The sequence below is a fragment of the Peribacillus cavernae genome, assembly GCF_003989135.1.
Classification (GTDB): domain Bacteria; phylum Bacillota; class Bacilli; order Bacillales; family DSM-1321; genus Peribacillus; species Peribacillus cavernae.
In genome coordinates, this window is the sequence record NZ_RYZZ01000020.1 from 1 (window position 1) to 57671 (window position 57671).

The 57671-nt window shown below is 43.3% G+C and carries 44 protein-coding genes, 1 tRNA gene, 3 pseudogenes and 2 other annotated features (1 of these 50 running past the window's edge); of the genes and pseudogenes, 45 read left to right on the forward strand and 3 right to left on the reverse strand.

The features are described 5' to 3' along the window. Nucleotides 1–636: 636 nt before the first annotated feature. The 25 genes from ELQ35_RS14330 (at nt 637) to ysxE (ending at nt 33647) form a co-directional block, all read left to right on the forward strand. Nucleotides 637–710, forward strand: a tRNA-Arg gene (locus ELQ35_RS14330). 1237 nt (nt 711–1947) lie between these two features. Next, nucleotides 1948–2511: a biotin transporter BioY gene (locus ELQ35_RS14335; RefSeq protein ID WP_126865509.1), complete on the forward strand. Its 564-nt coding sequence runs from the start codon at nt 1948–1950 to the stop codon at nt 2509–2511. A 36-nt stretch (nt 2512–2547) separates the two neighbouring features. Then, entirely contained in the window at nt 2548–4014 is a 1467-nt protein-coding gene (locus tag ELQ35_RS14340; protein WP_126865510.1) for an AMP-binding protein, read from the forward strand. Beyond that, nucleotides 4010–5107, forward strand: coding sequence for an acetyl-CoA C-acyltransferase (locus tag ELQ35_RS14345; protein ID WP_185861785.1), 1098 nt, complete (start codon nt 4010–4012; stop codon nt 5105–5107). The genes ELQ35_RS14340 and ELQ35_RS14345 overlap by 5 nt, the downstream gene beginning before the upstream one ends. A gap of 525 nt (nt 5108–5632) precedes the next feature. Then, nucleotides 5633–5893 (forward strand) — a binding site (T-box leader). A 94-nt stretch (nt 5894–5987) separates the two neighbouring features. Next, on the forward strand, nt 5988–7706 hold the full coding sequence (gene ilvB, locus ELQ35_RS14350) for an acetolactate synthase large subunit (protein WP_126865511.1): 1719 nt from the start codon (nt 5988–5990) through the stop codon (nt 7704–7706). Then, nucleotides 7703–8218: an acetolactate synthase small subunit gene (gene ilvN / locus ELQ35_RS14355; protein WP_126865512.1), complete on the forward strand. Its 516-nt coding sequence runs from the start codon at nt 7703–7705 to the stop codon at nt 8216–8218. The genes ilvB and ilvN overlap by 4 nt, the downstream gene beginning before the upstream one ends. Nucleotides 8219–8254: 36 nt before the next feature. Beyond that, nucleotides 8255–9280, forward strand: coding sequence for a ketol-acid reductoisomerase (gene ilvC, locus ELQ35_RS14360; protein ID WP_126865513.1), 1026 nt, complete (start codon nt 8255–8257; stop codon nt 9278–9280). After that, on the forward strand, nt 9267–10799 hold the full coding sequence (locus ELQ35_RS14365) for a 2-isopropylmalate synthase (RefSeq protein ID WP_126865514.1): 1533 nt from the start codon (nt 9267–9269) through the stop codon (nt 10797–10799). The genes ilvC and ELQ35_RS14365 overlap by 14 nt, the downstream gene beginning before the upstream one ends. Before the next feature lie 25 nt (nt 10800–10824). Further along, nucleotides 10825–11937 carry a 3-isopropylmalate dehydrogenase gene (leuB, locus tag ELQ35_RS14370; RefSeq protein WP_126865515.1) on the forward strand — a complete coding sequence of 371 codons (1113 nt, stop codon included), beginning with the start codon at nt 10825–10827 and terminating at the stop codon, nt 11935–11937. Between the two features lie 78 nt (nt 11938–12015). Further along, complete coding sequence (leuC, locus tag ELQ35_RS14375; protein ID WP_126865676.1) at nt 12016–13440, forward strand: 3-isopropylmalate dehydratase large subunit; 1425 nt, start codon at nt 12016–12018, stop codon at nt 13438–13440. A 44-nt stretch (nt 13441–13484) separates the two neighbouring features. Continuing rightward, nucleotides 13485–14078 carry a 3-isopropylmalate dehydratase small subunit gene (gene leuD / locus ELQ35_RS14380; RefSeq protein ID WP_126865516.1) on the forward strand — a complete coding sequence of 198 codons (594 nt, stop codon included), beginning with the start codon at nt 13485–13487 and terminating at the stop codon, nt 14076–14078. A 336-nt stretch (nt 14079–14414) separates the two neighbouring features. Further along, a complete protein-coding gene (locus ELQ35_RS14385; RefSeq protein ID WP_126865517.1) occupies nt 14415–15443 on the forward strand; it encodes a tetratricopeptide repeat protein in 1029 nt (342 codons plus the stop codon). A 184-nt stretch (nt 15444–15627) separates the two neighbouring features. Then, on the forward strand, nt 15628–16926 hold the full coding sequence (gene tig / locus ELQ35_RS14390; protein WP_126865518.1) for a trigger factor: 1299 nt from the start codon (nt 15628–15630) through the stop codon (nt 16924–16926). A 442-nt stretch (nt 16927–17368) separates the two neighbouring features. Continuing rightward, complete coding sequence (gene clpX / locus ELQ35_RS14395) at nt 17369–18637, forward strand: ATP-dependent protease ATP-binding subunit ClpX (protein WP_126865519.1); 1269 nt, start codon at nt 17369–17371, stop codon at nt 18635–18637. 443 nt (nt 18638–19080) lie between these two features. Then, nucleotides 19081–20742 carry an ATP-dependent protease LonB gene (gene lonB / locus ELQ35_RS14400; protein WP_126865520.1) on the forward strand — a complete coding sequence of 554 codons (1662 nt, stop codon included), beginning with the start codon at nt 19081–19083 and terminating at the stop codon, nt 20740–20742. A 237-nt stretch (nt 20743–20979) separates the two neighbouring features. Further along, nucleotides 20980–23301, forward strand: coding sequence for an endopeptidase La (gene lon / locus ELQ35_RS14405; RefSeq protein ID WP_126865521.1), 2322 nt, complete (start codon nt 20980–20982; stop codon nt 23299–23301). Continuing rightward, nucleotides 23298–23879 (forward strand): ribosome biogenesis GTP-binding protein YihA/YsxC, encoded by a 582-nt coding sequence (yihA, locus tag ELQ35_RS14410; protein ID WP_126865522.1) that lies wholly within the window; start codon nt 23298–23300, stop codon nt 23877–23879. Before lon ends, yihA begins: the two co-directional genes overlap by 4 nt. 433 nt (nt 23880–24312) lie before the next feature. After that, nucleotides 24313–25659 (forward strand): glutamyl-tRNA reductase, encoded by a 1347-nt coding sequence (gene hemA / locus ELQ35_RS14415; protein ID WP_126865523.1) that lies wholly within the window; start codon nt 24313–24315, stop codon nt 25657–25659. An 8-nt stretch (nt 25660–25667) separates the two neighbouring features. Next, nucleotides 25668–26501, forward strand: coding sequence for a cytochrome C assembly family protein (locus tag ELQ35_RS14420; protein WP_126865524.1), 834 nt, complete (start codon nt 25668–25670; stop codon nt 26499–26501). A gap of 9 nt (nt 26502–26510) precedes the next feature. Then, nucleotides 26511–27443: a hydroxymethylbilane synthase gene (gene hemC, locus ELQ35_RS14425; protein ID WP_126865525.1), complete on the forward strand. Its 933-nt coding sequence runs from the start codon at nt 26511–26513 to the stop codon at nt 27441–27443. Then, nucleotides 27443–28246: a uroporphyrinogen-III synthase gene (locus ELQ35_RS14430; RefSeq protein WP_126865526.1), complete on the forward strand. Its 804-nt coding sequence runs from the start codon at nt 27443–27445 to the stop codon at nt 28244–28246. Before hemC ends, ELQ35_RS14430 begins: the two co-directional genes overlap by 1 nt. Then, entirely contained in the window at nt 28243–29232 is a 990-nt protein-coding gene (gene hemB, locus ELQ35_RS14435) for a porphobilinogen synthase (RefSeq protein WP_126865527.1), read from the forward strand. Before ELQ35_RS14430 ends, hemB begins: the two co-directional genes overlap by 4 nt. Before the next feature lie 36 nt (nt 29233–29268). Further along, nucleotides 29269–30555, forward strand: coding sequence for a glutamate-1-semialdehyde 2,1-aminomutase (hemL, locus tag ELQ35_RS14440; protein ID WP_126865528.1), 1287 nt, complete (start codon nt 29269–29271; stop codon nt 30553–30555). Between the two features lie 306 nt (nt 30556–30861). Continuing rightward, nucleotides 30862–32478, forward strand: coding sequence for a stage VI sporulation protein D (gene spoVID / locus ELQ35_RS14445; RefSeq protein ID WP_185861777.1), 1617 nt, complete (start codon nt 30862–30864; stop codon nt 32476–32478). Between the two features lie 125 nt (nt 32479–32603). After that, nucleotides 32604–33647 (forward strand): spore coat protein YsxE, encoded by a 1044-nt coding sequence (gene ysxE, locus ELQ35_RS14450; RefSeq protein ID WP_246026082.1) that lies wholly within the window; start codon nt 32604–32606, stop codon nt 33645–33647. Between the two features lie 33 nt (nt 33648–33680). Here ysxE and ELQ35_RS14455 read toward each other — a convergent pair whose 3' ends face one another. Beyond that, nucleotides 33681–33872 carry a hypothetical protein gene (locus ELQ35_RS14455; RefSeq protein ID WP_126865530.1) on the reverse strand — a complete coding sequence of 64 codons (192 nt, stop codon included), beginning with the start codon at nt 33870–33872 and terminating at the stop codon, nt 33681–33683. A 278-nt stretch (nt 33873–34150) separates the two neighbouring features. Further along, nucleotides 34151–34394, forward strand: a binding site (T-box leader). A gap of 54 nt (nt 34395–34448) precedes the next feature. Between ELQ35_RS14455 and ELQ35_RS14460 the strand changes: the two genes are divergently transcribed. Further along, nucleotides 34449–37100, forward strand: a complete 2652-nt coding sequence (locus ELQ35_RS14460) for a valine--tRNA ligase (protein WP_126865531.1) — start codon at nt 34449–34451, stop codon at nt 37098–37100. Between the two features lie 862 nt (nt 37101–37962). Here the strand turns inward: ELQ35_RS14460 and ELQ35_RS14465 are convergent. Then, a complete protein-coding gene (locus ELQ35_RS14465) occupies nt 37963–38811 on the reverse strand; it encodes an ATP-grasp domain-containing protein (RefSeq protein ID WP_126865532.1) in 849 nt (282 codons plus the stop codon). Then, nucleotides 38808–39716 carry an ATP-grasp domain-containing protein gene (locus tag ELQ35_RS14470; RefSeq protein WP_126865533.1) on the reverse strand — a complete coding sequence of 303 codons (909 nt, stop codon included), beginning with the start codon at nt 39714–39716 and terminating at the stop codon, nt 38808–38810. Before ELQ35_RS14470 ends, ELQ35_RS14465 begins: the two co-directional genes overlap by 4 nt. A gap of 112 nt (nt 39717–39828) precedes the next feature. Here ELQ35_RS14470 and ELQ35_RS14475 point away from each other — a divergent pair, with 112 nt between their 5' ends. The 19 genes and pseudogenes from ELQ35_RS14475 to ELQ35_RS14565 all read left to right on the forward strand — a co-directional run. Beyond that, complete coding sequence (locus ELQ35_RS14475; RefSeq protein ID WP_126865534.1) at nt 39829–41142, forward strand: bifunctional folylpolyglutamate synthase/dihydrofolate synthase; 1314 nt, start codon at nt 39829–39831, stop codon at nt 41140–41142. Nucleotides 41143–41449: 307 nt separating this feature from the next. After that, entirely contained in the window at nt 41450–43171 is a 1722-nt protein-coding gene (locus tag ELQ35_RS14480; RefSeq protein WP_126865535.1) for a sensor domain-containing diguanylate cyclase, read from the forward strand. A 95-nt stretch (nt 43172–43266) separates the two neighbouring features. Further along, nucleotides 43267–43743: pseudogene (locus ELQ35_RS14485) on the forward strand (type II secretion system F family protein); the annotation flags it as partial. A 239-nt stretch (nt 43744–43982) separates the two neighbouring features. Then, a complete protein-coding gene (locus ELQ35_RS14490; protein ID WP_126865537.1) occupies nt 43983–44738 on the forward strand; it encodes a prepilin peptidase in 756 nt (251 codons plus the stop codon). Nucleotides 44739–44750: 12 nt separating this feature from the next. Next, the gene (locus ELQ35_RS14495) at nt 44751–45059 is read left to right on the forward strand and encodes a type IV pilus biogenesis protein PilM (RefSeq protein ID WP_126865538.1); all 309 of its coding nucleotides are present in this window, start codon (nt 44751–44753) and stop codon (nt 45057–45059) included. A gap of 183 nt (nt 45060–45242) precedes the next feature. Beyond that, nucleotides 45243–45632 (forward strand): hypothetical protein, encoded by a 390-nt coding sequence (locus tag ELQ35_RS14500; protein ID WP_126865539.1) that lies wholly within the window; start codon nt 45243–45245, stop codon nt 45630–45632. A 68-nt stretch (nt 45633–45700) separates the two neighbouring features. Then, nucleotides 45701–46276, forward strand: coding sequence for a LysM peptidoglycan-binding domain-containing protein (locus tag ELQ35_RS14505; RefSeq protein WP_126865540.1), 576 nt, complete (start codon nt 45701–45703; stop codon nt 46274–46276). 70 nt (nt 46277–46346) lie between these two features. Further along, nucleotides 46347–47378: a hypothetical protein gene (locus ELQ35_RS14510; RefSeq protein ID WP_126865541.1), complete on the forward strand. Its 1032-nt coding sequence runs from the start codon at nt 46347–46349 to the stop codon at nt 47376–47378. Nucleotides 47379–47736: 358 nt separating this feature from the next. After that, nucleotides 47737–48306: a Maf family protein gene (locus ELQ35_RS14515; RefSeq protein ID WP_126865542.1), complete on the forward strand. Its 570-nt coding sequence runs from the start codon at nt 47737–47739 to the stop codon at nt 48304–48306. An 83-nt stretch (nt 48307–48389) separates the two neighbouring features. Further along, a pseudogene (gene radC, locus ELQ35_RS14520) lies at nt 48390–48923 on the forward strand (RadC family protein); the annotation flags it as partial. A 575-nt stretch (nt 48924–49498) separates the two neighbouring features. Then, a complete protein-coding gene (locus tag ELQ35_RS14525; RefSeq protein ID WP_126865544.1) occupies nt 49499–51382 on the forward strand; it encodes a reverse transcriptase/maturase family protein in 1884 nt (627 codons plus the stop codon). Between the two features lie 79 nt (nt 51383–51461). Then, a pseudogene (locus ELQ35_RS14530) lies at nt 51462–51602 on the forward strand (JAB domain-containing protein); the annotation flags it as partial. Between the two features lie 150 nt (nt 51603–51752). After that, on the forward strand, nt 51753–52763 hold the full coding sequence (locus ELQ35_RS14535) for a rod shape-determining protein (RefSeq protein ID WP_126865545.1): 1011 nt from the start codon (nt 51753–51755) through the stop codon (nt 52761–52763). 309 nt (nt 52764–53072) lie between these two features. Further along, a complete protein-coding gene (gene mreC, locus ELQ35_RS14540; protein WP_126865546.1) occupies nt 53073–53960 on the forward strand; it encodes a rod shape-determining protein MreC in 888 nt (295 codons plus the stop codon). Further along, nucleotides 53957–54475, forward strand: a complete 519-nt coding sequence (gene mreD / locus ELQ35_RS14545; protein WP_126865547.1) for a rod shape-determining protein MreD — start codon at nt 53957–53959, stop codon at nt 54473–54475. The genes mreC and mreD overlap by 4 nt, the downstream gene beginning before the upstream one ends. 156 nt (nt 54476–54631) lie before the next feature. Then, entirely contained in the window at nt 54632–55315 is a 684-nt protein-coding gene (gene minC, locus ELQ35_RS14550; RefSeq protein WP_126865548.1) for a septum site-determining protein MinC, read from the forward strand. Nucleotides 55316–55317: 2 nt separating this feature from the next. After that, the gene (gene minD, locus ELQ35_RS14555) at nt 55318–56121 is read left to right on the forward strand and encodes a septum site-determining protein MinD (RefSeq protein ID WP_126865549.1); all 804 of its coding nucleotides are present in this window, start codon (nt 55318–55320) and stop codon (nt 56119–56121) included. A 143-nt stretch (nt 56122–56264) separates the two neighbouring features. Next, on the forward strand, nt 56265–57023 hold the full coding sequence (locus ELQ35_RS14560) for a M23 family metallopeptidase (protein ID WP_126865550.1): 759 nt from the start codon (nt 56265–56267) through the stop codon (nt 57021–57023). After that, nucleotides 57016–57671 carry the 5' portion of a M50 family metallopeptidase gene (locus ELQ35_RS14565; RefSeq protein WP_126865551.1) on the forward strand. The gene runs 211 nt beyond the window's last position, so the window shows 656 of its 867 coding nt (coding positions 1–656); the start codon lies at nt 57016–57018; its stop codon lies beyond the right edge, outside the window. Before ELQ35_RS14560 ends, ELQ35_RS14565 begins: the two co-directional genes overlap by 8 nt.

A 57671-nucleotide genomic window follows, 5' to 3' on the forward strand; every position in this document is an offset into this window, starting at 1 on the left:
TTAATGCTTTTTGAAACACAGTATAATCCTCGTTGAAGTCTCTCATCTATAAGCCACCTCGGATAATATTTTTAAAGTTATTATCCAGTATGGACAGCCCTATGAATCTTTAAACAAATACTATTTAGCGAGGAAGCAAAATGATTTAGGTTATTTTTATCATATTCAAAATTATTTGAATGAGTATGATAATGTGCAGTTCTCAGCGCTAGGTGAAATATGAAAAAATAAAAATTCAAATAGATTTGAGGTGGTAGTTTATGATAGTGAAAGCATTAAAATAAACAGTATGATATTGCTTTCTCTAGCTGCCTTTTATATAACATGGGTAGGTCATCATGAATTAATGAGTTTTATATGATAAAAGAAGAGAACGCTTATAACAAAGTGTCCTCCTTTTGTTGATTGTTATGATAACTTCGAATTGTTCGACAGAGTGTATTCTGCATTTTTTTATTGCAAGCTTCATTCAAATGCCATGATAAATTTGAATTAATGGTAGGGGTGTTCTAAAATCTTCAAAATTTAATATTACTAGTATTGCAATGAGTATTTATACTAAGTTATAATGAAAATCACGATTACGGTCTGTTCGAAAAGTGACCGTTATACTGAACTGAAGAAAAACAGCGATATGTCCCAGTAGCTCAGCTGGATAGAGCAACGCCCTTCTAAGGCGTCGGTCGGGAGTTCGAATCTCTCCTGGGACGTCAGAAAAAGAAAAGACTGATATATCAAGGTTATCAAGATTAGAAATAATCTGGAGGATCCGAGGTATATCAGTCTTTTTATATTGTTTTTTCATTCACTTTATTGGCTGATGAAAAAGTTATGTTGTTTATGTTATCTTAATATCGAAAAAGTCGGTCTGGGTTGAAATTTAAATTAATCTGTCATGTACATAGCGGAAACCAGACCATCGCTCATATATTCTGAAAACCGCTCATATATTTTGAAAATCGCTCATATCAGCAAAGATGCGGGCAATCTTTTGAAACAATTTCCAGAACTCCACACGAATTTTCCTGAAATATGTCATGTATTCAGAGAAAAACTCCCCATCGCTCATAAAATTGTCTAATGGCTCATAAATCCTGAATATCGCTCATATATTCAAAAAACCGCTCATAAATCCTGATAATCGCTCATATATTCTGAAAACCGCTCATATCAGCAAAGATGCGGGCAATCTTTTGAAACAATTTCCAGAACTCCACACGAATTTTCCTGAAATATGTCATGTATTCAGAGAAAAACTCCCCATCGCTCATAAAATTGTCTAATGGCTCATAAATCCTGAATATCGCTCATATATTCAAAAAATCGCTCATAAATCTGAATAATCGCTCATATATTTTGAGAATCGCTCATATCAGCAAAGATGCGGGCAATCTCTGAAACAACTTCCAGAACTCCACACGAATTTTCCTGAAATATGTCATGTATTTAGAGAAAAACTCCCCATCGCTCATAAAATTGTCTAATGGCTCATAAATTTCAATAATCGCTCATATATTTTGTTAATCAATAACATACCTGTGACAAAATGAGCCGCTAATGTCATTTTCAATAAAGTCAAGCATCCACTCCTTATCCCCAATGATAGAATAACAGATGCCTAAGCTGTTGTTCAGAGTTTGAATTTCTCCTGAGACACTAACTAAAAAAGCTGATATATCATGCCTCAAGATTAGAGATAATCAAGAAGTGTCCTGTGAATATCGGCCTTTTCGCTGTTGCTTTTTTAGCTAGCTTGTCCAATTTTTTTGTCATTTTGAGCAAATAAACATCTCCTGCCTATATTGGCTGTTTTGATTTTGATACGCAACTGCAGCGAAAAGCGTAAACTGGATTTTATTTATAGTTGACATATATTTTGATACATTTTAAAATTATAAAATAATTTAAACTTTTATAAAAAGCATCCGTACTTTTTGGAGGAATATGATGAAAGTTAAAGAAATGACTTATATAGCTTTATTTGCGGCTATCATGGGTGCGCTGGGATTGGTTCCGCCGATTATGTTGTCGTTTACACCTGTCCCTATTACGCTTCAGACATTGGGAGTCCTGCTTGCAGGCGGTTTATTGGGTGCTAGGCTCGGGGGATTAAGCCAAATCGTTTTCTTGTTGATTGTCGCTGCTGGGATGCCGTTATTATCTGGCGGCCGTGGCGGATTGAGTGTATTCGTAGGACCAAGTGCGGGTTACTTGTTCGCTTATCCTATCACTGCCTATTGTATCGGATATATTCTATCCCGAATTCGTACTCTCTCATTGGGGAATATCTTGCTTATAAATCTAACAATCGGGATTTTCTTAATATACTTATTTGGTATACCTGTTCAAGCTTTTATGATGGATATATCTCTTTTGCAAGCTGTAAAATTAAGTCTCGTCTATATTCCTGGAGACGTTCTGAAGGCAACGCTAGCCTCGTTTTTAGTTTTCAGGCTGCTAAAATCACCGGTGTTTCACCTGCAAATATCGAAGACTTCTAAGACACATTAATGGATGTGTCTCTTTTTAATAGAAAGGAGAATACATATGACTGCGATCATTTCTGCGTACCGGAATAACGCCGAGCAATACCCTGAAAAATTGGCCATTAAAACGCGCGACCAGGAACTTAATTATCGGGAATGGCATGAACTGATTAGCAAAACGGCAAACTGGATCGATTCTCTTGGCAGCACAAATAAAACCGTAGGAATGTTATTGCCGAATGGCATCCCTTTTCTGCAGTTCTTTGCAGCTGCATCGGCGGCTGGCTGGGTTGCAGTTCCCTTGGATTTAAAGTGGAAGGAAACCGAACTGAAAAAGCGGCTGGCCCTTTGCAGCCCATCTATTGTGATCACGACGAGAGATTTATATGACAAGCTAAAACCAATATACTCAAATGTGATGATATTTGAGGAATGCTTGGAGGAAATTAATCAGACTTTATTTACACAAATAAAAGATCCAGAAGGAGATCGTCCATTTTATATGGGTTTCACCTCGGGCTCAACAGGAGAACCAAAAGCGTTTATCCGCTCCCAAGAATCATGGGTTGAAAGCTTCAATTGCACTCGTTTTGATTTCCACATTGATGAAGCAGAGCATGTACTCATTCCAGGTGCGCTCATCCATTCCCACTTTTTATATGGAGCAATCAGCACTTTCTATTTGGGAGGAACGGTATATCTGCTGGAAAAGTTCTCTCCAAATCAGACCCTGTCCTGGCTGCTCTCACAGCCTATTTCAGTTGTATATGTGGTTCCAACTATGGTAGAAGCCTTGCTAAAGGAGAAATCTACAGTTGAAAAGTCTGTAAAAATGATCTCTTCCGGTGCCAAGTGGGAGGAGAATTCGAAGCTAAGGATACGAGAGATGTTCCTTAACTTATCCATGTATGAATTCTATGGTGCAAGCGAATTAAGCTTTGTAACAGCATTATCAGATCAGGAAAACAAACGGAAGCCCGGGTCTGTCGGCAGGCCATGCCACAACGTAGAAATTCAAATTCGTCTATCTAACGGTGATATAGCAAAAACTAATGAAGTTGGTAAAATTTATGTAAGAAGCAGGATGGTATTTATCGGGTATCTCCATGCTAATGATCTTACTATCCACTCTCTCGAGGACAAAAACGGCTGGAGTACGGTCGACGATATCGGCTACATGGATGAAGATGGCTTTTTGTATATCGCAGGACGTGAAAAGAATATGATCTTATATGGAGGAATCAATATTTTTCCGGAAGAGATTGAGACAGTCTTATCCTTACATCCTGATGTGGAGGCAGTATCTATTGTAGGCGTGCCTGATCCCTATTGGGGGCAAATTGCAGCAGCAGTTGTGAAAGGAAAGGCTTCTAAAGGGGAGCTAAGAAGGTTCTGCAAGATGAAACTTGCATCATACAAAGTGCCTCGCAAATGGTATTTCGTAGATGAGCTGCCGCTTACAACAGGCGGTAAGATCGCCCGTGCGCAAATTAAGGAATTCGTAGAAAGTAAGGTGAATGTCCATTAACAGAGCGGTGATCGTACAAGCTAAACGAACCCCGATTGGAAAGCAAAAGGGGATGCTTCATGCCTTTCAGCCTCATGAACTGGCTGCACCACTCCTCGGGCATCTGGCTGGCGGCCTCGATTATAAGATTGACGACGTGATACTGGGAAATATAGTAGGTCCTGGAGGTAACGTTGCCCGGTTATCTGTCTTAGAAGCTGGTCTTCCTCTTACTGTACCTGGATTAACTCTCGATCGCCAATGCAGTGCCGGACTTGAAGCTATCCGGATGGCTTGCTACCTTATTCAAGGTGGAGCTGGCCAATGCTACATAGCAGGCGGTGTGGAAAGTACGAGCACCTCGCCTCAGGAAACCAGAGCCCGCTTCTCTCCAGAAAAGATAGGAGACCCCGATATGGGAGTCGCAGCTGAGTACGTAGCCCAAAAATACGGAATCACAAAAGATATGCAGGATCAATATGCGCTGTTAAGCTTTGAACGTAGTTGGGCTGCTTATAATGATGGGTCATATGAGCAGGAAATTCTTCCGTTCCAAACATTTGATAGAGATGAAGAATTCCTCAGGGAACGAAACATGAAAAAGCTTTTGAAACGAGCCAAGCCGATTTTTATGAATGAAAATGGAACAGTCACCGCTGCAAACAGTTGTGGCATCAATGATGGTGCCTGTGCAGCATTGGTGATGGAAGAAACAATAGCTAAGCAACTCAGTTTTCAACCTGTATTACGTTTTGTCGATAGCCTTGTGTCCGGTGTGCACCCCTTTTTTCCCGGAATTGCACCTGTACCGGCGATTCAGGACTTATTAAAAAGAAACAAGTTGACCATAGAAGATATTGATCTCATCGAAGTAAATGAAGCATTTGCTTCCAAGGTCGTGGCATGCGCCGGGGAATTATCGATTCCGTATAAAAAATTGAATGTAAGCGGCGGGGCCTTAACCATCGGACATCCTTATGGTGCATCTGGTGCAATTCTGGTCACAAGATTGTTCTATGAAGTGCAACGAAGAAATCAGGTGAAATATGTTCTTGCTGCAATAGGCAGTGGTGGAGGGATCGGAGCAGCTGTTTTATTTGAGGTACTGGTCTAAAAAATACGTATGTCATAACCAAGAAGGCCCGGAAACAAAAAGAAACCTTAAAGAAACACGGGTTAATGAAAAAGTAAAATTTGAAAGGATATTGATATTCCTATATCTGAAATACGATCGCTTTTCTTAACATGGAGGCCAAAACTTATGGCGTCCATTTTTCTTTTCAAAAAAGTTATAAAAACTTCACCATTTGTAAACCTTATAACCATGCCGTTGTAAGCGGATACAATGTTAATGACTAATTTGAATAGTCGAATAATTCGAAAAAGGCTATTGACGTGCTTATAAAATGAGCGTAATATAATCCACAAATAACAGGACAACAAAGTTTTAGGAGGCCTCCCAGTCAGGGGGTAAGAATCCTGGATTTATACTACGATGTGCGGTAGTGACGTCGATTATGACTTTAGTCTTTTAAAGCTTTTTACCATTAAAAAGGAGTGTCCTCTTGTCGGAGCAATGGATTTTCCTAAACGGTGAATTTGTGACTATCCAAAAGCTGCACCGAACGTAAGTTAATATACAAAAGCATTGATGAGGATAAGTAGTTTTTTTGTCAAGGCATTTACAGAGAGCCGGGTTGCTGAGAGCCGGCAAGTGCCCCAAAAGATGAACTCCCCTCTGAGCTTCAGCTTGAACGTGTAACCAGTAAAGCTGAACGGGTGCCTACCAGTACCCGTTATCAAACACAGAATGGCGACAGTCATTCAAAGTGCGTACAGAAGGTTTGTACGAAAAAGGGTGGTACCGTGGATAGGCTGATAAAACCTCTTCACCCCTTTAGCTTGCTGAGAGCGGGCTTATTTGGGTGGAGAGGTTTTTTGTTGTTTTGTTTTAAAACCATGAGCTCGGGATATGAGAGGAGGAGATTAACATTATGACGCAAAAGGCAGTAATAGCTGAAAAAAAAGGTGAAAAGACCACGAAAAGCGGTGCTAATTTTTTAATTGATGCCCTAAAAAAGCAAAACGTCGAAGTCGTTTTTGGTTATCCGGGAGGTGCTGTACTGCCTATTTATGACGCATTGTATGATTCTGGTGTCTTTCATGTATTGACAAGGCATGAGCAGGGCTCTATCCACGCAGCCGAAGGGTATGCGAGGATAACTGGTAAGCCCGGAGTTGTAATTGCCACCTCTGGACCGGGAGCAACCAACATCGTAACCGGATTGGCGGATGCAATGATAGATTCAATACCGCTCGTCGTTTTTACCGGCCAGGTTGCCACAAGTGTTATTGGTTCGGATGCTTTTCAGGAAGCTGATGTGCTTGGTATCACGACACCGATTACAAAGCATAATTATCAGGTGAGAAAGCCTGGAGACCTCCCAAGGATTGTGAAGGAAGCATTCTATATTGCATCAAGCGGCCGTCCAGGACCGGTTTTGATTGATATTCCAAAGGACGTGGCCATTCTGCAAGCGGAAGCGGAGGAAGATCCGGAAATGGATTTACCGGGCTACCAGCCGACATTGCAGCCAAATTACCTCCAGATCAGAAAGCTGATTGAAGCGGTGAGCGGGGCCAAAAAGCCGGTGATTCTGGCAGGAGCCGGTGTCCTTCATGCCAGAGCCTCAGAGGAATTAAAGAAATATGCTGAACAGCAGGGAATTCCGGTTGTGCACACCCTCCTTGGGATTGGCGGTTTTCCGGCAGACCATTCATTATTTGTCGGGATGGGAGGCATGCATGGGGTTTATGCAGCAAATATGGCGCTATATGAATGTGATTTACTGATAAATGTCGGTGCGAGATTTGACGATCGGCTTACTGGCAATCTTGCTGCATTTGCCCCGCAGGCGACTGTTGCCCATATCGATATTGACCCTGCTGAAATAGGAAAAAATGTGCCGACAAAGATTCCTGTAGTCGGCGATGCGAAAGAAGCGCTCGCTCAATTGATTGCCCAAAATGGCAAACTGCCGGAAGCCTCCGAATGGGTGCAGAAGATTACCGAGTGGAAAGAGAAATTTCCATTATTCTATGAAGGTGACAGCAGTGAGCTGAAACCGCAGAAAGTTATTGAACTGCTCCATAAAAAAACAAATGGCGATGCGATCGTCGTAACGGATGTCGGCCAGCATCAAATGTGGGCAGCCCAATATTACACATTTAACAAACCACATGCCTGGGTAACATCGGGCGGGCTTGGGACGATGGGCTTCTGCGTACCGGCGGCAATCGGTGCCCAGCTTGCCGAACCTGATGCGACAGTTGCAGCCGTAGTCGGGGATGCCGGATTTCAAATGACCAACCAGGAGTTGGCTGTCATTGCAGAATTAAATCTACCTATTAAAATTATCATTGTTAATAACCACTCGCTTGGAATGGTTAGGCAATGGCAGGAACTTTTTTATCAAGAACGGTATTCACACAGCCTGCTTCAGAATCAGCCGTCCTTTGTAAAATTAGCCGATGCTTATGGAATCAAAGCATACAAAGTCACAACAATCGAGGAAGCAGAAGAACGAATGAGTGAGGCTTTAACGACAGATGGACCGATTTTGCTCGATATCCATGTAGCGCCTGGGGAAAATGTTTATCCGATGATCGCACCAGGTAAAGGGCATCACGAAATGGAAGGGGTAAAAAAATGAAAGGAATCCTAACACTGATGGTAAACAACAGGCCTGGTGTTCTTAACAGGATTACCAACCTGTTTTCGAAAAGAAATTATAATATCGAAAGCATTACAGTCGGGCATTCCGAACAAGAAGGGATTTCGAGGATCACTGTCGTCGTACAGGTGGATGATGAAAAAGTGATCGAACAAATGACAAAGCAGTTAAACAAGCAAATTGATGTATTAAAGGTCATGGATATCAGCAATCAATCGATTGTCTCCCGTGAGCTTGCACTTATTAAGGTGCTTGCTACATCACAGAACCGATCTGAAATCTACGCTTTAATCGAACCTTTTCGGGCCTCGGCGATTGATGTCAGCAAGGATAGTCTAACCGTTCAGATTACTGGAGAATCAGGCAAAATCGAAGCCTTTATCGAATTGTTAAAACCATATGGTATCAAGGAACTGGCGAGGACCGGTACCACTGCGTTCCCGCGCGGCACCCAGCGCACCAATAGCAATAAAAGTCTTTCAATTGTTTAAGAAATTCAAATTTATGTAAATAAGGAGAGGTTTATTATGACAAAGGTTTATTACAATGCAGAGGGAAATGAAGCTTATTTTGAAAACAAGAGGGTTGCGGTAATCGGTTATGGTTCACAGGGCCACGCTCATGCGCAAAACCTGCGTGACAGCGGTGTAGAAGTTATTATCGGTTTAAGACAAGGGAAATCATGGGATAAAGCTGAAGAGGATGGCTTCAAAGTATATCCGGTCGGCGATGCCGCTGACCTTGCGGATGTGATCATGATTTTACTTCCGGATGAGCAGCAGCCTAAAGTATATAAGGATGAAATTGCACCTGTTTTAAGATCAGGCCATTCATTGATGTTTGCCCATGGTTTCAATGTCCATTTCCATCAGATCGTTGCTCCCGCAGACGTAGATGTTCTGCTTGTTGCGCCAAAGGGTCCCGGCCATCTTGTGCGGAGAACTTATGAGCAGGGAGCAGGCGTACCAGCATTGTTTGCTATCCACCAGGATGTATCGGGTGAGACAAAAGAATTGGCCCTTGCTTATGCGAAAGGAATTGGCGCTTTGCGAGCAGGTGCGTTGGAGACTTCATTTAAAGAAGAAACAGAAACTGACTTATTCGGAGAACAGGCGGTTCTGTGCGGTGGAGTAACTTCTCTTGTGAAAGCAGGTTTTGAAACACTGACAGAAGCAGGATATAAACCGGAAGTCGCTTACTTTGAATGTTTGCATGAATTGAAATTAATCGTTGACCTTATGTATGAAGGCGGGCTGGAAGGTATGCGATACTCCATTTCTGATACGGCTCAGTGGGGAGATTTCGTATCTGGACCGCGCATTGTAAATGAAAATGTAAAGGCTGAAATGCAAAAAGTGCTTAAAGATATCCAGGATGGCGAATTTGCTAAAGGATGGATCCTTGAAAACCAGGCAAATCGTCCCGTATTCAATGCGATTAACGAAAGAGAAAAAGAACATCCAATCGAGAAGGTGGGCCGTGAGTTACGAAAAATGATGCCTTTCGTCCAACAACAAAAGAAGAAAGAAGTGGTTTCCGTTGCGAAAGATTAATATTTTCGATACGACGTTGAGAGATGGTGAGCAATCGGCCGGAATCAATCTCAATTTTTCTGAAAAGCTAGAAATCGCTTATCAATTGGAAAGGCTGGGCGTCGATATTATCGAAGCTGGTTTCCCTGCAGCATCAAAAGGAGATTTTAATTCCGTACAGGAAATAGCCTCCAAGATTAAGGATAGTTCGGTTACAGGCCTGGCCCGATGCATCCAAAAAGACATGGATGCTGCCTGGGAAGCGTTGAAGGTAGGTGCAGAGCCAAGGATTCATATATTCCTGGCGACATCTCCTATCCACCGGGAATATAAGCTTAAGCTTTCAAAGGAAGAGGTGCTCAGGCAAGCAGTCGAGTCCGTGAAGTATGCAGCAGCGCGCTTCCCGATTGTACAATGGTCAGCAGAAGATGCCAGCCGGACTGAACTTGACTATCTCGCAGAAATTGTAGAAGCAGTGATCCAAGCAGGAGCTAAAGTGATCAATATTCCGGACACGGTAGGTTACGCCGCGCCGGTTGAATACGGCAATATTTTTAAATATTTGAGAGAACATGTTCCTTCTATTGATAAAGTCAGCCTATCTGCGCATTGCCACGATGACCTCGGAATGGCAACAGCAAATTCCCTGGCGGCGGTGGAAGCTGGGGCAACACAAGTCGAAGGGACCATTAATGGAATTGGCGAGAGGGCAGGAAATGTCGGTCTTGAGGAAGTTGCCGTTGCCCTTCATATCCGGAAGGATTATTACAATGCTCAAACCAACATGCAATTACATGAGATTAAGAGAACTAGTGACTTGATCAGTAAATTGACAGGAGTTTCTATCCCGCCAAATAAAGCGGTCGTCGGCCAAAATGCTTTTGCCCATGAATCTGGGATTCATCAGGATGGGGTATTGAAGGAAAAGACGACTTATGAAATCATTTCCCCTGATTTAGTCGGCCTATCTTCCAACGCAATGGTACTTGGTAAACATTCCGGCCGGCATGCTTTTAAGAGCAGGCTTGAACAGTTACATCTGGACGTAACCGATGAAGAAATGAACCGGTTGTTCGTACAATTCAAAGAATTGGCAGATAAGAAAAAAGAAATGACGGATGAAGATTTGGCTGCACTTGTCCTTGAAGAAAAGCTTTCCAAGGATAACCGCTTTTTCGAATTGGTATCCTTACAGATTTCCTATGGAACGAATCAGGTTCCGACGGCAACCGTTACTTTAAGGGACCCCGATAACGAGACGATTCAGGAAGCGTCAACTGGTGCTGGCAGTATCGAAGCTCTTTATAACACGCTTGAAAGATGTGTCGGTGATAAGGTGAATCTATTGGATTACCGGATTCAATCTGTCGGTGCCGGTAGAGACGCATTGGCCCAGGTTTACGTGAAAATGAGGTACCGCGATACGGAAACAAGCGGACGCGGCCTTGCACAGGATGTACTTGAAGCTTCAGCGAAAGCATATCTAAATGCGATAAACCGAGTAGTCTATCTAAGTGCTAAATCTCCCATTTTACAATAACTATACATGAAAGGAGAACATTCAAATGAGAAGGAAAATTACTGTACTGCCCGGAGATGGCATCGGAAAAGAAGTTACAAGGGGTGCTGTTGAGATTCTCGAAACCGTTGCAGAAAGATACGGACATGAATTCGAATTTCAATATGGAGAAATCGGCGGCCAGGCCATCGACAATACAGGCTCGCCTCTCCCTGAACAAACAATCGAAACCTGTAAAAACAGCGATGCGGTCCTGCTCGGTGCAGTGGGGGGTCCAAAATGGGATAACCAGCCTTCTCATTTAAGGCCGGAACGGGGGTTGCTGAAGATTCGTAAAGAATTGAATCTCTATGCCAATCTGCGGCCGATCAGCTATTACTCCAGCCTTTCAGAATCTTCTCCATTACGAAAGGAAATCATTGAAGAAGTTGATTTTGTTATTGTGAGAGAATTGACTGGCGGGCTGTATTTTGGCAAGCCAAGTGAAAGGACGACTCACGATGGAAAAGAAGCAGTAGTAGATACATTGTTTTACCAAAAAGATGAAATGCAAAGAATTATTGAGCTGGCCTTTGAATTAGCCAGTAAACGACGAAAAAAAGTCACTTCCGTTGATAAGGCGAATGTTTTAGAATCAAGCAGGTTATGGCGTGAAACAGCGGAAGAAATAGCGGAACGCTATCCTGAAGTTGAACTTGAGCACATGCTTGTAGATAATGCAGCGATGCAGTTGATCCGCAATCCAAGGCAGTTCGACGTAGTGGTCACGGAAAATATGTTCGGCGATATTTTAAGCGATGAAGCATCCGTGTTAACGGGATCGCTTGGAATGCTGCCATCAGCCTCCATTTCAACGCAAGGCCCGAACCTATATGAACCGATCCATGGGTCGGCACCGGATATTGCCGGAAAAAACATTGCCAACCCAATTGCCGCGATTCTATCAGCAGCTTCCATGCTTCGTCTATCCTTTGGCATGGAAGTGGAAGCGGAAGCGATTGAAAAGGCTGTGGGAGAAACACTGGACTCCGGCTCAAGAACAGGTGATATTGCCGAAGGACAGGTGCGTACCTTAACGACAACAGAAATGGTTGCTGAGATAAAAGGGGCAATTCTTGATCAGGAGGCAATCACCCATATTATGGGAGCATATACTTGAAGGTCGATCTACAGTCAGGGGCTGACTCAGCAAGCAATCTGAGTCACCCTTTTTTTAAAAAAAGTGAGGGGTGGGAGGATCATGAAGAAGTCAATCATTGAAAAAGTATGGGACCGCCATGTGGTGTACCAGGAAGAAAATAAACCGGACCTATTGTATATTGATTTACATTATATCCATGAAGTAACGTCACCACAGGCTTTCGAGGGATTGCGGGAAAAAGGCCGCAAAGTGAGAAGGCCGGAAAAAACCTTTGCCACCATGGATCACAATGTACCGACGGTTAACCGATATCAGATTACAGACGAAATTGCCAGAAAGCAATTAACTGCACTTGAAAAAAACTGCACAGAGTTTTCGATTCCGCTTGCTGACCTCGATAGCCCAGAACAAGGGATTGTCCATGTCATTGGTCCTGAACTCGGCCTGACAAAGCCGGGAATGACCATAGTCTGCGGTGACAGCCATACATCCACCCATGGTGCCTTTGGTACCATCGCCTTTGGGATTGGAACAAGTGAAGTCGAACACGTTTTCGCTACACAGACGCTGTGGCAAACAAAACCAAAAACACTTAAGCTGGAGATAAATGGAGAGCTTGGCAGCGGCGTGACCGCTAAAGACGTTATCCTATATGTGATTTCGAAATATGGCATCAATTTTGGTACTGGCCATATTATCGAATATTGCGGTAATGTGATTCGGAATATGTCAATGGAAGAAAGAATGACAGTCTGCAATATGTCGATCGAAGGCGGAGCAAGAGCAGGGCTTGTCAGTCCGGATGAAACAACTTTTTCCTATTTAAAAGGAAGGAAGCATGTGTCAACCGGAGTTGATTTTGAAAAGGATACGAAAGAATGGAGCGCGCTGGCGAGTGATGAAGGTGCGGTGTATGATACTGAGATTGTCATCGACGGCAGTGAGATTTCCCCAATGGTAAGCTGGGGCACCAATCCGGGAATGGCCAGTCCTATTGATGGAAATGTCCCGAAAGCTGGCAACGACGAAGCCGGTGAAAAGTCATTGCAGCGGGCCCTTGATTACATGGGCTTGACAGCAGGGATGTCCATTTCGGATATCCCGGTCCAGCATGTATTCATTGGTTCCTGTACCAATTCACGCATCGAAGATCTCAGGCAGGCTGCTGAGTTCGTAAAAGGAAACAGGGTAATAGATGGAGTAAGGGCCCTGGTCGTTCCCGGCTCGCAAAGTGTTAAGAAGCAAGCGGAGGAAGAGGGGCTGGATAAGATTTTTACAGAAGCGGGGTTCGAATGGAGAGAATCAGGCTGCAGTATGTGTCTTGGCATGAATCCCGATGTAGTGCCGGCAGGTGAACATTGCGCTTCCACCTCAAACCGGAACTTCGAAGGAAGGCAGGGCACAGGTGCACGCACACACCTTGTAAGTCCGGCAATGGCAGCAGCTGCTGCCATACACGGCCGATTTGTTGATATCCGCAAAGCTGGCGGAAGCACGGAAACAGCCGAACTAGCCTTTTGAAAAAGTCAATTTAAATGAAACATAATACAGGAGGTGCACTGCGGGTGAAGCCGATTACCGTCTATAAAGGGAAAGCAGCAGTTTTGGACAGGGCTAATGTGGACACAGACCAAATTATTCCGAAACAATTTTTAAAACGAATTGAACGAACTGGATTTGGTGAGTTTTTATTTTATGATTGGCGTTTTGATGAGGATGGGAATGAACGGGAAGATTTCGAATTGAACCAGCCGCAAAATAAAAATGCTGGAATCCTGATCGCAGGTGAAAACTTTGGCTGTGGTTCATCAAGGGAGCATGCGCCGTGGTCGCTTCAGGATTATGGGTTTGATATTGTCATCGCGCCGTCATTCGCTGATATTTTTCAGAATAATTGCCTGAAAAACGGGATGCTGCCGATAACGCTAACTAAAGATAAAGTCTCTTATTTAATGAATAATGCCGGAAATGATCAGTTAACGATAGACCTACGAGAGCAAACCGTTATTGATAATAAAGGGCTTTCGACTTCTTTCGACATACATCCTTATTGGAAAGAAATGCTCCTTAATGGCTGGGATGAAATCTCGATTACGCTGCAATACAGCCCCCAAATTGATGAATTTGAAAAAAGTGAGAGACCGATTTCTACTATATAAACCGAAACTTCCATCAGTGGGGATCTTACTGTCCGCTAATGCACGATAAAACATAATCCCGAAAAAGAGTTGTTTCTTCCGACTTTTTCAGGGTGAGAAAAACCAGGCCGCACATATGTTTTATGTGCGGCCTGGTTTTATTTAGCGTTTCCCTAAACGGATACCAGGGACCCGGGTATATTTTGTATTTGCCCCGATTACGTGCTAAACTGATTTTCATTAAAGGAACAAAAGCGGAAGGTCCATGTACGTCGGAGCTGGATGACCAAAATTAAGTGATCGACATAAAAATCAATTTAAAGTTTCCTATGTAGGAAACATGAGGCGGAGTTGTGGATGAACGGAAAAGAAAAACATTCGAAAAAAGATAATATCATCCTGTTTCCGGATCTTGCGGGGCGATTGGTGGATAAAGGATTGGATCAGCTTGCAAAAAAGGATTTCAGGGAAGCTGCTGCATTGTTTACTCAGGCAAGAGAACTCGATCCTGAAAATCCAGATTTAAATGTTGGGCTAGTCGTTTCCCTGGTAGAGCTTGGGTTATATCCAGAAGCTAAGGACTTATGCAGAGAGCTGCTGAACAAGGGAATCGGCGACTACTTTCAGGTCGTCAACATTTACTTGATGGTGCTTCTGCAATTGAATGAACATGAAGAAATGTCATCGACGATCAAAGCTTTGCTTGAGGATGATCATATCCCGCCTGATAAGATCGAACATTTTGAAAAGATGCTTCAGTTCAGCCAGCGCGTTAAGGAGGAAAAACAACATCAGGAAATCATAAAAGAAGAAAAAATCCACCATGAAATTGAAACAGACGGCTTGTTCGCTGATAAAACGGAAAGTGAAATCCTTTTAACGATTACGAGGCTTGCTGAAGTTAATATACGGCCATATGTACCGGAAATCAGGCAGTTTTTACTTGATGAACAGGCTAATCCGTTTTATAAAACAGTGCTGATTAATATAATGAAAGAACAGGAATACGACAAGGAAATAGACGTATCAAAGTTTAATGAGACGGTAACCATCATCCCGGCAGGCCTCGGGGATGTACTGGAAAGCGAATTTATCGTTGAAGTCACGAAGATTGCCGAGAAGCGTCTTGGTCAGGAAAATCCAACTTTGCTTGATATGGTGAAAAGTTTAATCGAAAGGCATAACTTCATTTTCTACCCAAATGACCCTTCGGAAAACCGTTTCGAGGAATGGGCAGCTGCTTATCAGGTGCTTGCAGAAGAATATCAAGGGATGAAACCGGATGCTGAAGAGATTGCAGATCTTTATCGAATTAATGCCGCTTCTATCATGCATCTTGTTTCCCATTTAAAAGAAATTGAGGAGATTTCTTACCCGACAATTTGACGTATAGCTGTTGTAACGCTTGAAACCTGTGTTATAATGTAGTGGTTGTAATATATATATCGTACAAAAAACGACGGATTCCCAATTGATTTGGGTATAATCGAAGGATGACTTGTTAAGACTTACAAAGCATTTTCATCCACCCGCTTATTCATGAAGTTTATAGATTTCTGGAGGGAAACACATGTCTGCAAAATGGGAAAAGTTAGAAGGGAACCAGGGGGTTCTTACAGTTGAGTTAGAGGCAGCTAAAGTGAACGAAGGTTTGGACGCTGCATTCAAAAAAGTTGTTAAACAGGTAAACGTACCTGGTTTCCGTAAAGGCAAAATACCGCGTCAGATGTTCGAAAAAAAATTCGGAGTAGAGTCTTTATACCAGGATGCTCTTGATATCATTCTTCCAGACGCATATACAAATGCTGTCGAAGAAGCAGGAATCAGCCCGGTTGACCAGCCGGAAATTGATATCGAACAAATGGAAAAAGGACAAAACTTAATCTTCAAAGCGACTATTACTGTTAAACCTGAAGTTAAATTAGGTGATTACAAAGGCATCGAAGTGGAAAAGTTCGATGCCGAAGTTACTGATGAAGACGTTGAAAACGAATTGAAAGCGCAGCAGGAGAAGCTGGCAGAGCTTGTCATTAGAGAAGAAGGAGCTGCCGAAAACGGAGACACACTAGTCGTCGATTTCGAAGGATTTGTAGATGGAGAGCCATTCGAAGGCGGGACTTCTGAAAACTATTCTTTAGAACTTGGTTCAAACTCTTTCATTCCTGGCTTTGAGGAAAAATTAGTCGGTGTCGAAACTGGTGCGGAAAAAGATGTCGAAGTGACATTCCCTGAAGAATACCATGCCGCCGAGCTTGCTGGGAAACCAGCAGTATTCAAAGTGAAAGTTCATGAAATCAAAACAAAACAGCTTCCTGAATTAGATGACGAGTTCGCGAAAGATGTCGATGAAGAAGTCGAAACACTGGCTGATCTTAAAGAAAAAACAAAGAAAAAACTTGAGCATGATAAGAAACATGAGCAAGAGCACTTTGTTCAGGATACAGTCGTAGAAAAGGCAGCTGCGAACTCAGAAATTGATATTCCGGAAGTGATGATTACCAACGAAGTCGGACGCATGATGGAAGAATTCGAACAGCGTCTTCAGGCCCAAAGCATGAATCTTGAGTTATACTATCAATTCTCCGGCCAGGATGAGGATGCATTAAAAGGCCAAATGAAGGAAGAAGCAGAAGGCCGTGTACGGACAAGCCTAACTTTAGAAGCAATTGCTGATGCTGAAAATATTGAAGCCGGCGAAGAAGATGTGAATGCAGAAGTGGAAAACATGGCTGGAATGTACAACATGGATGCGGAGATGATCAAGAATGCTCTTGGAAGTTTAGAAGGAGTAAAATCCGACCTAAAAATCCGCAAAGCGATTGAATTCCTTGTTGAAAACAGCAAAACAGTTGAATCACAACAATCATAAATATCATATATGACAAGGCGCGAGTTATCGTGCCTTGTTTTATACATAACAAGGTTTTTACCTCAGGTACTGTTTCTTAAAAGAGGGATCCAGCCGAATGTACGCATCAAAGAAGACAATTTCCTGATTGATTTTTTCCGGATTTCAGTGTAGATTATTTTTATTACAGCATATACATACTTTATATCTCTTTCCTTTTTTATTTCTAAGGTTTGGGAATCCCGGTGAAGGGCAAAATACATATTAATGATTTTTTTCTTATGATTTTTGGACAACTTACATGGATACAAGCATTTTTGTTACAAAATTTCCTGGAACATGCTACAATGCAATTCATACCTTCAAAATTAAAAATGCTTGCTTGGAAGGATAACTTTTTCTTTTAGCGAATTATTACCTTCACTATGTATAGATGGAAGAGTTTAAAAGGGGTGAAAAGTTCATGTTTAAATTTAATGACGAGAAAGGGCAGCTGAAATGCTCTTTTTGCGGTAAAACCCAGGAACAAGTCCGTAAATTGGTAGCAGGTCCGGGTGTATATATTTGCGACGAGTGTATTGAACTTTGCACGGAAATCGTGGAAGAGGAACTTGGTACCGAAGAAGAAGTTGAATTTAAGGATGTACCGAAACCGAAGGAAATTCGTGAAATCCTTGATGAGTATGTAATCGGCCAGGAACAGGCCAAGAAATCCCTGGCGGTTGCTGTTTACAATCACTATAAACGTATCAACTCCAATAGCAAAGTCGATGATGTAGAGCTTGCCAAGAGTAATATTAGTTTAATCGGACCTACGGGAAGCGGTAAAACACTTCTTGCCCAGACACTTGCACGTTTATTGAATGTTCCGTTTGCGATTGCAGATGCAACTTCTTTAACGGAGGCTGGATATGTAGGAGAAGATGTGGAGAACATCCTGTTGAAATTGATTCAGGCTGCCGACTATGATGTAGAGAAGGCTGAAAAGGGAATTATCTACATCGATGAAATCGATAAAGTGGCGCGTAAATCTGAAAACCCTTCGATCACACGTGATGTATCCGGGGAAGGAGTACAGCAGGCATTATTGAAAATCCTTGAGGGGACAGTAGCGAGTGTTCCGCCTCAGGGAGGGCGCAAACATCCGCATCAGGAATTTATCCAAATCGACACGACCAATATCCTGTTCATTTGTGGAGGGGCTTTCGATGGGATTGAGCCGATCATCAAACGCCGTTTAGGGCAAAAGGTCATCGGTTTCGGCTCTAACGCAAAAAAAGGTGATGTAAAGGAGAATGAACTGCTTTCAAAGGTTCTTCCTGAAGATTTGCTGCGTTATGGCTTAATTCCCGAATTCATCGGCCGTATTCCAGTAATTTCTACACTTGAGCAATTAGATGAGTCCGCTTTGATTGAAATTTTGACAAAGCCAAAAAATGCGCTTGTCAAACAATATAAAAAAATGCTTGAGCTTGATCACGTAGAGCTTGAATTTGAAAAAGACGCACTAAACGAAATCGCGAAGAAGGCAATCGAACGCAAGACAGGTGCGCGCGGGCTGCGCTCCATTATCGAAGGCATCATGCTGGAAGTGATGTTTGACCTGCCTTCACGGGATGATATTGAAAAATGCATCATCACCGCGGAAACAGTAGCAGACAATAAGCCGCCGAAATTAGTCTTGGCTGACGGCACGACCGTTAAAGGTGAAGAAAAGAAAACCTCAGCATAACAAGAAAAGCGTAAACGCCCTGTTCAGCCCTGACAAGCATAAGACAGATCCCGAAAGAAGGCGCTTTTTGCCTTCTGTAGGGAGATGGCTTATGACTCGAAGGGTTGGGCGTTGGAGCTGGACAACAAGAAAAGCGTAAACGCCCTGTTCAGCCCTGACAAGCATAAGACAGATCCTGAAAGAAGGCGCTTTTTGCCTATAGAGAGATGGCTTATGACTTGAGGTGCTAGGTGTCGGGGCTTGACAACTTCTAAGTTCGAAAATGCTGAACCAGACAAATATTCGAAAAAAGCTGCCGATAATTATCGGCGGCTTTTTTCAGTTATATTCGATTAAAGAGGAAAATGAATTGGCTAACACAATCCGAAAAAGTTGGATTAATTCCACTCATCCAAGGAGATACTAGCACTAATTACATACAAGGGAATGCAGGAGGGACTAAGATGAGCTGGACAAGTATAGCATTGTTTATCCAATTGTTTTTTGGGATTGTGATTGGTTTGTATTTTTTGAACTTGTTAAAGGGTCAGAGAACTCAAAAAGTGACGATTGACCGCGAATCAAAAAAGGAAATGGAAGTCTTAAGAAAAATGCGCTCTATTTCATTGACAGAACCGCTTTCAGAGAAGGTAAGGCCTGCAGCTTTTTCTGACATTGTCGGACAGGAAGATGGAATTAAGGCATTAAAAGCGGCCCTATGCGGCCCGAATCCGCAGCATGTTCTGATCTATGGGCCTCCTGGTGTTGGAAAGACAGCAGCAGCCCGGCTTGTGCTCGAGGAAGCCAAGAAAAATCCAAAATCGCCTTTCAGGCATTCTGCGATCTTTGTGGAGCTTGATGCCACGACAGCGAGATTTGATGAACGAGGGATTGCAGATCCGTTGATTGGTTCTGTTCATGATCCGATTTATCAGGGTGCAGGGGCAATGGGCCAGGCGGGCATCCCGCAGCCTAAACAGGGAGCAGTCAGCAACGCCCATGGCGGAGTGTTATTTATTGACGAAATTGGTGAGCTGCATATGATACAAATGAATAAACTTCTAAAGGTGCTTGAGGATCGTAAGGTTTTCATGGAAAGTGCGTATTATCAGGAAGACAATTCGAATATCCCAACGCATATACATGATATTTTTAAAAATGGATTTCCTGCCGATTTCAGGTTGATTGGCGCAACAACGAGAATGCCAAGTGAAATCCCCCCGGCTATCAGATCGCGCTGTATGGAAGTGTTTTTCCGTGAATTGGATCGGAAAGAAATTATCCAAGTTGCAAATGGTGCGGCGGAAAAGGTGAAGGTGACGATAAGTGATAAGGGGCTGGATACGATTGCGGAATATGCCCGCAACGGCAGGGAAGCAGTCAATATGGTCCAAATATTGGCAGGGATTGCAATCACTGAGGAAAGGCCCTTTATTAAGAATGAAGACATCGAATGGATTGCTCACAGCAGCCAATTATCACCAAGGATGGACCGGAAAATTGCCGATAAGCCAAAGGTCGGTTTGATTAACGGTTTGGCTGTACACGGACCGAATAGCGGATCCTTGCTTGAAATTGAAGTAACCGTGATACCAGCTGGTGAAAAAGGGAGCATTAATATTACCGGAATCGTCGAAGAAGAAAGCATAGGCAGCAGCGGGAAATCAGTTCGCAGAAAAAGCATGGCAAAGGGATCTATTGAAAATGTGATCACTGTTCTCCGTTCGATGGGGGTGCCTGCCGACCAGTTTGACATTCATGTGAACTTCCCGGGAGGAATACCCATTGATGGCCCGTCAGCGGGAATTGCGATGGCAACAGGAATCTATTCGGCGATTTATAAAATACCCGTGGACCATAGGGTGGCGATGACCGGAGAAATCAGCATTCACGGTAATGTTAAGCCGATAGGCGGGGTTGTCCCCAAGGTGAGGGCCGCCAAGCTTGCCGGTGCAAAGGCCGTAATTATCCCCCTGGAAAATATGCAGTCCATTCTTCAGGAGATAGATGGAATTGAAATCATTCCGGTAACTAACGTAAAAGAAGTATTTGAAAAAGCTTTGAAAAAGGATATTATTCCAGAACAAATTCTGCCTGAGTTAAACGCCAAGAAAGAAAGTGTATAAGAGATACCTCGGTTTCCTTTTGAACCGAGGGTTTCTTATGAAATTATCAAGCAGATGGGAATTCTTATTGCGTGCTTTCACCCGGGATATTGTACATAATAAAGGAGAATACAGGTGTCATATCAAACAGATAGACACTTCATAACAAATAGGATAGAATTGTGAAAAGGCTGGAAGAGCTGGCAAAAAAACACGATAATGATAAGACGATGCGATAAATTAATGGAGGTGTCAGGCATGGCTGATAACGAAATCATCGTCCCCCTCCTGCCGCTTAGAGGACTGCTTGTATATCCGACTATGGTACTGCACTTGGATGTCGGACGTGATAAATCTGTACAGGCTCTTGAAAAAGCAATGGTGGAAGACCATCTTATCTTTTTAACGACACAAAAAGATATATCCCTGGATGAACCAGGTGAAGATGATATATATAAAATGGGTACCCTTACGAAGGTTAAGCAGATGTTAAAGCTTCCAAACGGAACAATACGTGTATTGGTGGAAGGTTTGAACCGCGCTGAAATCAATGCCTTTTATGATAATGACACACACTTTTCCGCGAAGCTTGAAGTATATGAAGACAGCCCGGAAAAAGAAATCGAACATCAGGCACTGATGAGAACGCTGCTTGAATATTTCGAACAGTACATAAAGATGTCCAAGAAAATTTCCTCTGAGACTTTTTCATCGACGTCCGATATCGAAGAACCGGGCAGATTAGCTGATATTATTGCTTCACATCTACCGCTGAAGCTTAAGGAGAAGCAGGAGATCCTTGAGACAATTGACGTGAAAAAGCGCTTAAGCCGGGTCATTGAAATTATCAATAATGAAAAAGAAGTGCTTAATTTAGAGAAGAAAATTGGGCAGCGAGTAAAGCGTTCCATGGAAAGGACCCAGAAAGAATATTACTTGCGCGAACAAATGAAGGCAATCCAAAAAGAACTGGGTGATAAGGAAGGAAAGACCGGCGAAATTGCCCAGCTTACCGAGAAAATTGATGACACAGGAATGCCTGAGCATGTGAAAGAAACGGCTTTCAAAGAATTGGACCGTTACGAGAAGGTACCTTCAAGTTCTGCGGAAAGTGCCGTCATCCGCAATTATATTGATTGGCTTGTCTCCATTCCCTGGTCCAAGGCGACAAAGGATGATTTAAATATCCATAAAGCCGAAAAGATTTTAGACCGGGAACATCACGGGTTGGAAAAAGTCAAGGAACGTGTGCTCGAATATTTGGCCGTTCAACAGCTGACCAACTCATTAAAAGGGCCGATACTTTGCCTAGCCGGGCCACCAGGCGTCGGGAAAACAAGTCTTGCGAAATCAATCGCATCTTCTATGAACCGTAACTTTGTGAGAGTCTCCCTTGGCGGTGTCCGCGATGAATCTGAAATTCGCGGGCATAGACGGACATATGTCGGTGCAATGCCAGGCAGGATCATCCAGGGCATGAAAAAAGCGGCCACTGTAAACCCGGTCTTTCTTATCGATGAAATAGACAAAATGTCCAACGATTTCAGAGGAGATCCATCTTCGGCCATGCTTGAGGTGCTTGATCCGGAGCAAAACCACAATTTTAGTGATCACTACATTGAAGAAGCTTATGATTTATCAAAGGTGATGTTCATTGCAACGGCAAATAACCTGGCGACAATCCCGGGACCTCTTCGCGACCGGATGGAGATTATTTCAATTGCCGGCTATACGGAGATTGAAAAGCTGCATATCGCAAAGGACCATTTGCTTATTCGCCAGTTGAATGAACATGGTCTGCAGAAATCGCAGCTCCAGATCCGTGATGATGCGTTAATGAGCATTATTCGTCTCTATACCAGGGAATCAGGTGTCAGGAGCTTGGAGCGTCAGCTCGCGAGCATCTGCCGCAAAACAGCTAAAATCATTGTCTCCGGTGAGAAAAAGCGGGTGATCGTCAATGAGAAAAATATCGTGGACTTCCTGGGCAAGCCAATCTTCCATTACGGCCAGGCGGAGCTTGAGGACCAAGTCGGTGTTGCGACAGGACTTGCATATACGACAGTCGGCGGTGATACTCTGCAAATCGAAGTATCACTGTCTCCGGGCAAGGGTAAACTGGTGCTGACTGGAAAGCTGGGCGATGTCATGAAGGAATCGGCCCAGGCTGCTTTCAGTTATGTACGCTCAAAAACCGAGGAATTGAACATTGATGCTAACTTTCATGAAAAGCATGATATTCACATTCATGTTCCGGAAGGCGCTGTTCCAAAGGATGGTCCTTCTGCGGGGATTACGATTGCCACTGCCCTCATTTCGGCCCTGACAGGACGCCCGATCCGGAAAGAGGTAGGCATGACCGGGGAAATCACTCTTCGGGGGCGCGTGCTTCCTATTGGCGGCTTGAAGGAAAAGTCATTAAGCGCTCACCGGGCCGGCTTAACGAAGATTATCCTTCCGAAGGATAATGAAAAGGATATTGATGATATTCCAGAAAGCGTTCGAAATGAATTAGAATTTGTTCTTGTTTCACATGTTGATGAAGTTCTCGAGCATGCATTGGCAGGTGACAAAGCTTGAAGGTAACAAGTGCGGATATTGTCATCAGTGCAGTCAAGCCTGAACAATATCCTACAGAGCCCATCCCTGAATTTGCCCTCGCAGGACGGTCGAACGTTGGGAAATCCAGTTTTATCAATAAAATGATCAATCGGAAAAGCCTTGCCAGAACCTCATCCAAACCGGGCAAGACACAGACGCTTAATTTTTACATCATAAATGATCAGCTGCATTTCGTTGACGTTCCAGGTTACGGGTACGCAAAGGTATCGAAAACAGAGCGCGAAGCATGGGGAAGAATGCTTGAAACGTATTTTACTTCCCGGAAGCAGCTCCGGGCAGCGCTTTTGATTGTTGATTTGCGCCACCCCCCTACTAAAGATGACATTGCGATGTATAACTTTTTGAAGCACTATGAGCTTCCTTGTATCGTGGTAGCCACAAAAGCCGATAAGATTCCGAAAGGCAAATGGCAAAAGCATTTAAAAGTGACCCGGGAAACGCTTAATTTAGATCAGGATGACCAATTGATCTTGTTTTCAGGCGAAACCGGACAGGGCAAAGAGCAAGCGTGGGGCACCTTGAAATCATTTATGTAAGAAAGGTACCAGCGTGATTAAAGATCGGGTTAGACACCTAAATATGATGAAAGACTATACAAAATGAGGCCCGGAGTGATCCCCGGTCCTCATTTCTTTTTTTTTATAAAAAGCCTGATGCAATCAATACAAACGCCCAAAATTTCAAGCCATTCTCCAAAAGCCCGAGCCAGGAAATGACCCTGTGATAAAATAAAGTGATAATGGCAATAACTAATAATAGAATACTTCTTTTAGCCGGTTCGAATACTTGAAGTTATTCATCACTTTTGATATGGTAATTTTGTATGAATTGTCGAAATATGTACGGACAGTGTGATGATTATGTTAACACAGTTCAAGAACTGTTCATATTTTATTCAGTTCAAATAAGTCGTACGTGTTATAATAATTTAAGTGTATATTCAATTACTTGTGGGGGTGCGAAAAAGGGATGCATATTCTAGCAGTTGGACTAAATTATAAAACTGCCCCTGTAGAAATACGTGAAAAACTTTCATTTAATGAAGCCGAACTTGCCGAGGCAATGAAGGCACTTGAAAATAAAAAAAGTATCCTCGAGAATGTTATTGTTTCTACTTGCAACCGGACGGAAATATATGCTGTGGCAGACCAGCTGCATACGGCAAGATATTATATTAAAGAATTCCTTTCGGAGTGGTTCAATATTGATAAAGAAGAGTTCACTCCCTATCTTTTCATTTATGAAGGGGATGGCGTAATTGAACATTTGTTCCAGGTTTCCTGCGGCTTGAACTCCATGGTTCTCGGGGAGACCCAGATTCTTGGACAAGTCCGGTCAAGCTATATGCTTGCACAGAACGAAGGAACCATTGGTACAGTGTTTAACCACCTGTTCAAGCAGGCGCTTACGGTCGCAAAAAGAGCGCATGCTGAAACCGAAATCAATACGAATGCCGTTTCCATAAGCTATGCTGCAGTCGAACTCGCTAAAAAGATTTTCGGCAGCTTGAATGGCAAGAACGTCTTGATTATCGGTGCTGGAAAGATGGGAGAGCTTGCGATCCAGAACCTTCACAGCAATGGGGCAGACAGGATTACCGTGATAAACCGGACCTACGAAAAAGCGGTAGCCCTCGCTGGCCGCTTTTCGGGCTATGCAAAGCAGCTTCAGGAGCTGCAATGCGCCCTGGTGGAGGCAGATATTTTACTTACATCAACGGGTGCCAAGGACTTTGTCATCACCAAAGAAATGATGGATTCCGTAAATAAGCTTAGAAAAGGACGTCCTATCTTCATGGTTGACATCGCGGTGCCCCGTGATCTAGACCCTGCGCTTGCCGAAAATGAAAATGTGTTCCTTTATGATATTGACGATCTCGAAGGAATTGTTCAGGCGAATATGCAGGAGCGCAAACAAGCTGCCGAAAAAATTCTGCTTATGATCGAAGCTGAAATCGTCGAATTCAATCAGTGGATGAATTTGCTTGGCGTCGTACCAGTCATTTCCGCTCTGCGTGAAAAAGCACTTGGCATTCAGGCAGAGACGATGAACAGCATTGAAAGAAAGCTTCCGCATCTAAGTGACCGCGATAAAAAGGTGTTAAACAAGCATACAAAGAGCATCATCAATCAAATGCTCAAGGATCCGGTTCTTTATGCGAAAGAATTGGCGGGTGATCCGGATGCTAAGGAAGCATTGGATAGTTTTGTGAAAATTTTTCATATAGAGGAATTGGTTGAAGGCCAGGAGCCGGCTTCTGTGAAAGTTCAGGCGGAAGTTCCTGCTAAACTCAAGTCAATTCCTGTTAAGGCCTAGAGGTTTGTATGCTTGAACTATTTATGACAAGACTGCACGAAACAACGGTAATTTTGTATTCTTTGAGTGTGCTCTTATATTTCATTGATTTTCTTCATAATAACCGGAAGGCAAATCGGTTTGCCTTCTGGCTGCTGGCGATTGTTTGGTTTCTTCAAACAATTTTTTTATTTCTCTATGTGTTGGAGACAGGACGGTTTCCGGTCCTGACGATATTTGAAGGGCTCTATTTTTATGCCTGGATATTAATCACTCTGTCGTTAGTGATTAACAGGCTGCTCCGGGTAGATTTCATCGTGTTTTTTACCAACGTTATCGGTTTTATCGTGATGGCGGTTCACACCTTTGCACCGGTTCAGATCGAATCGGCTGTGCTTGCACAAAAGCTGGTATCTGAGCTGCTGCTTATCCATATTACTATGGCGATATTTTCATACGGAGCCTTTTCACTATCATTTGTTTTTTCCCTGCTCTATTTAATTCAATACGACCTGCTCAAACGAAAGAAGTGGGGGAAACGGCTAATGAGACTTGGGGATCTTGCGAAGCTTGAGCACATGTCCTATATCCTTGCGGTAATAGGAGTACCAATGCTTGTTTTTTCGCTTATCTTAGGCTTGCAGTGGGCTTATATAAAAGTCCCTGATCTATTCTGGTACGACCCGAAAATTATCGGTTCATTCATTGTATTAACAGCTTATAGCGTGTATTTATATGTAAAGCTTCGGAAACAAATGTATGGGAAGATTCTTGCTTATTGGAATATTGGTTCTTTTTTGATTGTGATCATTAATTTCTCCCTGTTTGGGAGTCTTTCAACATTCCACTTTTGGTATACATAGGAGGAAATCATGAGAAAAATTATTGTCGGTTCACGGCGGAGCAGATTAGCGATCACCCAAACAAATTGGGTCATTAATCAATTGAAACAGCTTGGAGCTCCTTTTGAATTTGAGGTAAAGGAGATCGTGACAAAAGGTGACCGGATTCAAGACGTGACCCTTTCCAAAGTGGGCGGCAAGGGGCTTTTTGTCAAAGAAATCGAACAGGCGATGCTTGATAAGGAAATCGATATGGCGGTTCACAGTATGAAGGATATGCCCGCCGTGCTGCCGATCGGCTTGACAATTGGCTGTATACCTCCTAGGGAAGACCATCGCGATGCCTTAATTTCAAAGAATCATATTCCTTTTAAAGAGCTGAAAGAAGGAGCTGTCATCGGGACAAGCAGTCTGCGCCGCAGTGCACAGCTGCTTGCGAGAAGGCCGGACCTTGAAATTAAGTGGATCCGCGGCAATGTGGATACACGCCTGGAAAAACTCGCTAACGAAGGGTATGATGCAATCATTCTCGCTGCTGCCGGCCTGTCCCGCCTGGGCTGGAAGCAGGAAGTCGTTACACAATTTTTAGAAACAGATCTATGTTTGCCTGCAGTTGGCCAGGGAGCTCTTTCAATCGAGTGCCGTGAAGCCGATGATGAGCTTCTTGCAGAACTTGAAAAGCTGACATGCGAAGAAACGAAACGGGCTGTCAGGGCCGAACGGGCATTTCTTGATAAAATGGAAGGCGGCTGCCAAGTGCCAATCGCGGGATATGCAACGGTAAAAGAAAATGGTACAGTTACCCTGGCCGCTCTGGTCGCATCTCCGGACGGCAAAACGATTTATAAAGAAGTACTCGAAGGAAATGAACCGGAGGATCTAGGGCATGCAGCCGCCCGTATCTTAACGGACAATGGTGCCAAAGAACTGATCGACCGTGTGAAAGCGGAGTTAGGTCAGTAATGAACGCGATCAAACCGCTAAAAGGATATAATGTCCTGGTTACCAGAGGAAAAGAGCAGGCAGCAGACCTGATTCAGACAATTGCTGCAAACGGAGGGATTCCGCACGCGGTCCCCCTTATTGACTTTGTCCTGCCAAAGGATGCGGACAGGGTGAAACAACAGCTTACCCGTCTCGAAGAATATGACTGGCTGGTCTTCACGAGCCAAAATGGTGTGGACTTTTTCTTTAAGCAATTACAACAGGTGAAAACACCGCTAAACATGCCTAAAATAGGGGTAATAGGGAATAAAACGAAGAAAGCACTTGCCAGAAACGGGCATGATGCTGATTTTATGCCTGATCAATTTATAGCTGAGGTGTTTGCGGCACAATTCCCCGCGCATCTTACACAAAATGATAAGGTGTTAATCGTGAAAGGAAATCTCGCACGTTCTACTATATATGACGAAATTAAAAAGTTCAGCCAGAACTGTGAGGAAATGATTATCTATGAAACAATATTTCCGGAAACTAGTCTAAAACAATTGACTGAACTGCTGCAGACCGCAAAGATAAATATCGTTACATTTACCAGTTCGTCAACGGTTGATCATTTTATGGGAGCCGTGAACAGGATTGCAATGCAGAAGGAAGCATCGAAACCGATCATTGTTTGCATCGGGCCGATCACGAGAAAAACAGCGGAAAGCTATGGCTTGAACGTTGATGTATGCCCTGATCATGAATATACAACCCATGCAATGATAGAGTGCTTGGTACGGTACTTACAAGATCATAATCAGAAGGAGGAATTATCATGAAAGAGCTTCAATTTAACCGTCACCGCCGCTTGCGTTCAAATGCCAGCATGAGAGCTTTGGTGCGGGAAACGCATCTCCATAAAGAAGATCTGATTTATCCGATTTTTATCATTGATGGGGAGCAAGTAAAAAATGAAGTCTCCTCGATGCCGGGTGTTTTTCAGATTTCGATGGATAACCTGAGGACTGAAATGGAAGAAGTTACAGGCCTGGGCATTAAATCTGTCATTCTATTCGGAGTCCCGCATGAACATGATAAGGACGAGCAGGGGACAGGTGCCTTCGACCATAACGGACTAGTTCAGCAGGCGACCCGATTCATCAAGAAAGAGTTCCCGGAAGTCATTGTTATTGCCGATACTTGTCTTTGTGAATACACAAGCCATGGACACTGCGGCATTGTCGAAGACGGCAAAATTTTAAATGATGCTTCGCTTGACCTTCTTGCCAAAACAGCCATCAGCCAGGCTGAAGCAGGCGCAGATATTATCGCTCCTTCAAACATGATGGACGGTTTCGTCACAGCCATCCGCGCCGGATTGGATGAAGCGGGTTACGTTGATATCCCGATTATGTCCTATGCTGTCAAATATTCATCTGCCTTTTACGGTCCTTTCCGTGAGGCTGCCAACGGCGCACCACAGTTCGGGGACCGCAAAACTTACCAAATGGATCCGGGCAACCGTATCGAGGCGTTCCGTGAAGCGGAGTCCGATGTCGTCGAAGGTGCCGATTTCCTGATTGTCAAACCAGCCCTTTCTTATATGGATATCATCCGTGATCTAAAAAATAATTTTACCCTGCCGGTGGTTGCCTATAACGTAAGCGGTGAATATTCGATGATTAAAGGCGCAGCCCTTAATGGCTGGATTGATGAAAAAGCAATCGTCATCGAAATGTTGACTGGCTTCAAACGTGCCGGTGCTGATTTGATCATCACCTATCATGCCAAGGATGTTGCCCGCTGGATCAACGAAGAGAAGTAATTTGAGAATACATTCACATGAAAAGGGGATGGATTTATGCGCTCTTATGAAAAATCAAAGCAGGCCTTTGCGGAAGCTGTCGGCCTCATGCCTGGCGGTGTAAATAGTCCGGTTCGTGCTTTTAAATCAGTCGATATGGAGCCGATCTTTATGGAACGCGGCAAAGGCTCGAAAATCTACGATATCGATGGCAATGAATACATTGATTATGTCCTTTCGTGGGGACCGTTAATCTTAGGGCACACCAATGACAGAGTCGTTGAAGCGCTAAAGAAAGTAGCCGAAACAGGGACAAGCTTCGGCGCGTCCACTTTAATCGAAAATAAACTGGCGCAGCTTGTCATCGACAGAGTCCCTTCTGTTGAAATGATCCGGATGGTATCTTCAGGCACGGAAGCGACAATGAGTGCGCTCCGTCTGGCCCGCGGCTATACAGGCCGCAATAAAATCCTTAAATTCGAAGGCTGTTACCACGGCCATGGAGACTCGCTGCTGATCAAAGCTGGCTCAGGGGTGGCTACATTGGGATTGCCCGACAGCCCCGGTGTTCCAGAGGGAACTGCCAAGAATACAATTACTGTGCCTTACAATGACCTCGAAAGCGTCAAATATGCATTTGAACAATTTGGCGTTGACATAGCCTGTATCATTGTCGAACCGGTCGCCGGAAACATGGGCGTCGTACCGCCTCAGCCAGGATTCCTCGAGGGACTTCGGGAAATCACGAAAACGAACGGTTCGCTGCTGATCTTTGATGAGGTCATGACCGGTTTTCGCGTCGGGTTCAATTGTGCGCAAGGGTACTTTGGCATCGATCCGGATCTTACCTGTCTTGGGAAGGTAATCGGCGGCGGTCTTCCAGTAGGCGCTTTCGGCGGCAAAAAAGAAATCATGGAACAAATCGCGCCAAGCGGGACAATCTATCAGGCGGGAACATTGTCCGGGAATCCACTCGCGATGACTGCCGGATTCGAAACGTTGAACCAATTAACGCCTCAAGTTTATGAAGAATTTAAGCGTAAAGGCGATATGCTCGAAAAAGGCATCGGCGAGGCCGCGAAGAAATATGACATTCCGTATACCTTTAACCGTGCCGGTTCGATGATTGGCCTGTTCTTTACCAATGAAGCTGTTATCAATTATGAAAAAGCAAAAACTTCTGATTTGAATTTTTTCGGCAGCTATTATCGTGAAATGGCCGAACAGGGTGTTTACCTGCCGCCATCGCAATTCGAAGGCCTGTTCCTATCCACTGCCCATTCAGACGAAGACATCGAAAGAACGATTGCAGCGGCAGAACAGGCGTTTTCGAAGCTAAGATAAGAAAAGCGCAAGTACCTTGTAATAAGGAACGTCATCTAAGACCGCCACATTCTTATGTCTTCGTCGGCACTAGCATGTCCTGTGCGTCGGGGCTAGGCAGCTTGCGCTAGACATCAGTTCACATTGAAAAAATTATACTTTCTTATCTCTAAATATAACAAGGGTCTTTCTTTTATCAACGAATAGAAGAAAGGCCCTTATTTGTCTCCTCTTTTCCTTAACCGGATTATGGCATAAATGATTTTGTTGCTTCATAGATTGTTAATGGCATAGTCATTGTTTTTCTCTAAGGGAGGAGGAGTTGTTTTGTCGAAAGAAAATCAATCGTATTTACGATTTTCATTAGAAGAGTCGATTTGGTTTCAGAAGGGACAGGAAGTCGCTGAACTATACTCCATTTCGCTGGAACCGAATGTGACAATCCAGGAAAATGACCAATATGTAGTGATTAAAGGAACGCTTGATTTAAGCGGGGAATACAAAGAAGAAGAGCGCAATGGTGAATCTGAAATTAAGAATTACATTCAAAATTATCATCCAAAGACCATTCAGGAAGTGGATAGAGGGGAAGATGGCTTAAACGAATTCTTTCACCGTTTCCCGGTGGATATTACCATTCCCTATAATCGGATCAATTCGCTTCAGGATGTTGATGTAGAGATCCAGACCTTCGATTATGTACTTCCTGAAAAAAATTGCCTGAAGCTTCAGGCTGACCTGCTGATCACAGGTATATACAGGGAGAAACAAGCAGAAACAGCAGAACACGAGGAAGAGAACGACCTGGAATATGAATATAAACAGTCTGAAGAATATTCCTATGAGAATTACGTAGGCGAATATCCCAGACACGAAGATCATGTGCCTCACCGTTTCGAATATGAAGAAAGTCTGGCTGATAGCGATGCAGAATTAATTTCACGCCAAGAGGAGCCTGTCGGGGAATCTGCGGCCCCTGAAGATCTGGAGAGTGGAAGGGAATATCTGCAGGTTGATGAACCGTATCAAGCGGGGATTGAACGTCCGGCATCGAAAGAAAGCCCCGCTGGTGAACGGGATGATGAAGAACTGTACAGCCCGTTTTTTGCTGAAGCAAAGAAGTTCCCAGAAGAGGAGAGAGAAGAAGAAACAGAACCGACTTTAGTAAGCAAGCAACCGGAAATCCCTGTATTTGAAATTCCGTTGGAGCCACTTTATCAAGAATTGAAAACAAAAATGCCAGAATGGCAAAAAGAGCCTGAGACAGCTCATCCCAAGGCTGATACCAAACCTGGAAGCTTCTATATAGAGGAAGATCCCGAGTCTGGAGCAGCGAAGGTTGTCCAGGAGGAACAGAAACCTGATGAGATAGACCGGGAACCTGTCCAGGCCGAACATCAGCCGGTCAAGGAAGAGCCAATCTATGATCCTGTCCAGGCAGGCCAGGAGGCTGTTCAAGAGGAGCCTATACAAGTTTCCAACCGGACAGAACAGGAGGCTGTTCAGGAGAAACCAGTTCATAATTCCAGCTGGGCAGAACAAAAGCCTATCAAGGAAGAGCCCGTCCAAGCATCTGTCCAGGCAGAACAGGAACAGATCCAAGATGATTATTCACCTATTTTAAACCTTGTGAAAAAAGTTGACAGACCATCTGTTCAGAATAAATCCCGCAAAGGGAATTCTTCTGCGAATAAGGAAAAAGAAAGACCGGATGAGAAAGACGATGAACAGCTTTCACTTATGGATTTCTTTGGCAGGAAGCAGGAAGAGGAACTGACAAAGGTGAAGGTTTGCATTGTCCAGCATGGGGATACGCTGACTACATTAGCGGAACGTTATGAAGTAAACGTTCAATCCCTGCTGATCCGCAATGGGTTTGATCAGAGCCACGATGTCTTCGAAGGCCAGGTACTTTACATTCCAAAAGCTATGTCATTTAAATGATAGGCTAAAAAAAGATAGCAGAGACGACGTACGCCGTGCTCTGCTATTTTTTCATAAAAGTGCAAATGTACCGAGAAAAGGAATATATCAAAAATTTCCCAATCACATGAAGGTGAGTGGATCTCGTGAACAGGAACGAGAATCAGGTTATGGAAGCAGAAGCCATTCTGCAGTACTATTCATTACATGTCAATTATGTCGAAAACTACGGCAAAGTAAAAAAAATCTATAGCGATAAAGGCGTATTTGCGCTGAAGACGATATCGCCCCATGCGGGAATGGATTTTTTCAGGAATATTCAGCACTTATATCAACGCGGCTATAACCGGATTGTTCCGATTTATCCAGCGGTTGACGGAAGATATGCTGTTCTCGACAACGGCAAGTTATATTATTTGATGCCTTGGCTGCTTGACAAAGAAACAGAAGAACGGGATGAACGCCATATGCGTTTATTTCGTGAACTTGCGAGAATGCACGCTCTTTCTGTAAAGGAAATCCCGGTCAATAAAGAGAATAGAGAAGAACATTATCAACAGACCACAGAACAGTGGAAAAAACAGCGTGAGTTTATCGAAGAATTCGTCCATAGTTGTGAAAAGAAATGGTATATGTCACCGTTTGAGCTGCTGTTTTGTATGTACTTTACTGATATTTTGCAGGCTTTGAAATATGCGGAGAAAAAGCTTGAAGAGTGGTATGAGAAGACAAAGGATGATGAGAAAGTCAGAACCGTAGTCACGCATGGTAAACTATCGATCCAGCACTTTATTTACGATGACAGAGGGTATGGACATTTTATTAATCTTGAAGACTCAAAGATAGTCCCGCCTCATTTTGATTTGCTGCCATTTTTGGTTACATCGGCAAGAACGTATCCGACTCAGGGTGATGAATACGTTAATTGGCTCTACAATTACCTTACGTATTTTCCGCTGAGAGAAGAAGAAATGTTATTGTTTCAAAGTTATCTGGCCTATCCGGGATCCTCCATCCAGAGCGTCAGGAATTACTTTGAAAAAAAAGGAGGAAAAAGTGAATTAGCTTATGTCAGCCAGCTTCAGCGGCAATACTGGCTTTTGAAAAATATTGAATATGTCGTCACGAAAATCGAGGAAATGGAGCAGAAAAAGAAAGAGGCTGCCCAGGATGAGCAACCGCAGGAGTAAAGAAAATCAAACGCCCAAATGCGGCCGGTCCATCTAAATCCATTCAAGATGGAAGGCTACAGCTATTAATATAAATACTGCCAGCAACAGGACATCCACTGCAGTCGGAAGCAATAAAGTCCTGATCGCCTGGAAAATCGTAAAAGGAATGATGAATTGGCCGCAAACGCCGCGAATTGTTCTGAGCCATGGAGGCAATGCATAAGGAGAGTATCTTCGTTTCATGATCGTATCCATCCTTTTTTTAAAAGATAAAAATATAGTTCTGGACTTTGAAAGTTGTCTGGGGCAAGCAGCCTCGCGAGTATTCATGTTTACAAGGCGCTTGCGCTTTTCTTAGTAGTAGCATCTTATGCCTCCCTGAGAAAATTGTGCCTTTCACCTAACAAACGCTTTCACATATGGGTATAGAATAATAAAAAAACGGAAAAGATTATTGACTATAGACCATATAACAAGTTATTCTGTACTATATAATTGAACTTCTAACAGCATTTTAATATTTTAAAACCATGAACAGGAATAGTAAGATACCCTTACTGCTTTACAGAGAAGGAAACCGTCAGCTGCGAGGTTTCCAAGCGGTACGATCTGAAGTCGCCTGTGAGTTGTTTCCGTGAACCAAATTTGTAGCGGAAACCGGCAAAGAGCCGTTATCTCATTTGAGAGCCGAACAAGAGTAATCTGTATGCAGGATTCTTATTCGGAAAAAAGGTGGCACCGCGAACAACTCCCTTCGTCCTTTTGTGATGAAGGGGGTTTTTTTATTTTCTAAAGAGGCCGATGAAGGAGGAGTTATCAATGGAAGAGCAAAAGCAGTCAATGCCGACTAAATATGATCCGCAAACAATTGAAAAAGGCCGTTACGAATGGTGGCTGAAAGAAAAGTTTTTTGAAGCGAAAAACGAAGGCGAAAAACAGCCATACACAATCGTTATTCCTCCTCCAAACGTGACAGGGAAACTGCATTTAGGTCATGCCTGGGATACCACATTACAGGATATTTTAACCCGCATGAAGCGGATGCAGGGGTACGATGTATTATGGCTTCCCGGGATGGACCATGCCGGAATTGCAACACAGGCTAAGGTGGAAGAAAAACTGCGCTCAGAAGGCAAAAGCCGTTATGATCTGGGCCGGGAGAAATTTCTGGAAGAGACATGGAAATGGAAAGGTGAATATGCAAACCATATTCGAAAGCAATGGTCTAAATTGGGGCTTGGCCTTGATTATTCAAGAGAGCGTTTCACGCTGGATGAAGGACTTTCAAAGGCGGTTCGCGAAGTATTCGTATCCCTGTACAATAAAGGATTGATCTATCGCGGCGAATACATCATCAACTGGGATCCATCGACCAAAACGGCCCTTTCTGATATCGAGGTTATTTACAAGGATGTGCAAGGTGCCTTTTATCATATGAGATATCCGTTGGCAGACGGTTCAGGACATATTGAGATAGCTACGACACGTCCGGAGACCATGCTAGGCGACACGGCCGTAGCTGTCCATCCTGAAGATGACCGCTACAAGCACTTAATCGGAAAAACCGTCATCCTTCCGATTATCGGAAGAGAGATTCCGATAATCGGCGACGACTATGTAGATATGGACTTCGGTTCAGGTGCGGTAAAAATCACACCAGCCCACGATCCGAACGATTTTGAAATCGGCAACCGCCACAACCTGGAGCGAATCCTGGTGATGAATGAAGACGGTACAATGAATGGCAAAGCAGGAAAATACGAAGGCATGGATCGTTTCGAATGCCGCAAACAAATCGTGAAGGATCTACAGGATCAGGGTATCCTCTTCAAGATTGAGGACCATCTTCACTCGGTCGGCCATTCAGAACGCAGCGGAGCAGTGGTTGAACCCTATCTCTCGACTCAATGGTTTGTAAAAATGCAGCCCCTGGCTGATGAAGCAGTTGCACTTCAACAAAAACCCGAAAGCGAAAAGGTTCATTTCATTCCAGACCGGTTTGAGAAGACCTATCTTCATTGGATGGAAAATATCCGCGATTGGTGTATTTCACGGCAGCTATGGTGGGGACATCGCATCCCGGCCTGGTATCACAAAGAAACAGGCGAAATATTCGTAGGGCAAGAAGCACCCGCGGATCTTGAAAACTGGGAACAGGATAACGACGTTCTTGATACATGGTTCAGCTCGGCGCTATGGCCTTTCTCGACAATGGGTTGGCCTGATGCAGAATCTGCTGATTACAAACGGTACTATCCAACGGCGGCGCTTGTAACCGGCTATGATATCATTTTCTTCTGGGTATCGCGGATGATTTTCCAGGGACTTGAGTTCACTGGGGAAAGACCGTTCAAAGATGTATTGATCCACGGTTTGGTCCGTGACTCGCAGGGACGCAAGATGAGCAAATCACTTGGCAATGGTGTCGATCCTATGGAAGTAATCGATCAATACGGCGCCGACTCTCTGCGGTATTTCTTGTCAACCGGAAGTTCTCCGGGACAGGATTTGCGCTACAGCAACGAAAAGGTAGAAGCTGTTTGGAACTTCGCCAATAAGATCTGGAATGCCTCCCGCTTCGCTTTGATGAATATGGAAGGTTTAACATATGAAGAAATCGACATAAACAGTGAAAAATCGGTAGCTGACAAGTGGATTCTGACCCGCCTGAATGAAACGATTGAAACAGTAACAAGGCTTGCCGACAAGTATGAGTTTGGAGAAGTAGGTCGTGTACTTTATAACTTTATCTGGGATGATTTCTGTGACTGGTACATTGAAATGGCCAAGCTTCCGCTTTACGGAGAGGAAGAGGATTCCAAGAAGACAACCCGCTCCATCCTTGCCTATGTACTAGATAATACGATGAGATTGCTCCACCCATTCATGCCGTTTATTACCGAGGAAATATGGCAGAACCTGCCGCATCATGGCGAATCGATCACGGTAGCTGCTTGGCCGAAAGCAAATGGAGAGCTTACAGATACAGAAGCTTCTGAAGAAATGAAGCTGCTCGTAGAAATAATCCGTTCTGTACGCAACATCCGTGCCGAGGTAAATACGCCGATGAGCAAGAAGATCAAGCTGATCCTGAAAGCGAAGGACGAAACGATAGCAAACACTTTGAACAAAAACAGCGCCTATATCGAGCGTTTCTGTAACCCTGAGGAATTAACGATCGGTACAGAGGTTGAAGAACCTGGCCAGGCGATGACAGCCGTCGTTACCGGTGTCGAATTGATTCTTCCGCTGCAGGGCTTAATCAATATCGAGGAAGAAATCAAACGTCTCGAAAAAGAACTCGATAAACTGAACAAAGAAGTCGATCGTGTTCAGAAGAAATTAAGCAATGAAGGCTTTGTAAAAAAAGCGCCGGAGAACGTAATTGAAGAAGAACGTGCGAAGGAACAGGACTACAGCGAAAAACGGGATGCTGTCATTTACAGGATTAATGAACTGAAGCAGCTGTAAGAGAAAAGCAAAAGCGCCCTGTAACAAGGAATGAATATCGACTAACATCCGGGATATCCTCGAAAAGCTAACACTTTCCTTACGAAGAATGTAACGCCGCCAAAGCGTTCCTTGTCCTGTACAAGTCCGGTAAATATAAGACCGATCCTTCGCTTTTTGCCTCGGGAAGATGGCTTATGACCCTGAGGGGGCTTGGGAGCTAGAGCTAGACACTTTTCAAAATAGGAAAGATCTCATTTTAGGATGAACCCATTGGCGGTTCATCCTTTTTTTATCCGAAAATGGCGTTTAATTTCCCAACCTTGAGGTAATTAGCCAGGTTTTGATGAGTGAATTTTCATTATATGAGCCATTAATGAAAATGAAGAGCTATTGCAGAATTTTATGATCGATGACTTGATTTTTTGAGCTATCAGCAATATTATGATGGATTATTCGATTTTTCAGGAAGTAGTTTCCTGTATCTATGGCCTATTATAGGATTTAAAGTGCTGCTTTCTGATTTATGAGCCATTAATGAAAATTAAGAGCTATTATCGGATTTTATGATCGATTATTAGATTTTATGAGCTATCAGCAATTTTATGATGGATTACCCGGTTTCTTTATCCATATTATACCAAATTTATAGCCTATTATGGGGTTTCAAGTGCGACTTTCAAGATTTAAGAGCCATTAATAAAAGTTAAGAGCCATTAATGAAAATTAAGAGCTATTATCGGATTTTATGATCGATTATTAGATTTTATGAGCTATCAGCAATTTTAAGATGGATCCTCTGATTTTATGACCAACCACCAATTTTATGTTCTGTCATCGAATTTTATGACCGAACGATTCCACCACAACCTAAACCCTTTCATTACAATTCGCTCTTTATATGCAATAAATAGTCCCTAACAATATTGATATCTGACAGGGCACTTAACGTCCTGCTTCCGACAACGTCCTCAATTTCATTCAATAAAAAGCTGCCATCTTCGGAAAAGACAAAATCAATCCCTGCCATGCCAAAATCGATAGTATTGATAATTTTTTCAACTATGTCCCTCTCTCTTTCTGACAGCTCATAAAGCGAAGCGCTGCCGCCAAGGGTAAAATTAGCTTTGAAATCGGTTTCCGATTGTCTTAAAACCGCAGCTATGATTTTCTTTCCGACAATAAATACCCGGAGATCCTTTCCGTATACAGCTGGCTTTTGTATAATCCATCCTCCTGCGGCGCCTTTCAATCCATGTTCGCCATTTTCGTTTTTAATAAGGAAAACCTGTTTTCCTCCCCGTCCGGAGATTTCTTTGGCGATATAAGGATAGTCGAACGGGACATCACTGCCATCGAAACTATCACCATTTCCGTAAATTGTGTCCGCCATCGGAATGCCAAGCATAGCCATATACTGATGGGTTTTTGCCTTATTGTTGCATATTTCTGAAACCAGCGATGAATTATAGCATTTGATCCCCAGCAGCTCTAATTGCTTGGTAAATAGTGAATCGATCGTACGGACGATCGCAAAAGAGGGAAGCTCGATCGCTTTTCTTTGATGCAGAATAGCCAATTTCGAATTGACATGCCCAATCGAGAAATCCTCACGATATAAGAGTTGTATATTCATATCAAGATGCCTTGCTTCCTGAAGCACCCAATCAATATAAGCCTGATTCCGTACAGCGTCTTCAGAAGAATAAATCAGCCAGCCATTTGGATTCATCGTTTTGTTTCCGCCTGTCTTTCTAAGATATAGTCGATCATATAATCGGCAATATTAACCCCGGTGCATTCGTAGATATTCAATAGATGGGAATTGGAATTGACTTCACAAAGCAAGGGGCCACTTTCTCCAAATAATAAGTCGATCCCTGCAAAATCAGTTCCGAGAATGCCGGCACACTTTACGGCTAACTCGATTTCTTCCGGGGTCGGAGAATAGGCTTCCGTTTTGCCGCCATTCGTGACATTTGCCCGAAAGTCGGTTTCAGACGTCCTGAGCATCGATGCGACAACCTTTTCGCCGACAACGTTCAGGCGGATATCCTTACCCTTGCTGCTTTGCACAAATTCCTGAAGAATAAATGGCTTGTGTGCAATTTTTTTTACCATCTCAATTAATTCTGTTTCGCTCTCAACCAGGTAAACCTCCTGGCCAAAGGAGCCATAAGCTTCTTTTACCACCAACGGATAACCGAGGTATTTTCCGATCTCCTTGAATGGCTCAAAATGCTCCCGCTCTATCCCTTCATATGTAAATGGCGGAAAGACGGTCCTCGGCATCGGTATTCCTTGGTTGGCGAGAGCCTGATGTGTTTTCGCCTTGCTGTCGCATACTTCAATCGCCGCGCTGCTGTTATATACAGGCACGCCGATCCTCTCTAAATGGCGGGCCAGGTGAATATCCTTGTCCATGAAAATAATAAAATCGGGAAGCGATCCGGAGAGGCTGCCTTTTAATTCCGCCATTCCATCCTTTAGCACGGGGGTTAATTCGGTATTGCGGACAATCCTTGCCCTAACCTTTTTTCTATCTGCAGCTTCCTTCATAAATAGAGCCAGGTCGGAAAACTTTTTTTGCTGCAAGTAACCGTTTACGATGATCCAACAGCTTATTTTTTCACTCATACAGGCATCCCTCCTTTTTTTGCTAGGTAAATCGATTATGTATTGATAAAATAAATTGTAAATTATTTTTTACAATAAAGTAAACTGCAGGTACAGTAAGGAGAAATATCAAATGAAAAACGCTACCATGGAAGAAATAAACGAGTTCCTTCACAACAGGCAAATCAAACTGGGAATGGATTTCGGCCTTTCCCGGATGGAAACTCTCCTTGGCTATTTCGGCGACCCCCACCTTCAAATGAAAGCGATACATATTGCAGGATCGAATGGAAAAGGCTCTACACTGAATTATCTAAAAGAAATGTTGCTGGCTGAAGGGCTGCTGGTTGGCGCGTTCACTTCCCCATATTTAGAATGTGTGAATGAACAGTTTTCGATAAACAACTCGATCATCAGTGACGAGGAATTCATTATGCTATTCGATGAAATAGATACGGCCGTTCAGGCCATGGATCTGGACGGAAATGGGCCAACTCAGTTCGAAATCCTCACAGCGTTAGCCATTTTATATTTTAAACGGAGCGGTGTCGATCTCGTTTTGCTTGAAACAGGCCTCGGCGGCAGGCTTGACTCAACGAACGTCGTAAACCCGATTCTGTCAATTATAACATCGATATCGCTGGAGCATACCGATATTCTCGGGAATTCGATTGAAGAGATAGCCGGTGAGAAAGCCGGGATCATTAAGAAAAAAATACCGGTGATCAGCGGAGTGGGGGATAAGGCAGCTGCCGAAGTCATCCAGGGCAAGGCCGTGGCTGAAGATGCCCGGCTATATCAGCTGGATAAGGATTTTTTCATGGACAAGCTTGACAGCAAAGATAATTTTCAGCTGTTTTCTTATCAAATGGGATCGTGCAAACTGGACGATATCGAGCTTGCGATGCTTGGGAGGCATCAGGCGGAGAATGCATCGCTTGCTGTTACAGCAATCCTGCTGCTAAATCACCGATACGGATATTCAATCAATGAAGAAAGCATTCGAAAGGGTCTTCTCCGCACAACATGGCGAGCCCGGTTCGAACTGTTATCAAAACGGCCGCCCATTGTTCTTGATGGCGCCCATAATCCAGCGGGAATGGCGGCTTTGCTCGATACGCTGGAACGTTACTTTCCCGACAAAAAATACCGCTTTGTGTTTACAGCGCTTAAGGATAAAAATTATCAAGCGATGATAGCTCTGCTTGATCAAACTGCCGCAGCGGTCAATTTTACGGAAATAACTCACGAACGTGCTGCAAAAGCAGAAGAGCTTTTTGAAGCGTGCAGGCTTAAAAATAGAAAGCTGATCAAGGATTGGCAGATGGCAATCGAAGAAGCAATAAGCACTGCAGCCGAAAATGAAGTCATTATCATCACCGGATCGCTCTATTTTCTATCCCTTGCCAGGCCTTACCTGTTATCGGAAAAAAACTTGAATAGCTAATGAAAGGATTTCTACGATAATATGATGGGATCAAGCGAAAACTCGGAGGAATTAAGCGAAAAACACCCTGATATAAGCAAAAAAATCGATATTCAAGCGAAAATTTTGTTTTTCGAGCGAAAGGCAAAATACTGTAAAGCTAGTCCAACATTTCCTAATCTCCCGACTGTATAAATCGCTTTCTTGGTAGAAATAACGTTTTGGTGTGACATTATTATGAATACTTGCTAAAATTAGTCTAGACTATGACTATTTTACTAAACTGTACCCTTCAAGATAGGAAATATGATAGAAAGAGGTGATGGTCATGGAGGTTGCAAAGCATAAACGCATAACAGTTTGGTTGTTGTGGCTGCTGCTCGTACCTGCTGGCATCACGCTGACCTATCAATATTATCCCCCACAAACGAATGTCCATGGGTGGGACATCATTGGCTTCCTTTTTTTAGCCTGTCTGTTGTCATTGATTCCGATGATGATTAATAATTCGCCTGTTTCGGCGGTGCAGGGAGTTTCACTGGCAGTTTTTCTGATTTACGGACTGGCCGTCGAGATGATTGTGACCCAGATCACTTATATGTTCATGCTGCTGGCGCTGCGGCTTAGAAGGAACGAGATCCACCGGCTGCCTCTTAATTCCCTGCTTTTTTTCTTTGTTAGCTTAGTAAGTGGGCTCATTTATTACGCGCTTGCTGCTGCCGATGACTTCGGCACGATTGTAAGTCCATCTCATTTATCGATTATCATCGTTTATCATCTTATCTATTTTACACTAAACACGATTTTGGTTTCAGTAATAAGATATTTATTGTACAATCAGAAACTCGCGCTCATTACCAGGGACGCTGTTTGGGATTGCATTGCTGCATTAGTGGTATTGCCGATTGGGATTATTTTATTTATCCTATATCAGCAGCTGGGCTATCAGTCTATCTTGATTACCGGAATCCCTCTGATTGTCCTTGCGTATACCATGAAACTGTATAATTCCTCCCAGGCAATCAATGAAGGTTTGCAAAAGGCCAGTGAATTCGGCCATCAGCTTACGCAAAGGCTGGAGGTCAAAGAAGTGATTCATCTTTTTGTCGTAAAAATTGCTACCATCCTTCCTTCTGAACAAACCTATATCCTGGATGTTTTTAATCAGGAAAAGGAAATACACCTCCTTCGTTACGCCGAGTGGGGCATCGAAAAGGAGAAGAAGATAAAACCGCTGGTGCTTAATGAGGGAATTAGCGGCCATGTCTGGAAAACAAAAAAAGGAATCATTTATCAAACCAGAAAAGACTGGGAGCATCTTGACACAGGAATACTGAAAGAGACAGTTGAAAGTGTGCTCGCTGTTCCGGTTGTCCGGAACTCTCTCGTAGTCGGTGTGTTGATTTTGACTTCAGGGAAAAAACGGGCGTATGAGCAGTATCAATTGATGATTATGGATATTTTATGTTCATATTTGGGAGCAGCGATAGAAAATGCCCGCCATCTTCAAGAAACCAAACAGAAAAGTGAACGATGTGCTTTAACCAATCTCTATAATTTCCGCTATTTCGAGTCAGCGCTTGAAAAGGAATTCGATAAGCTGCAAAACAAGGAATATAGCAATCTTTCATTAATTATCCTGGATATTGACCGTTTTAAATCTATAAATGATACATATGGCCATCAGAGCGGCAATGAGATCCTCACCGAGTTGGCCAGACGCCTTGAGCGATTGATGGCCAACAGGGGAATCCTGGCGCGTTTTGGCGGGGAAGAGTTTGTCATTCTCATGCCCGAGGTCGATAAAGCAGAAGCCTATGACTTTGCCGAATTCATCAGGCATTCGATTGCCAGCAAGCCATTTTCCGTACATTCGGATTTGGGGGAGCATCGCAGCAAGCTTTTGGTTTCCGTTACCGCCAGCATTGGCGTTGCATCTGCCCTGGCTGATGCCGAAGATGCCCAGTCGCTCGTCCGCCATGCCGACCGCGCCATGTACACTGGAGCCAAGCAGGCGGGAAGGAACAAGGTTGCCCAGTATGTGGGTTAGCTGTAAATCCTTGAAAATCTGAATGTAGTATCTTAGTAAAGTAAGAATAAACGGGGGAAAAGGTATGTTTTTTATTCTAAAACAGCAGCTGCTGTACAAAGTATTATCTCGATTATGCCCTCTTAAAATTGCCTGTGTTCGGTAAGCTGCTGCAAAAGGCACAAATCGCGAGAATGACCAGGACGTTAAGCTCCCTTTTCGCAAGCTCTGTTCCGATCCTCCAATCACTGTCAATTATCGAAAAGATCTCAGGCAACGAAGTGTTGGCGAAAGTTCTCAAGGAATCCAGGAATTCGATAGAACAAGGCGGATCGATTGCAGGTCCAATGGAAAGTCACTGGGCATTTCCTCCTATGGTGACGCAGATGATTTCGATTGGCGAAAGATCAGGTACAATGGATTACATGCTGGATAAAGCCGCAGAATTTTACGAAATGGAAGTGGACAATGCAACAGACCAGATTAAATCATTGATAGAGCCGATGATGATCGTCTTTCTGGCAGTTGTGGTCGGCGGTATCGTGGCAGCTATCGCGGTACCGATGTTCAGTATCTTTGAAACAATTAAATAAAAAATTTAGGTATTTTATCATGGAAAAATATTCATCAATCTCTTATAATAGTAAAAGGATATACATATTGGAAGCGATGGTAGGCCATTTGTAGCTGGCCTGGAGTGAGTAGTGCACCCCGCCAATTTTTAAGTTTAATATTCATACTCCTTTCCAAAGGAGTTCTTTTTTTACTTATATTCAACTTCGTTCCGAATCTAGTATAATAAGTCTAATAGAAATGCAAAGGAATTACTGATATGGCCTTTATCTATGCGTACCAATTTATTCTTGGAGCGGTGCTGGGATCGTTCTACAATGTCGTCGGATTGCGGGTGCCGGAGAATGTGTCAATAGTCCGGCCGCGGTCCCACTGCCCTGCCTGTAAAAGAACTTTAGGCACATTGGACCTGGTTCCGATTTTGTCTTATCTCTTTCTACACGGAAAGTGCAGAGGCTGCGGTACAAAAATATCTGTCGTTTACCCTGCGGTTGAGCTCGTGACTGGTTTATTGTTCATATTTGCTCTATACCGGTTCGGACTGACCGGCGAATTGGCTATCGCACTCCTTTTCATCTCGCTTCTGGTCATTATTTTTGTTTCGGATATATCCCATATGATCATTCCGGACAAGGTGCTGCTATTTTTTCTCCCGTTCCTTATCCTCGGCAGAATAGTCGTACCGCTTGAACCGTGGTGGGATATGTTTTCCGGTGCTTTCTCCGGTTTCGCGCTTCTTTTTCTGATCGCGATTATCAGCAAGGGGGGCATGGGCTTCGGTGACGTTAAACTCTTCTTTGTGATTGGCCTGGTACTCGGGTTTAAGTTGACGCTCCTGGCCTTTTTTATCGCTACGCTTATTGGCGCCTTTTATGGCATTGCCGGCATAGCTGCGGGAAGGTTCAAGAAAAGGCAGCCGATTCCATTTGGGCCGTTCATTGCTGTAGGCGCTCTTGTTTCCTATTTTTATGGCGGTATCATACTAAACTGGTATTTTCGGATGTTTGATTTTTAGGCGGTGAAGCGAGTGTCATTATTGGGAAACGGTAAGCATCAAGTGCATTTTGCGGTAAAAGATCGATATATTCGTTTTTTGAAGAGCGGGAAAAATCGGTCATTTCTCGCTTACGGGCAAAAATGCCTGCCTGAGGGAGTTATCGTGGAAGGACAAATCAAGGAACGGGAAACGCTGGAAATGATCCTTGATGAAATCATCGGCCAGTGGAAGTTGAAAGGAATCAGGACTTCATTTTCGGTTCCGGATTCGTTTGTCATACTAAGAAAGATCAGCATACCAGCTGAAGTCATGAAAGAAGATCTTAAAGAGCCTTTCTGACTCTGCATTTATCACAGAAGCGAGGCTGCTTGGCTTTCAAACGAAAAAAGCGGATGAAGGTAGAGTTGAATCTGTTGAACGGGATAGCGGAAATGTACTTCCGAGATATATCGCACAATATAATCTGCAAATTAATAAACAGGCTCTTCAAAAAGCAAAAGCCGAAGGGAAGGTGCTGAAATAATGCCTTCTCGAAAAATGGCCATTATCTTCTCTGTTTGTTTATGCCTCGTTGTGTTCCCTGGCGGCGGTTATTTTTATTTTTTTCATTATAAACCGTTTAAGGAGAGTATGGAAACGCTGAAAACTTCGATTTCAAATGAAGAAAATAGTACCAATCGCTTGGACAAAAGTAAAAAACAGGACAGCGGGGATCTAAAAAAGAAGTCAGCAGATTTACAAAAGATGCTGCCTGTGAGTGCTCTGGTTGATCAATTTCTTCTTCAGCTGCAAGAAGCGGAAGCCGCTTCAGGAAGCTTGATTACCAGGATTTCGTTTGCGAAAATGGTGAAGATACTGCAGCAGATCCAGAAGGACCGGCACAAGAAACTTCGAATTAGGGAGATCCTATAGAGAATTCCAATCCTGAAACTGGAAGCAGCAGCGAAGCAGGAGAGACATCCAATGCTACTGACGCTTCTTTGCCGCCGGGCATCGAGAAAATCACGGCAGCGATGGTTGTGGAAGCGCCGGGTTATTTTGAATTGGAAGGGTTCATAAAGGCGGTAGAAGAATTGCCGCGTATCACAAAGGTCGAAAGTCTAGTCTTTACAGGGAATCAGGAAATCAAGCAAGTGGAAGACCAGTCAGATAAGCTTAGATATAATATGACGGTGTCGACTTATTACTACCCTGGACTTGAAAAACTGAAAAAACAGCTTCCTAAATATGATGTTCCGGAACCGGGCAATAAAGTGAATCCTTTTTATCAATCAGAGCTATCGATTCCAGCTAAACCGAGTCGTGGACAGGAACCTGGCAATGATAATCGAGATGCCAGGGATACGGGGGAGAACAGCCGGATTGTAGAGATAAACCAGAGAAAATATAGAGTTTATAGCTATAAGGTAAAGCCTGGTGATACCCTATTCAAAATAGCAGTAGCCTTTTACAATAGCCGCAAAGGGGAAGCCCTGATTAAAAGCTGGAACAAGATGACCTCTCTCCAGGCTGGCACAACTATCGAAATACCAGTACCGGTTGACGGCAAAATTTGACGAAACCTATTGATAACAGGACGACAAAAGTCTTGTTATTTTTTTTTGCCTGTGTGATAGGATGAGAAAAATGAAGTCGAAGGGAGCCTGTGAGATGGACAAGTCCAAGAATCAAAAAGGTCTTACGATCAAGATCAATGGACAGGAAAAATCATTCGAGGAAACAAAAAAAGACAGGTTCCATCCGGAAAGTCAGGTCGCTGCCGCCTCTGAAAAGGAAAAGGAAGAAAGCTTTGACTGGATGCTGCCAGACGAAGCAGCGACGAAAGGAGCCATAGGCCCTGCTCCTGTAAAAAAAGGCAAGGCAGCGATCTATAGCTTTGGCGGAAAATCGAAAAGTAAAGGGCAAAAGGATGGGACAGGTGTATTGAAAGCATTTTTAATTGCCATCATTTGTGCGATTATTCTTGGGACATTTCTGGGATTTATCATCTTAAAAACGATCACATCTGATGATGGGACTCAAGCATCAGGGGAAAACCAAAATGTAGCTTCAGCACCTGCTGAAAAACCGGCCGCAACAGCAGAAAGCAATAAAAACACTTCACTCTCCCCCCTCAAGGTCTATCTCGTGCAGGGGGGGGTCTTTAGTACGGAAAGCAGCGCCAGCAAGATCCAAAAAAGCATTAAACAAAAGGGAGTCCCTGCAGAAATCTTTAAATTGGATGGGCGGTTTTATATCTTTTTAGGAAGCGCAGGCAGTCTCCAGGAGAGTAAGGAGCTGGCCTCATACTTCCAAAGTAATCAACTGGATGCTTTTTGGAAGGAAGTATCACTTTCTGCCGCCATTAAGGGGGATGGAAAAGAAAGCAAGCTTCTGAGCGATATGTCTGCTCTCTACAGCACATTAGCGCAATCCACCTCAAGCCTTCTGCTCAGTCCCGAAACTGCCATCGACGAAAAACGGCTTGAAAAGCAATTAAAAACAGTTAACGAAACGGCAAAGGGTGTCTCGGTCAAACCACTTGCAGCGTTGAAAAAAAATGTATCTTCAGCGTCAGAATTGCTCAACAAATATCAAACTTCGAAAGATCCAAGGCAGCTTCTTCAGGCTCAAGATCAGTTGCTGGCGTTTTTGAAGGGTTATCAAAGCATGGGATGAAAGTAATCTGTCAGTTGTTATATATTTCCGGGAAATACATGATAAAATGCCGTAAAAAAGAGATCCTTCAGTTAAACATGATTCAGGCAGAATGAACTCCCTGCCAATCATGTTCTTTTTTATTTTTATGGACATGGAGCGGTGACAAGCCCCGGCTCGGCATTTCGCAGGACAAGGAACGCTTTAGGAACCATATTTCCTTCGAAACGAAAAAACGATCGTTTTTTAAGGGTGTGGAAATAGTTAGCTACCGATGCTGTTAACCTATTTTTTTGTCAAAGATTGTTAGTTATTCTGTAATCTGTTACGATAGATATGTATCTCCCGAAAATGCTTTTAGTAAGGTAAGGTGAATTTCATGCATCCATTGATATTAGCTTCCTCATCACCGCGTCGTAAAGAACTTCTCCAATTTCTCCACGTTCCTTTTCAAACGATTCATGCAAATGTTGATGAGAATTTTGACCCGAATTTGACCGCTGAAGAAGCTGTCAGAGAATTAGCAGTGCGAAAGGCAGCGGCAGTCGCGCTTGAACATAAAGACAGCTGTGTAATTGGTGCGGATACGGTTGTAGTCGTCGACGGCGAATTTATCGGGAAACCGGCTGACCGCTCCGCTGCAAAACAAACGCTGCAAATCCTTTCAGGAAGAACACACTATGTGTATACTGGTGTGGCTATTATCCAGGATAAGAACCAGGCCGTTTTCGCAGAAAAAACAGAAGTGAGCTTTTGGAGGCTGTCTGACGAAGAGATCGAAGCATATCTCGAAACTGGAGAGCCTTTTGACAAAGCCGGCAGCTACGGCATTCAGGGGTACGGATCGCTTCTCGTAAAGGAGATTACCGGTGATTACTATACGGTTGTCGGCCTTCCTGTATCCAGGCTAGCCCGTGAATTGAAAGCCTTCCAGCGTCAAAAGCTGTAAGTTTGGAGTATTCATTTCTCTCCTCGACGGCCTTCTTCCAAGATCCATAGTTATGAAAGGATGTTGAATAGGTGGGCAGTAAAATGTTAATTCGTGATTTCCCGAAAGAAGAAAGACCTCGTGAACGATTTCTGCAGGAAGGGCCTCAGAGCCTTTCAACACAGGAGCTACTTGCACTCCTGCTCAGGACCGGAACCAAGGATGAATCTGTTCTGCAGCTGGCGAACCGGTTGATCAGTACCTTTGAAGGGTTAAGGCTGTTAAAGGATGCTTCCATTGAAGAAATTACTTCAATTAAGGGAATCGGGGAAGCAAAGGCGATTCAAATTTTGGCATCTGTGGAACTTGGCCGAAGAATCAGCAGTTTAAATTATAATGACCGCTATGTGATTCGTTCTCCTGAGGACTGCGCCAATTATTGCATGGAGGAGATGCGGTTTTTATCCCAGGAGCATTTTGTTTGTTTATATTTAAACACAAAAAACCAGGTGCTTCATAAACAGACCATTTTTATCGGCAGCCTGAATGCCTCTATCGTACACCCGCGTGAGGTATACAAAGAAGCCTTCCGCCGGTCCGCGGCCTCTATTATTTGTCTGCACAATCATCCCTCAGGCGTGCGCCTGCAAGGTGCGTAATTTTAGCGATTTTCCTTGAAAATCTAGAACTCCTTACAATGTTCTATGGTCAGCATCTTACCTTGAGGGGAAACCCAATACAGGGAACAGAGCATGATGTGAAAAAGGAGAAAAGACGACAAAGCTATCTAACGTCGAGTCAGTTCTTCAGACCAAGTGATGTATGGTAAAGGCTATACTGCTTGAATCCTAGACGAATGAGCGGTGGGTGCGCCATTGTCTACGATAGTTAACAGGCAATGAGGACAAAATGGAAGACGTATCGCCTGAGCGTCTGTGGGAAATCGCCGCTTTCCTGTCCATAGTAAGGTTTGTCCTTCAATCCTCAACAAGAGGAAACCGTCGAAAGGGATATCTAACCATCACGCAACTAAAATTATGTCATAATGCAGGGATTACCTAAGTGCAAGTGCCACTGGGCTATTAGACATAGGTCTATGAAAATTGCATATGGTAACGGAGTCTCCATAGTACTCAACGTTTGCTTGTAATGAGTTTAGCACGGGGAAGGGAGACAGGTTGATGTTAACGTCAATTGGAAAGGAGTCATGAATATGGCAAAGAATCCATTTCATCAGTTGGACGTTATAAGGAACGCTTCTCAAAAAGGAAATATCATAACGGATTGTTACCGTCTCATGTATAACAAAGAGTTGTGGATTAAAGCATATGCGAAACTATATCCGAACCCTGGGAATCTGACAAAGGGAACAACAAATGAAACAATTGACGGGTTCAGTTTACAGAAAATAGATGACATCATTGAACAATTGAAAGCTGGAAATTTTCGTTTTGCACCTGTAAGAAGGGTTTACATTCCAAAAAGCAATGGCAAAAAGAGACCATTAGGAGTTCCTATTTTTAAAGATAAGATTGTGCAGGAAGTTATGAGAATGCTTTTGGAAAATGTTTATGAACCAACATTCTCAGAAAATTCCCATGGATTCAGAGAGGGAAGGAGTTGTCACACAGCTTTATCCCAAATCAAAAATACATGGAAAGGTCTAACATGGTGTATTGAAGGAGACATAAAAGGCTTTTTCGACCATATAGACCATTCTGTATTAATAAAACTTATCTCAAAGAGAATTAATGATCGTCGTTTTCTGCTACTTATTCATAATGCACTTAGTTGTGGTGTAATGGAAGATTGGACTTATCATAAAACATACAGCGGTACACCACAGGGCGGTATAATCTCACCTCTGTTAGCCAATATCTATCTTCATGAGTTTGACCTGTTTATGGAAAAACAAATGGAAGAATTTGATAAAGGAAAAACGAGAGCAAGAAATAGAGAGTATACAAAAATTCGCTCGGAAATCAGCACACTCTCCAGAAAAGTTAGAAGACTTGATGATAGAAATGGACATCAACTGTGGGAAGGCAGAATGGATTTCGTTGACAAAATCGAGAAGCTTAAACGGAAGCAGATTTTGATACCATCGGTCAATTCGATGGACAAAGAGTATCAAAGAATGAAATACGTCCGATATGCTGATGATTTTGTTATAGGGATAGCTGGTTCTAAGCAAAGTGTATTTAAAATAAAGGAAACGGTAAAGAATTTTCTTAAAGAGGAACTTCATCTTGACCTAAGTGATGAAAAAACTCTCATAACTCATTTGGAAAATCCAATTCCCTTTCTTGGATATGAATTCCGAAGATGGAATGAGTTTAAGGTTAAGAGGGTCACTTATAAAAACCAAAAACATCCATTGAAAAAGAGAACTCTTTCAGGGGCAATTAAGTTGGAAATTCCTGAATGGAAAATCAAAGAATTTTCCATAACAAACGGATACGGAAATCTGGACAACTTCAAAATTATACATCGAGCTAAACTTATTAACAATTCGGAATTGGAGATTCTGCATACCTATAACGCTGAACTTAGAGGAATTGCAAACTACTACAAACTGGCAAATAATTATCATCATCTTGATAAGTTATTTTATCTAGCTGAAAGTAGTTTCATCAAAACAATTGCTAATAAACGGAAAAGTACCTCAATGAAGGTTGCCTTAAGTATGAGAACTCACAAACAAGGAGTTTTATGTCTTGTTAGGAAAGATAAGCAGGACAATGAGAAACTTCATCAGTTTGTGAAGCTAAAAGACCTGCCTAAACCTAAAGGTGCTATTAAAGCAGATTCTCCTGAAACAGATACGTATGTAAATACGATGAAATATTCAGGAAGGTCAGAATTTGAAAAACGTTTATTGGCCAATCGATGTGAAGCGTGCGGTATAACAGAAGGTCAAATGGAAGTCCATCATGTTAGAAAGTTGAAGGACTTGAAAAAGAAAGCTAACTTAAAATACTTGGACAAAATTATGATTGAACGGAACAGAAAAACAATTGTCCTTTGTTTTAAGTGCCATCATGACCACCACGAGAAGCAAATTCCGATTAGTCAACTGGCGAGCCGTATACGCTGAAAGGTGTACGTACGGTTCTGAGGGGGGAACTGTGAAACCTGCTTGGGAGACCAAGTAAGGCGCATGCTTCCTACCCTACGACCCCACTCCAAGCAGAGAAGATATTGAAGTCACAAAAAGGCTGGCTGAATGTGGAAAGATTATTGGCATAGAGCTGCTCGACCATGTTATTATCGGTGAGCAAAAGTATGTAAGCCTTAAGGAAAAAGGTTATTTATGATACTATCAAAATCGTTGACGATGCGATATAATAATGTTTGTGATTTTTGATGAGAAATCTTTTTAACACCTTCTGTTTTTTTATGAATGACTGAACCTTAAATTGAATTCTTACCATAAAAGTGATCGTTTATGAAAGGGAGATACGGGAATGTTGGGAATTGGTACGAGAGATGTTGGAATTGACTTAGGAACGGCTAATACGCTGGTATATGTAAAAGGAAAAGGGATTGCTGTCAGGGAACCATCGGTGGTTGCTTTTCAAACAGACACAAAAAGTATTGTCGCTGTAGGAAATGATGCTAGGAACATGATTGGCCGTACTCCTGGAAATGTAGTGGCAATGCGCCCGATGAAGGATGGCGTCATTGCCGATTACGAAACAACCGCAACCATGATGAAATATTACATGAAACAAGCCCAGAACAAAGGGGTATTTGCCCGTAAGCCGTACGTGATGATTTGTGTGCCATCCGGCATCACCGCTGTCGAGGAACGCGCGGTCATTGACGCAACGAGACAGGCAGGCGCCCGCGATGCCTATACGATTGAAGAACCATTTGCAGCCGCAATCGGGGCAAACCTTCCTGTTTGGGAGCCAACAGGAAGCATGGTTGTCGATATTGGCGGCGGAACGACTGAAGTAGCCATCATTTCCCTTGGCGGAATCGTGACAAGCCAGTCCATCCGCATTGCCGGCGATGAAATGGATGATGCCATCATCAGCTATATCCGCAAGAATTATAATCTGATGATCGGTGAACGTACCTCAGAAAGCATCAAGGTCGAAATCGGTTCAGCTGGAGATCCTGAAGGCATAGACAATATGGAAATCCGCGGACGTGATTTACTAACCGGGCTTCCGAAAACGATTGAAATCACTGCTGAGGAAATTTCAAAGGCGCTGCGGGACACCGTGTACACAATTGTTGACTCCGTGAAAAACACATTGGAAAAAACCCCGCCTGAACTGGCAGCTGATATTATGGACAGAGGAATCGTCCTGACCGGAGGCGGAGCTCTGCTGCGCAATTTGGATAAAGTAATCAGCGAAGAAACAAAAATGCCTGTCCTTATCGCAGAAAATCCGCTTGATTGTGTGGCAATCGGAACAGGCAAAGCATTAGACCATATCCATCTATTCAAAAACAAAGCGAAATAATCAAGAAAAGCGGAAGCGCCTTGTTCAGCCCTGACAAGCATAAGACAGCCCGAAAGAAGGCGCTTTTTTCCTTCTGTAGGGAGCTGGCTTATGACCTCGAAGGGCTAGACGCTGGAGCTGGACACCAAGAAAAGCGCAAGCGCCTTTGAAAAAGTTATACTTCTTTTTCTTATGAAGTAGGAACAACTGTGTCCATACAAAACGGGGGTTCCTTTGGTGGTTTCCATCAAAGGAATATTCCCGTTTAAAGGTATGTTCATTTCTCGAAATGTTCCTGGGAACAAGTCTGAATAAATAGAGGTGAAAACCATGCCACAGTTTTTCAATAAGAGATTAATATTATTGCTGGTAAGTATTATCGTACTCGTGGCATTGATTGGTTTTTCGTTAAGAGAGAGAGAAGAATTGTCCTGGCCGGAACAATTTTTGAAAGATACAGCCGGCTGGTTTCAAAATGCTTTTCATAAACCCGTTTCATCCGTAACGGGCTTTTTTGAAAATCTGAATGATCTTCAGCATACATACGACGAAAATAAAAAACTGAAATCCCGATTGGATGAATATGTGAAATTAAAAACAGAAGTGCAGGACTTGAAGAAGGAAAACGATGATTTACGAAACATTCTTAATAAAGAAAAAGATGATCTCAGCGAAGCATCACGTATCCAGGCGACGGTTATCGGCCGGAATCCCGATCGCTGGAATGAAATGATCACCATCAATAAAGGAACCCTGCACGGGGTTGAGCTGGACATGGCCGTCGAGACATCTGAAGGCCTTATCGGCAAAGTAAAGAGCAGCAATAAATTCACCTCTTCTATTCAGCTTTTAAGTTCGATAGATCCAAAAAACCGTATTTCCGCTGTAATCCAAGGCAATGAAGATGCTTACGGAGTGATTGAAGGCTATGATGAGAAAAGGCAGTTATTGCTTTTGAAGCGTATTCCATTTGATAAAAAGGTCAAAAAGAATTCTAACGTCATAACCTCCGGATATGGCGGCGTGTTTCCGAGGCGGCTGGTAATCGGAAAAGTCGTTGATGTGAAATTAGACCAATACGGTTTGAATCAAACCGCTTATGTCAAGCCTGCCACGGATTTTTATGATATCAGTAATGTAGTGATTCTAAAACGTGACATCCCGGCGCCAGAAGAAGGAAAGTCGGGCACAGGCCAGGAGGGGGATGGTGGGCAGTGAGCCGTTTCATCCTTCCTGTAACCGCTTTGCTGTTCTTCATTTTTGAAAGCATTTTTGCCAATCTATTTTCAGGCGTCATGTTTGGGAGCGACCGGGTTTATGTGCCCCGCCTCATCATGATATTCATTGCATTTTTGGCTATTTACGGCTCTAAGAGGTTGGGTATTTTATACGGGTTTATTTTAGGGCTTTGCTATGATGTGGTCTATACAGAAATATTGGGGATCTATACGTTTTTATTCCCTGTGCTTGCCTATCTTATTTCCAAATCAATGAAGGTGCTGCAGGCCAATTTATTGATTGCCATTTTCGTTTCTGTTTTTTTCGTTGGCATTCTCGAGGTTGTTGTTTATCAGCTGAATGTGCTGATTAATTTTGCGAAGATAGGCTATCCGGAGTTTGCGAATACAAGGCTGTTGCCTACTCTTTTGCTGAACCTGGCTTTTATTGTCATCCTTTCCTTCCCTTTACGGCGGATGGTCGAAAAGTACGAGACGGAAAGGGACAGTGCATAATCAATTGCAGGGAAAGCAGCGAATGTCAGCCAGCAATCCTTTTCAACATCCCTTGTTCTTGTAGGCAGGTTTTTCTTTCACTTTTTCGTTGCATGAGAAAAAGGAAATTTGTCCCGAGATGTCGAATTATACTTTCATTGAGGTGAAACTGGCGCCATGAATAAACGAACTCAACAAAATGTAATGATAAAAGGAACAAAAGACGGGCTAACGTTGCATCTCGATGATTCCTGTTCCTTTTTCGAATTGTTGAAAGAGCTTGAAACAAAGCTTTCCGCAAACTATCAATTTCAAGAAAACGACTCGTTGATCGCTGTGAAAGTGCATACTGGAAACAGATACTTATCCGCGGATCAAAAAGAAAAGATTAAAGAATTAATACGCAAAAAAAAGAAGCTTGTCGTTGATGATATTCATTCCAATGTTGTGACCCTCGATGAAGCAAGGCAGTGGAAAGAAGAGAATGAGATTACAACAGTAGCCAAAATGGTCAGATCTGGCCAAATTATAAAGGTTCCAGGCGATTTATTATTGATTGGTGATGTCAACCCCGGCGGTACGGTCACGGCGGGTGGGAACATCTACGTCATGGGTGTTTTAAAAGGGATTGCCCACGCCGGATTCTCGGGAAATGAAGGAGCCATCATTGCAGCTTCAGTCATGAAACCAGCACACTTGCGGATCAGCGATATTGTGAACCGTACCCCGGATGGATATACAGAGGACGGGCACGGCATGGAATGTGCCTATATTGATGAAAACCATCAACTTGTCATTGGAAAACTGCAGGTTTTGAAGACACATAGACCTAATTTAAATAGATTAGAAGGGAGACTCTAATCGTGGGAGAGGCAATAGTTATTACATCCGGCAAGGGTGGAGTGGGAAAGACAACTACTTCTGCCAATTTGGGGACATCCTTGGCCATTCTTGGTAAAAAGGTATGTTTGATCGATACAGATATCGGCCTGCGCAATTTAGACGTTGTCATGGGTCTTGAAAATCGGATTATCTATGATCTAGTAGATGTCGTTGAGGAACGATGCAAGATTCATCAGGCACTTGTGAAGGATAAAAGGTTCGATGACTTGCTCTATTTACTGCCGGCAGCGCAGACAAGCGACAAATCTGCCGTTAACCCGGACCAAATGAAGAAACTTGTCGAGGAGTTAAAGCAGGACTATGATTACATAATTATTGATTGCCCTGCAGGAATTGAACAGGGATACAAAAATGCAATTGCGGGTGCTGATAAGGCCATTGTCGTGACGACCCCTGAAACCTCGGCAGTGCGCGATGCGGACCGGATCATCGGTTTGCTTGAAAAAGAAGAAACTATCGAGCCGCCAAAGCTAATCATCAACCGAATCCGCAGCCATATGCTGAAAAGCGGCGAAATGCTGGATATCGACGAAATCACTGCCCATCTTTCCATCGATTTAATCGGCATCGTAGTCGACGATGACCAGGTCATCAAGGCATCGAATCAAGGCGAACCAATCGCGCTCGATCCCAATAATCGGGCTTCCATCGCCTACCGGAACATCGCTAGGAGAATCCTCGGCGAATCGGTTCCGCTCAAGCCGCTGGAAGACGAACCAAAAGGATTTGTCGCGAAAATCAAAAAGCTGTTCAGCGTACGATAGACACAATAGTAAGAGTGCATTCATTTTGATGCATTCTTTTTGTTTTTGTAAGATTGTAGTAACTTTTTACTAGTCATAGTCTGGACAAGGCAATCATACCCTTTTATAAAAGCAATGCAAGAAGGCAGGGGGTAGATTTCTGTATGAAGGACAGAAGAAAAGATATACAAGACCGAATTAACAAACGGAGAAAAATGAGCGAGAAACGGCTGAGCGGTTCGTGGACACAGATCGATAATGAAGGGCACTATGGCTTTGAAACCACAGCCTATGAGGGTACATCGGAAAAGGAGCACCCGCTCTTTAAGAAGGAATATTTCTATTTTAAGGCATTGGCTTCGCTGTGCTTGTTTCTGCTGATTGCTGTGATCTTTAAACATCCCTCTGCTAAATTGGATGACACCCGAAGCTTTGTGAACGAGACGATGAATCAGGAGTTTCAATTTGCGACGGTATCGAACTGGTATGAGGACAAGTTTGGCAAGCCGATAGCTTTTCTGCCGGAGGATACATCATCAACTACGGAAAATGAAGGACTAACCAATCAATATGCATTGCCGGCGTCGGGGAAAATTGCCGAGAGCTTTGAAAGCAACGGTGAAGGAGTGATCATGGAGACCGATGCGGATTCAAGGGTGAAAGTAATGACCGAAGGCGTTGTCATTTTTGCGGGAAGCAAAGATGATCTTGGGAAAACCGTCGTCATCCAGCATAGTGATAAAAGTGAATCGTGGTATGGACATCTTGGCTCGATTGACGTGAAGCTATATGAAAATGTGAAAAAAGGAAAAGAAATCGGCGAGGTCACAGCGAGTGATGATGGGACCAAAGGGACGTTTTATCTTGCTATAAAAAAGGATGACAAATTCATCGACCCAAAAAAGGTGATACCATTTGAGTGAATACCTCCAGCTCCTAGGTAAGCTTCGCATCCATCCTACCCTCTGGATTGTAATTGGAATCGCTGTCGTGACTGCCCATTTCATTTCGGTGTTAATGCTTCTTTTCACGGTGTTAATTCATGAATTGGGACACGCAATTGCTGCGCAGCATTTTAAATGGAGAATTAAATCGATTTCACTGCTGCCTTTCGGAGGATCCGTTGAAACAGAAGAGTATGGAAACAAATCCCTGAAGGAAGACTGTATTGTGATTCTCGCCGGACCGCTTCAGCATCTTTGGCTAATCGGTTCAGCTTATTTGTTCTATTCTTTCTCAATAATGCCGTATGAATTGTATCAGCAGTTTCTTTATTTGAATCTAGCAGTGATGGTATTCAATTTGCTTCCGATATGGCCATTGGACGGCGGAAAGTTATTGTTTCTTGGCCTGTCGCTGTATCGCTCTTTTATTGATGCACACCGCTTTACCTTGTTATTTTCGATAGGGTTTGCCTTCCTGTCCCTGCTTCTGGTTAGCTTTTTTCAACCGTTCAACTTGAACATTTGGATTATCTCCGGCTTTCTTGCCGTATCTCTTTCGATGGAATGGAAGCAGCGGTACTATGCATTTATTCGCTTTCTGCTTGAACGGCACTATGGGAGGAATGT

Excerpts from the sequence above, each read along its gene's own strand:
- ELQ35_RS14335 (WP_126865509.1), top strand. The coding sequence starts at position 1,948 with ATGAAAGTTAAAGAAATGACTTATATAGCTTTATTTGCGGCTATCATG.
- ELQ35_RS14340 (WP_126865510.1), top strand. The coding sequence starts at position 2,548 with ATGACTGCGATCATTTCTGCGTACCGGAATAACGCCGAGCAATACCCT.
- ilvB (WP_126865511.1), top strand. The coding sequence starts at position 5,988 with ATGACGCAAAAGGCAGTAATAGCTGAAAAAAAAGGTGAAAAGACCACG.
- ilvN (WP_126865512.1), top strand. The coding sequence starts at position 7,703 with ATGAAAGGAATCCTAACACTGATGGTAAACAACAGGCCTGGTGTTCTT.
- ilvC (WP_126865513.1), top strand. The coding sequence starts at position 8,255 with ATGACAAAGGTTTATTACAATGCAGAGGGAAATGAAGCTTATTTTGAA.
- leuB (WP_126865515.1), top strand. The coding sequence starts at position 10,825 with ATGAGAAGGAAAATTACTGTACTGCCCGGAGATGGCATCGGAAAAGAA.
- ELQ35_RS14385 (WP_126865517.1), top strand. The coding sequence starts at position 14,415 with ATGAACGGAAAAGAAAAACATTCGAAAAAAGATAATATCATCCTGTTT.
- tig (WP_126865518.1), top strand. The coding sequence starts at position 15,628 with ATGTCTGCAAAATGGGAAAAGTTAGAAGGGAACCAGGGGGTTCTTACA.
- clpX (WP_126865519.1), top strand. The coding sequence starts at position 17,369 with ATGTTTAAATTTAATGACGAGAAAGGGCAGCTGAAATGCTCTTTTTGC.
- lonB (WP_126865520.1), top strand. The coding sequence starts at position 19,081 with ATGAGCTGGACAAGTATAGCATTGTTTATCCAATTGTTTTTTGGGATT.
- lon (WP_126865521.1), top strand. The coding sequence starts at position 20,980 with ATGGCTGATAACGAAATCATCGTCCCCCTCCTGCCGCTTAGAGGACTG.
- hemA (WP_126865523.1), top strand. The coding sequence starts at position 24,313 with ATGCATATTCTAGCAGTTGGACTAAATTATAAAACTGCCCCTGTAGAA.
- ELQ35_RS14420 (WP_126865524.1), top strand. The coding sequence starts at position 25,668 with ATGCTTGAACTATTTATGACAAGACTGCACGAAACAACGGTAATTTTG.
- hemC (WP_126865525.1), top strand. The coding sequence starts at position 26,511 with ATGAGAAAAATTATTGTCGGTTCACGGCGGAGCAGATTAGCGATCACC.
- ELQ35_RS14430 (WP_126865526.1), top strand. The coding sequence starts at position 27,443 with ATGAACGCGATCAAACCGCTAAAAGGATATAATGTCCTGGTTACCAGA.
- hemB (WP_126865527.1), top strand. The coding sequence starts at position 28,243 with ATGAAAGAGCTTCAATTTAACCGTCACCGCCGCTTGCGTTCAAATGCC.
- hemL (WP_126865528.1), top strand. The coding sequence starts at position 29,269 with ATGCGCTCTTATGAAAAATCAAAGCAGGCCTTTGCGGAAGCTGTCGGC.
- ELQ35_RS14455 (WP_126865530.1), bottom strand. The coding sequence starts at position 33,872 with ATGAAACGAAGATACTCTCCTTATGCATTGCCTCCATGGCTCAGAACA.
- ELQ35_RS14460 (WP_126865531.1), top strand. The coding sequence starts at position 34,449 with ATGGAAGAGCAAAAGCAGTCAATGCCGACTAAATATGATCCGCAAACA.
- ELQ35_RS14465 (WP_126865532.1), bottom strand. The coding sequence starts at position 38,811 with ATGAATCCAAATGGCTGGCTGATTTATTCTTCTGAAGACGCTGTACGG.
- ELQ35_RS14470 (WP_126865533.1), bottom strand. The coding sequence starts at position 39,716 with ATGAGTGAAAAAATAAGCTGTTGGATCATCGTAAACGGTTACTTGCAG.
- ELQ35_RS14475 (WP_126865534.1), top strand. The coding sequence starts at position 39,829 with ATGAAAAACGCTACCATGGAAGAAATAAACGAGTTCCTTCACAACAGG.
- ELQ35_RS14480 (WP_126865535.1), top strand. The coding sequence starts at position 41,450 with ATGGAGGTTGCAAAGCATAAACGCATAACAGTTTGGTTGTTGTGGCTG.
- ELQ35_RS14490 (WP_126865537.1), top strand. The coding sequence starts at position 43,983 with ATGGCCTTTATCTATGCGTACCAATTTATTCTTGGAGCGGTGCTGGGA.
- ELQ35_RS14500 (WP_126865539.1), top strand. The coding sequence starts at position 45,243 with ATGCCTTCTCGAAAAATGGCCATTATCTTCTCTGTTTGTTTATGCCTC.
- ELQ35_RS14510 (WP_126865541.1), top strand. The coding sequence starts at position 46,347 with ATGAAGTCGAAGGGAGCCTGTGAGATGGACAAGTCCAAGAATCAAAAA.
- ELQ35_RS14515 (WP_126865542.1), top strand. The coding sequence starts at position 47,737 with ATGCATCCATTGATATTAGCTTCCTCATCACCGCGTCGTAAAGAACTT.
- ELQ35_RS14525 (WP_126865544.1), top strand. The coding sequence starts at position 49,499 with ATGGCAAAGAATCCATTTCATCAGTTGGACGTTATAAGGAACGCTTCT.
- ELQ35_RS14535 (WP_126865545.1), top strand. The coding sequence starts at position 51,753 with ATGTTGGGAATTGGTACGAGAGATGTTGGAATTGACTTAGGAACGGCT.
- mreC (WP_126865546.1), top strand. The coding sequence starts at position 53,073 with ATGCCACAGTTTTTCAATAAGAGATTAATATTATTGCTGGTAAGTATT.
- minC (WP_126865548.1), top strand. The coding sequence starts at position 54,632 with ATGAATAAACGAACTCAACAAAATGTAATGATAAAAGGAACAAAAGAC.
- ELQ35_RS14560 (WP_126865550.1), top strand. The coding sequence starts at position 56,265 with ATGAAGGACAGAAGAAAAGATATACAAGACCGAATTAACAAACGGAGA.